53 protein-coding genes and 1 tRNA gene (2 of these 54 only partly in view) are annotated in these 57,671 nt (G+C 66.2%); 36 read left to right on the top strand and 18 right to left on the bottom strand.

The window, feature by feature from the left end; all coding sequences use genetic code 11:
- Together FHS97_RS01535 and FHS97_RS01530 are read right to left on the bottom strand one after the other, a co-directional pair.
- Nucleotides 1-486: the 5' end (the start) of a TonB-dependent receptor gene (locus tag FHS97_RS01535; protein ID WP_184032654.1), read on the bottom strand. Its footprint begins 2,241 nt before the window's first position; only the first 486 of its 2,727 coding nucleotides appear in the window; it begins with the start codon at nt 484-486; the stop codon falls past the left edge of the window.
- 63 nt (nt 487-549) lie between these two features.
- Nucleotides 550-3,027, bottom strand: coding sequence for a glycoside hydrolase family 95 protein (locus FHS97_RS01530; protein WP_184032653.1), 2,478 nt, complete (start codon nt 3,025-3,027; stop codon nt 550-552).
- Between the two features lie 198 nt (nt 3,028-3,225).
- Here FHS97_RS01530 and FHS97_RS01525 point away from each other — a divergent pair, with 198 nt between their 5' ends.
- The 6 genes from FHS97_RS01525 to FHS97_RS01500 all read left to right on the top strand — a co-directional run bounded on the left by FHS97_RS01525 (nt 3,226) and on the right by FHS97_RS01500 (nt 9,298).
- Complete coding sequence (locus FHS97_RS01525) at nt 3,226-4,236, top strand: zinc-binding alcohol dehydrogenase family protein (protein ID WP_184032652.1); 1,011 nt, start codon at nt 3,226-3,228, stop codon at nt 4,234-4,236.
- Nucleotides 4,237-4,286: 50 nt separating this feature from the next.
- Nucleotides 4,287-5,591: an L-fucose:H+ symporter permease gene (gene fucP / locus FHS97_RS01520; RefSeq protein WP_184032651.1), complete on the top strand. Its 1,305-nt coding sequence runs from the start codon at nt 4,287-4,289 to the stop codon at nt 5,589-5,591.
- A gap of 5 nt (nt 5,592-5,596) precedes the next feature.
- Nucleotides 5,597-6,415, top strand: coding sequence for an IclR family transcriptional regulator (locus FHS97_RS01515; RefSeq protein ID WP_184032650.1), 819 nt, complete (start codon nt 5,597-5,599; stop codon nt 6,413-6,415).
- Between the two features lie 12 nt (nt 6,416-6,427).
- Nucleotides 6,428-7,270, top strand: a complete 843-nt coding sequence (locus FHS97_RS01510) for an amidohydrolase family protein (RefSeq protein ID WP_184032649.1) — start codon at nt 6,428-6,430, stop codon at nt 7,268-7,270.
- Nucleotides 7,267-8,334: a mannitol dehydrogenase family protein gene (locus tag FHS97_RS01505; protein ID WP_184032648.1), complete on the top strand. Its 1,068-nt coding sequence runs from the start codon at nt 7,267-7,269 to the stop codon at nt 8,332-8,334. Before FHS97_RS01510 ends, FHS97_RS01505 begins: the two co-directional genes overlap by 4 nt.
- A gap of 298 nt (nt 8,335-8,632) precedes the next feature.
- Nucleotides 8,633-9,298, top strand: coding sequence for a DsbA family protein (locus FHS97_RS01500; RefSeq protein WP_184032647.1), 666 nt, complete (start codon nt 8,633-8,635; stop codon nt 9,296-9,298).
- 7 nt (nt 9,299-9,305) lie between these two features.
- Here the strand turns inward: FHS97_RS01500 and FHS97_RS01495 are convergent, their stop codons facing one another.
- Together FHS97_RS01495 and FHS97_RS01490 are read right to left on the bottom strand one after the other, a co-directional pair.
- Nucleotides 9,306-10,244, bottom strand: a complete 939-nt coding sequence (locus tag FHS97_RS01495) for a cation diffusion facilitator family transporter (RefSeq protein ID WP_184033073.1) — start codon at nt 10,242-10,244, stop codon at nt 9,306-9,308.
- Between the two features lie 49 nt (nt 10,245-10,293).
- Nucleotides 10,294-12,399 (bottom strand): hybrid sensor histidine kinase/response regulator, encoded by a 2,106-nt coding sequence (locus FHS97_RS01490; RefSeq protein WP_184032646.1) that lies wholly within the window; start codon nt 12,397-12,399, stop codon nt 10,294-10,296.
- 216 nt (nt 12,400-12,615) lie between these two features.
- Between FHS97_RS01490 and FHS97_RS01485 the strand changes: the two genes are divergently transcribed.
- The gene (locus tag FHS97_RS01485; protein ID WP_184032644.1) at nt 12,616-13,389 is read left to right on the top strand and encodes an SDR family oxidoreductase; all 774 of its coding nucleotides are present in this window, start codon (nt 12,616-12,618) and stop codon (nt 13,387-13,389) included.
- Between the two features lie 42 nt (nt 13,390-13,431).
- On the opposite strand, the gene FHS97_RS01480 is transcribed toward FHS97_RS01485, so the two are convergent.
- The gene (locus FHS97_RS01480) at nt 13,432-13,635 is read right to left on the bottom strand and encodes a hypothetical protein (RefSeq protein ID WP_184032643.1); all 204 of its coding nucleotides are present in this window, start codon (nt 13,633-13,635) and stop codon (nt 13,432-13,434) included.
- Nucleotides 13,636-13,905: 270 nt separating this feature from the next.
- Here FHS97_RS01480 and FHS97_RS01475 point away from each other — a divergent pair, with 270 nt between their 5' ends.
- The 16 genes from FHS97_RS01475 to FHS97_RS01400 all read left to right on the top strand — a co-directional run bounded on the left by FHS97_RS01475 (nt 13,906) and on the right by FHS97_RS01400 (nt 30,633).
- Nucleotides 13,906-14,463 carry a gluconate 2-dehydrogenase subunit 3 family protein gene (locus tag FHS97_RS01475; protein WP_184032642.1) on the top strand — a complete coding sequence of 186 codons (558 nt, stop codon included), beginning with the start codon at nt 13,906-13,908 and terminating at the stop codon, nt 14,461-14,463.
- A 66-nt stretch (nt 14,464-14,529) separates the two neighbouring features.
- Complete coding sequence (locus tag FHS97_RS01470) at nt 14,530-16,206, top strand: GMC oxidoreductase (protein WP_184032641.1); 1,677 nt, start codon at nt 14,530-14,532, stop codon at nt 16,204-16,206.
- A gap of 268 nt (nt 16,207-16,474) precedes the next feature.
- A complete protein-coding gene (locus FHS97_RS01465) occupies nt 16,475-17,833 on the top strand; it encodes an O-antigen ligase family protein (RefSeq protein ID WP_184032639.1) in 1,359 nt (452 codons plus the stop codon).
- A 544-nt stretch (nt 17,834-18,377) separates the two neighbouring features.
- Nucleotides 18,378-20,105, top strand: coding sequence for a tyrosine-type recombinase/integrase (locus FHS97_RS01460; protein WP_184032637.1), 1,728 nt, complete (start codon nt 18,378-18,380; stop codon nt 20,103-20,105).
- Between the two features lie 131 nt (nt 20,106-20,236).
- Nucleotides 20,237-21,175, top strand: coding sequence for a hypothetical protein (locus tag FHS97_RS01455; RefSeq protein WP_184032635.1), 939 nt, complete (start codon nt 20,237-20,239; stop codon nt 21,173-21,175).
- 608 nt (nt 21,176-21,783) lie between these two features.
- Entirely contained in the window at nt 21,784-23,466 is a 1,683-nt protein-coding gene (locus tag FHS97_RS01450; RefSeq protein ID WP_221233061.1) for a terminase large subunit domain-containing protein, read from the top strand.
- Nucleotides 23,467-23,542: 76 nt separating this feature from the next.
- Nucleotides 23,543-24,832: a hypothetical protein gene (locus FHS97_RS01445; RefSeq protein ID WP_221233060.1), complete on the top strand. Its 1,290-nt coding sequence runs from the start codon at nt 23,543-23,545 to the stop codon at nt 24,830-24,832.
- Nucleotides 24,833-24,840: 8 nt separating this feature from the next.
- Nucleotides 24,841-25,146 (top strand): hypothetical protein, encoded by a 306-nt coding sequence (locus FHS97_RS01440; RefSeq protein ID WP_184032633.1) that lies wholly within the window; start codon nt 24,841-24,843, stop codon nt 25,144-25,146.
- 27 nt (nt 25,147-25,173) lie between these two features.
- The gene (locus FHS97_RS01435) at nt 25,174-26,073 is read left to right on the top strand and encodes a major capsid protein (protein WP_184032631.1); all 900 of its coding nucleotides are present in this window, start codon (nt 25,174-25,176) and stop codon (nt 26,071-26,073) included.
- A gap of 207 nt (nt 26,074-26,280) precedes the next feature.
- A complete protein-coding gene (locus tag FHS97_RS01430) occupies nt 26,281-26,601 on the top strand; it encodes a hypothetical protein (protein ID WP_184032629.1) in 321 nt (106 codons plus the stop codon).
- Nucleotides 26,598-27,080: a DnaT-like ssDNA-binding protein gene (locus FHS97_RS01425; protein WP_184032627.1), complete on the top strand. Its 483-nt coding sequence runs from the start codon at nt 26,598-26,600 to the stop codon at nt 27,078-27,080. Before FHS97_RS01430 ends, FHS97_RS01425 begins: the two co-directional genes overlap by 4 nt.
- A complete protein-coding gene (locus FHS97_RS17670) occupies nt 27,077-28,060 on the top strand; it encodes a phage minor head protein (protein WP_184032625.1) in 984 nt (327 codons plus the stop codon). The genes FHS97_RS01425 and FHS97_RS17670 overlap by 4 nt, the downstream gene beginning before the upstream one ends.
- Nucleotides 28,057-28,386 carry a hypothetical protein gene (locus FHS97_RS01415; protein WP_184032623.1) on the top strand — a complete coding sequence of 110 codons (330 nt, stop codon included), beginning with the start codon at nt 28,057-28,059 and terminating at the stop codon, nt 28,384-28,386. The genes FHS97_RS17670 and FHS97_RS01415 overlap by 4 nt, the downstream gene beginning before the upstream one ends.
- Nucleotides 28,370-28,750: a hypothetical protein gene (locus FHS97_RS01410; RefSeq protein WP_184032621.1), complete on the top strand. Its 381-nt coding sequence runs from the start codon at nt 28,370-28,372 to the stop codon at nt 28,748-28,750. Before FHS97_RS01415 ends, FHS97_RS01410 begins: the two co-directional genes overlap by 17 nt.
- A 34-nt stretch (nt 28,751-28,784) precedes the next feature.
- Nucleotides 28,785-29,756, top strand: a complete 972-nt coding sequence (locus tag FHS97_RS01405) for a PIN domain-containing protein (RefSeq protein WP_184032619.1) — start codon at nt 28,785-28,787, stop codon at nt 29,754-29,756.
- Nucleotides 29,757-30,042: 286 nt separating this feature from the next.
- Nucleotides 30,043-30,633: a recombinase family protein gene (locus FHS97_RS01400; protein ID WP_184032617.1), complete on the top strand. Its 591-nt coding sequence runs from the start codon at nt 30,043-30,045 to the stop codon at nt 30,631-30,633.
- A 119-nt stretch (nt 30,634-30,752) separates the two neighbouring features.
- On the opposite strand, the gene FHS97_RS01395 is transcribed toward FHS97_RS01400, so the two are convergent.
- The 6 genes from FHS97_RS01395 to FHS97_RS01370 all read right to left on the bottom strand — a co-directional run bounded on the left by FHS97_RS01395 (nt 30,753) and on the right by FHS97_RS01370 (nt 35,600).
- Complete coding sequence (locus FHS97_RS01395; RefSeq protein WP_184032615.1) at nt 30,753-31,775, bottom strand: hypothetical protein; 1,023 nt, start codon at nt 31,773-31,775, stop codon at nt 30,753-30,755.
- A complete protein-coding gene (locus tag FHS97_RS01390) occupies nt 31,775-33,079 on the bottom strand; it encodes a site-specific DNA-methyltransferase (RefSeq protein WP_184032614.1) in 1,305 nt (434 codons plus the stop codon). Before FHS97_RS01390 ends, FHS97_RS01395 begins: the two co-directional genes overlap by 1 nt.
- A 209-nt stretch (nt 33,080-33,288) precedes the next feature.
- Nucleotides 33,289-33,365 (bottom strand) — tRNA-Pro (locus FHS97_RS01385).
- Between the two features lie 125 nt (nt 33,366-33,490).
- Nucleotides 33,491-33,763, bottom strand: coding sequence for a hypothetical protein (locus FHS97_RS01380; protein WP_184032613.1), 273 nt, complete (start codon nt 33,761-33,763; stop codon nt 33,491-33,493).
- Between the two features lie 12 nt (nt 33,764-33,775).
- Nucleotides 33,776-34,039 (bottom strand): hypothetical protein, encoded by a 264-nt coding sequence (locus tag FHS97_RS01375; RefSeq protein ID WP_184032612.1) that lies wholly within the window; start codon nt 34,037-34,039, stop codon nt 33,776-33,778.
- Between the two features lie 163 nt (nt 34,040-34,202).
- Complete coding sequence (locus FHS97_RS01370; protein WP_184032611.1) at nt 34,203-35,600, bottom strand: M20/M25/M40 family metallo-hydrolase; 1,398 nt, start codon at nt 35,598-35,600, stop codon at nt 34,203-34,205.
- Nucleotides 35,601-35,711: 111 nt separating this feature from the next.
- Here FHS97_RS01370 and ettA point away from each other — a divergent pair, with 111 nt between their 5' ends.
- Entirely contained in the window at nt 35,712-37,391 is a 1,680-nt protein-coding gene (gene ettA / locus FHS97_RS01365) for an energy-dependent translational throttle protein EttA (protein ID WP_184032609.1), read from the top strand.
- 150 nt (nt 37,392-37,541) lie between these two features.
- Here the strand turns inward: ettA and FHS97_RS01360 are convergent, their stop codons facing one another.
- The 5 genes from FHS97_RS01360 to FHS97_RS01340 all read right to left on the bottom strand — a co-directional run bounded on the left by FHS97_RS01360 (nt 37,542) and on the right by FHS97_RS01340 (nt 43,103).
- Nucleotides 37,542-38,105, bottom strand: a complete 564-nt coding sequence (locus FHS97_RS01360) for a Uma2 family endonuclease (protein ID WP_184032607.1) — start codon at nt 38,103-38,105, stop codon at nt 37,542-37,544.
- Nucleotides 38,106-38,147: 42 nt separating this feature from the next.
- Nucleotides 38,148-39,779 carry a M28 family peptidase gene (locus FHS97_RS01355; RefSeq protein WP_184032604.1) on the bottom strand — a complete coding sequence of 544 codons (1,632 nt, stop codon included), beginning with the start codon at nt 39,777-39,779 and terminating at the stop codon, nt 38,148-38,150.
- Complete coding sequence (locus FHS97_RS01350; RefSeq protein WP_184032603.1) at nt 39,779-40,573, bottom strand: NYN domain-containing protein; 795 nt, start codon at nt 40,571-40,573, stop codon at nt 39,779-39,781. The genes FHS97_RS01355 and FHS97_RS01350 overlap by 1 nt, the downstream gene beginning before the upstream one ends.
- A gap of 191 nt (nt 40,574-40,764) precedes the next feature.
- Entirely contained in the window at nt 40,765-41,259 is a 495-nt protein-coding gene (gene greB, locus FHS97_RS01345) for a transcription elongation factor GreB (protein WP_184032601.1), read from the bottom strand.
- Entirely contained in the window at nt 41,256-43,103 is a 1,848-nt protein-coding gene (locus FHS97_RS01340; RefSeq protein ID WP_184033020.1) for a lytic transglycosylase domain-containing protein, read from the bottom strand. The genes greB and FHS97_RS01340 overlap by 4 nt, the downstream gene beginning before the upstream one ends.
- 227 nt (nt 43,104-43,330) lie before the next feature.
- Between FHS97_RS01340 and dapA the strand changes: the two genes are divergently transcribed.
- The 10 genes from dapA (at nt 43,331) to FHS97_RS01290 (ending at nt 55,156) form a co-directional block, all read left to right on the top strand.
- A complete protein-coding gene (gene dapA, locus FHS97_RS01335) occupies nt 43,331-44,212 on the top strand; it encodes a 4-hydroxy-tetrahydrodipicolinate synthase (protein WP_184032599.1) in 882 nt (293 codons plus the stop codon).
- Nucleotides 44,213-44,321: 109 nt separating this feature from the next.
- Nucleotides 44,322-44,642, top strand: a complete 321-nt coding sequence (locus tag FHS97_RS01330) for a hypothetical protein (protein ID WP_184032597.1) — start codon at nt 44,322-44,324, stop codon at nt 44,640-44,642.
- A gap of 39 nt (nt 44,643-44,681) precedes the next feature.
- The gene (smpB, locus tag FHS97_RS01325) at nt 44,682-45,164 is read left to right on the top strand and encodes an SsrA-binding protein SmpB (protein ID WP_184032596.1); all 483 of its coding nucleotides are present in this window, start codon (nt 44,682-44,684) and stop codon (nt 45,162-45,164) included.
- 2 nt (nt 45,165-45,166) lie between these two features.
- Entirely contained in the window at nt 45,167-45,727 is a 561-nt protein-coding gene (locus FHS97_RS01320; protein WP_184032594.1) for a DUF2062 domain-containing protein, read from the top strand.
- 64 nt (nt 45,728-45,791) lie between these two features.
- Nucleotides 45,792-47,840, top strand: a complete 2,049-nt coding sequence (locus FHS97_RS01315; protein ID WP_184032592.1) for a M13 family metallopeptidase — start codon at nt 45,792-45,794, stop codon at nt 47,838-47,840.
- A 17-nt stretch (nt 47,841-47,857) separates the two neighbouring features.
- The gene (locus FHS97_RS01310; protein WP_184032590.1) at nt 47,858-50,272 is read left to right on the top strand and encodes a hybrid sensor histidine kinase/response regulator; all 2,415 of its coding nucleotides are present in this window, start codon (nt 47,858-47,860) and stop codon (nt 50,270-50,272) included.
- Nucleotides 50,273-50,314: 42 nt separating this feature from the next.
- The gene (locus tag FHS97_RS01305; RefSeq protein WP_184032588.1) at nt 50,315-50,662 is read left to right on the top strand and encodes a response regulator; all 348 of its coding nucleotides are present in this window, start codon (nt 50,315-50,317) and stop codon (nt 50,660-50,662) included.
- A 50-nt stretch (nt 50,663-50,712) separates the two neighbouring features.
- The gene (gene ilvD, locus FHS97_RS01300; RefSeq protein WP_184032586.1) at nt 50,713-52,434 is read left to right on the top strand and encodes a dihydroxy-acid dehydratase; all 1,722 of its coding nucleotides are present in this window, start codon (nt 50,713-50,715) and stop codon (nt 52,432-52,434) included.
- A 173-nt stretch (nt 52,435-52,607) separates the two neighbouring features.
- Entirely contained in the window at nt 52,608-53,981 is a 1,374-nt protein-coding gene (locus FHS97_RS01295; protein WP_184032584.1) for an NAD(P)H-hydrate dehydratase, read from the top strand.
- Complete coding sequence (locus FHS97_RS01290) at nt 53,978-55,156, top strand: class I SAM-dependent RNA methyltransferase (RefSeq protein ID WP_184032582.1); 1,179 nt, start codon at nt 53,978-53,980, stop codon at nt 55,154-55,156. The genes FHS97_RS01295 and FHS97_RS01290 overlap by 4 nt, the downstream gene beginning before the upstream one ends.
- On the opposite strand, the gene truA is transcribed toward FHS97_RS01290, so the two are convergent.
- Together truA and fmt are read right to left on the bottom strand one after the other, a co-directional pair.
- Nucleotides 55,096-55,887: a tRNA pseudouridine(38-40) synthase TruA gene (gene truA / locus FHS97_RS01285; RefSeq protein WP_184032580.1), complete on the bottom strand. Its 792-nt coding sequence runs from the start codon at nt 55,885-55,887 to the stop codon at nt 55,096-55,098. The two genes, FHS97_RS01290 and truA, sit on opposite strands and share 61 nt — an antisense overlap.
- On the bottom strand, nt 55,884-56,789 hold the full coding sequence (gene fmt / locus FHS97_RS01280) for a methionyl-tRNA formyltransferase (RefSeq protein WP_184032578.1): 906 nt from the start codon (nt 56,787-56,789) through the stop codon (nt 55,884-55,886). The genes truA and fmt overlap by 4 nt, the downstream gene beginning before the upstream one ends.
- A 52-nt stretch (nt 56,790-56,841) precedes the next feature.
- Between fmt and recR the strand changes: the two genes are divergently transcribed.
- Nucleotides 56,842-57,438, top strand: coding sequence for a recombination mediator RecR (gene recR, locus FHS97_RS01275; protein WP_184033018.1), 597 nt, complete (start codon nt 56,842-56,844; stop codon nt 57,436-57,438).
- Between the two features lie 31 nt (nt 57,439-57,469).
- A protein-coding gene (def, locus tag FHS97_RS01270) for a peptide deformylase (RefSeq protein WP_184032577.1) crosses the window boundary here: on the top strand, nt 57,470-57,671 show its start. 329 nt of this gene lie beyond the right edge of the window; the window shows 202 of its 531 coding nt (coding positions 1-202); the start codon lies at nt 57,470-57,472; its stop codon lies beyond the right edge, outside the window.

Here is a 57,671-nt window from a genome sequence, read left to right as displayed (position 1 = left end):
GCCCTCGACCTGTTCGGCGCTCGGCGACTTGATGACCTCGACCGCGCTGACGAAGTCCGACGACAGCGAGGTGAACGAGAAGCTGCGTCCGCCGCCCGGCGTCGCGATCTGGCGGCCGTTATATTGCGTCTGGGTGAAGTTCGGCCCGAGTCCGCGCAGTGCGACGCGGCTGCCTTCGCCCTTGTTGCGGGTGATCTGCACGCCGGTGACGCGTTGCAGCGATTCCGCGAGATTCTGGTCGGGGAAGCGGCCGATGTCCTCGGAGGAGATCGCGTCGACGATGCCGATGTTGTTGCGCTTCAGCGCGGTCGCGTCGGCGAGGCTGCGGCGGATGCCAGTGACGACGATATCCTCGCCCGCGTTGTCGGTCGCGACCGGCTGATCCGGGTTGCCCGGCGTGGCGGCCGGGACGGTCTGCGCCGCCGCGCCGGTGGCAATCGTGAGCGCGAGCAGCGACGCTGCCCCCGCGAAAAGACGCTTGGACATTTCTTCCTCCCTTGTGAAACCGCTGCGCCTGTGGCGCGCAGTCGGCAGTGATGGTCGCCGCGCTCAGCCGGCGCCGGTGTGCAGAATGATCCGGTCCCCGGCGCGCGCGCGCAGCCGCAGCCCGGCCGCCTCGCTGCGCAGCGGCACCGCGCTTCGCCCGTTGCGGGCCGCGCGGACGCGCCGCCCGGCGGGCAGCCGCACCAGCACCTCGCCGTCGCGCGCGAAGTGCAGCGTGGCTTCGTCGAGCCCGCCGCCGCTCCAGCTTTGGTCGACGGTCACCCCGCCGCGCGCGCGCAGCCCGCGGACGCTGCCGTCGCGCCACGCCGGGGGCAGCGCGGGGAGCAGGGCGATCGCCCCATCGTGGCTCTGCACCAGCATCTCGGCGATCGCGGCGGTAATGCCGAAGTTGCCGTCGATCTGGAAGATCGGGCCCTTGTCGGACGGGTGGGTGTCGAAGAGATTGTCGAGTGTGCTCGACTTGAAGAACGCGTCGATCGAGCGACCCGAGCGCGCGGCGTCGCCCATCCGTGCCCAGATGCAGGTCGCCCAGGCGCGGCTCCAGCCGGTCTGCGCGCCGCCATTGTCCTCGCGGCGCTGCATCGATGTCGCCACCGCCTGCGCCCATTTCGGGGTGCGGCGCGGGGTGAACTCGTCGCCGGGATAAAGCGGGTAGAGGTGCGAGATGTGGCGGTGGCCGGGCTCGTTCTCCGCGAACTCGCGCGACCATTCAAGCAGCTCGCCATGGCTGCCAATGCGATAGGGCTCCAGCCGCTCTACCAGCCCGCGCAGCTTCGTGGCAAACGCCGCATCGGTCTCCAGCAGCGCGGCGGCGGCGATGCAATTGGCGAACAGCTCGCGGATCAGCGCGAGATCCATCGTGCAGCCGGCGCTGATCGACGCCTTTTTGCCGTCCGGCGCGAGAAATTCATTCTCGGGCGAGATCGACGGCGCGGTGGTCAGTCGGCCGCTGACCGGATCGGCGACCAGCCACGCGGCGCAAAATTCGGCAGCGCCGCGCATCAGCGGCCAGGCGCGGGTGCGCAGGAAGACGAGGTCGCCGCTAAAGGTATAATGCTGCCACAGGTGCTGCATCAGCCACGGACCGCCCATCGGCCAGTTCGCCCACACCGGGGTGGCCTCGCCTTCGCCAACCGGATTGGCCATCGCCCAGACGTCGCTGTTATGGTGGAGGCACCAGCCGGGCATGCCGTAATAGCCGCTCGCAACCGTGCGCCCGCGCACCGCGACGCTGTCGAGCCAATCGAACAGCGCGGTGTGGCAATCGGCGAGATTGGCCACTTCCGCGGGCCAGTAGTTCATCTCGGTATTGATATTGGTGGTGTGGTTGCTGCTCCACGGCGGGCGCACCTCGGCGTTCCAGATGCCTTGCAGGTTCGCGGGCTGCGACCCCGCGCGCGAACTGGCGATCAGCAGATAGCGGCCGAAGTGGAAGAGCAACGCGGCAAGTCCGGGGTCGCTGGCGCGCTCGTTGCCGGCGCGGCGCTGCGCGGTGGTGCCGGTCGGGCCGGCCAGCGTCAGCGCGGCGCGGCGGTACAGCGACCGGTGATCGGCGATATGCGCGGCCCGCAGCGCGGCATGGCCTTGCCCGCGCGCGGCGGTGAGCGCCGCGACCGCCTTGGCCTCGATCGTGGCGATCGGCAGGTCCGGGGCCTGGTCGAAGCGGCGGAAGCCGGTCGCGGCGGCGATGCGGATCTCGACGCTGCGCGCGCCCTTCACCATGATCCGGTCGTTCGACGACGTCGCGCTGCCCCCGTCGGTCGCGATCTCGGCGACCGCGGCGAACATCATCCCCTTGCCGGCGGCGTCGTCATAGCGGATCGGCTCGGCGACCTTCTGGTAATTGGGCGCGGCATAGGCGGGCGCCTTGCCGTGGAGCACCAGCCGGTTGCCCGCGGCGGTGGCGGTGCCGCGCAGCAAGGTCGAGAGCGACAGCTCGGCATCGATCGTTCCGCCCTCGGCGGTCAGCCGGATCACCACCAGCTGCGCGGGATGCGAGACGAACATCTCGCGCCGGTAACGCGTAGCGCCGCGACGATAGGAGACGCCGATCAGCGCCTGATCGAGGTCCAGCTCGCGGCGGTAGTCCGCGACCGTCCCGCCGCCCGTCATCGCGATCGTCAGGTCGCCGAGCGGCGCATAGCTGTTCGAATACGGTCCCTGCATCCGCTTGGCGCGGTCGTCGGCGGCATGATAGTCGCCCGCCAGCGCCGCGGCGCGGACGCCCGGCAGCGCGGCTTGCGCCTGCGGGTTGGCGTTGGCGGTGGGAAAGCCCGACCAGAGCGTATCCTCGTTGAGCGAGACGATCTCGCGCTCGGTGCCGCCGCGGACCATCGCGCCGAGCCGGCCGTTGCCGATCGGCAACCCCTCGACCCAGCGCGTCGCGGGCGAGTCAAACCAGAGGCGATGCGCATCATCGGGGGCAACCGGCTGCGCGCGCAGCGGCAGACCGGCCAGCCCGCCGACGGAAACCGCAGCCGCGCCGCCACCCAGCACCCCGCGTCGGGTCAGATCGGCTGACATCCCCACCTCCATTTGCTTATATGAAAGTCTCTCTATGCAGATGATAGTGACGTAAGTTGATCGATGATGGAAGAGTGAAAATTCAGTGCGTTGATGAAAATTGCCGGTGACTAATATGGATTGCAAGGGATTGAGGGTTGCTCGATCGTAAGCATGGTCTCATATATGAAAGCACGATCAAGGAGGGGGACGTTCGTCATGCGCGCCATTCTGTGCCGCGAGCCATTTGCGCTCAAACGCGTCGAACGCAGCGCGCCGATCGCCGCGCCCGACGAGGTGCTGGTGCGGATGCGCCGCGTCGGGCTGTGCGGGACCGATTATCATATCTTCGCGGGCAATCAGCCATTCCTCTCCTATCCACGCGTGATGGGGCACGAACTGGCCGGCGAGATCGCGGCGGTGCCGGAGGGTTCGGCGCTGCGCGTCGGGCAGCGCGTCACGATCAATCCCTATCTGGCGTGCGGCACCTGCGTGGCGTGCCGCAAGGGCAAGCCCAATTGCTGCACGCGGATCGCGGTGCTCGGCGTCCATAAAGATGGTGGGATGCAGGACGTGATCGCGGTGCCCGAGCGCGCGGTGATCCCCGCCGACGACCTGACGCTTGAACAGGCGGCGATGGTCGAGTTTCTCGCGATCGGCGCGCATGCGGTGGCGCGCGCGCAGCTGTCGCCCGGCGACCGCGTGCTGGTGGCGGGGGCGGGGCCGATCGGCATCGCGGTGTCGCTGTTCGCGCGTCTCGACGGCGCGCGGGTGACGATCATCGACACGCGTAGGTCGCGGCTCGAATATGCGCGCACGCGGCTGGGGTTCGAGGAGGTCGTGACCGTCGACGACACGATCCGCGACACGCTGGCGGCGCGCACCGACGGCGACTTCTTCGACTGTGTGTTCGACGCCACCGGCAACATCCAGGCGATGCGCGCCGGGCTCCACTATGTCGCGAATGGCGGCAGCTATGTGCTGGTGAGCGTCGTCCCGGACGACCTTATCTTCGCCGATCCCGAATTCCACCGCCGCGAGACGACGCTGATCGCGAGCCGCAACGCCCTGTCGGGCGACTTTGCGCGCGTGCTCGCCGCGATCCGCAGCGGCGACATACCGACTGACGCGCTGCACACCCACAGCGTCGACGCCGACGACCTGCCCGAGCGCATGCCGCGGTTGATCGCCGAGGCGGACCATGTTCTGAAGGCGATCGTGACGTTCTGACGACGCAAGGGCGCGACGACCCGGCGCAGCGAAAAAGAGGATGACGGCAAATGGCGTGGCAAGGCTCCCCTCCGCTGGAGGATATTCCCCGCACGACCGAGGCGCCCGCGCCGGGCGGGGCGGGGCGCTGGGTGCCGGCGCTCGTCATCACCACCTCGCTGTTCTTCCTGTGGGGAATGGCGAACAACCTCAACGACATCCTGATCGCGCAGTTCAAGAAGGCGTTCACCCTCTCCGATTTCGGCACCAGCTTCGTCCAGCAGGTGTTCTATCTCGGCTATTTCGTGTTCGCGATCCCCGCGTCGATCGTGCTGCGCCGCTTCGGCTACAAGGCGGCGATCATCACCGGCCTGCTGCTCTACGGCATCGGCGCGTTACTCTTCTATCCGGCGGCGGCGATCAGCGCCTATCAATTGTTCCTGTTCGCCTTGTTCGTGATCGCCGCCGGGCTGGCGTTCCTCGAGACCTCGGCCAATCCGCTGATGACCGAACTCGGAGACCCGGCGACCGCGACGCGGCGGCTCAACTGGGCGCAGGCCGCCAATCCGTTCGGTGCGATCACCGGCATCCTGATCGGTCGCAACTTCATCCTCTCGGGGATCGAGCATGACGAGGCGACGCTGGCCGGCATGAACGCCGCCGCGCGCGAAGCCTTCTACCGCAACGAGGTGCAGGCGGTCGCGACCCCCTATCTGGCGATCGCGGCGATCGTGCTGCTGTTCGCCGTCGCCGCCGCGCTGACGGCCTTCCCGCGCAACACCGCGGTGCGCGATGTGCCCGAGCAGGCCAAGACGCAGCGCTTCGCCGACCTGCTGCGCCATCCGCGGCTGATCGGCGCGGTGATCGCGCAATTCTTCTACGTCGGCGCGCAGGTCGGGCTGTGGAGCTACACGATCCGCTATGCGCAAGGCGCGCTCGGCTGGAACGAGCGGCAGGGCGCGGACATGTTGTTCGTTTCGCTGCTGCTGTTCGCGGGCGGACGGTTCGTCGGCACGACGCTGATGACGTGGATCGCCCCGGCGCGGTTGCTCGCGATCTTTGCGACCGTTTCGGCGCTGCTCGCCGCCGCCGCGGCACTGGTCGGCGGGACGATCGGGCTCTACGCGCTGGTGACGACCAGCTTCTTCATGTCGATCCAGTTTCCGACGATCTTCGCGCTTGGCGTGGAGACGCTCGGGCCGCTGCGCCGGCTCGGCTCGTCGCTGATCATCATGGCGATCATCGGCGGCGCGGTGCTGACCGGGGTGATCGGCTTCGTCTCGGATCGCGCCGGGATCGCGGCGGCGATGCTGGTGCCGGCGGCGTGCTTCCTCGTGGTGCTGACCTATGCGGTCCGCGCCCGCGCGCGAGCCTGACGCCGGTGGCGCGCGCGCGCAAACAGGCCGACGCGGACGGCGAGGCGCGGCCGAAGCAGACCACCTATGCCGCGCCCGCGCTGGAGAAAGCATTCGAGATCCTCGACCTGCTCTCCGCCTATCCGCAGGGCGCGCTGGTCACCGACATGGCAGCGGCGCTCGGCCGTTCGGTGGGCGAGCTGTTCCGGATCGTGGTGGTGATGGAGCAGATCGGTTATCTGCAACGCTCGCCGGTCAACGACCGCTATACCGTCTCCTACAAGATCCTCGACCTCGCCTATCGCGCGACCCCGGCGCAGAACCTCACGCGCGCGGCGACTCCCGAGATGCAGCAACTTGCCGCCGAGACCGAGCAGTCCTGCCACTTCGTCGTTCCGAACGGTGCCTTTGGGCTGGTGATCGCGCGCGAGGAAAATCCGGGGATGCGTGGCTTCGCGCTGCGACTGGGCGCGGCGATCGACATGATCCGCAGCTGTTCGGGGCAGGTGCTCTTGGCCTTCTCCTCGCCGCAGCGCGTGAAGCGGATCGTCGCGCAGGCCGCGGCGGCTCAGGGCAAGCCGCTCGACATGGACTGGCTCGAGGAGCGGCTGGCGATCGTGCGGCGGCAGGGGTTCGACCGGCGGCAAAGCCCGGTGACTCAGGGCGTGACCGACGTCAGCTATCCGGTGTTCGCGTTCAGTGGCGAGATCGTCGGTGCGCTGACCGTGCCGTACCTTGAACTGATCGACGGGTCGCAGCGCGTGAAGCTGGATGCCGTCGACGGGCTGTTGCAGGCGGCGGCGGCGCGCATCTCGTTGACGCTCGGACATCATCCGGCGGGCTGACAAGGACAGGCCATGACACGAACGCCGCGTATCGACGCGCATCATCACCTTTGGCGCTACGATGCGGAAGCGTTCGGCTGGATCGATCCCGCCAGCGCGATCGCGCGCGATTTCGATACCCATGCGCTGACCGCCGCGCTTGCGTCGCGCGAGATCGACGGCGCGATCACGGTACAGGCGCGGCAGGTACCCGACGAGACGCGGATGCTGCTCGACGCCGCGGCGCGCTGTCCCGCGATCCGCGGCGTGGTCGGCTGGATCGATCTGCGCGCCGAGGACATCGCCGCGCGATTGGCGGCGGAGGCCACGCCGCTGCTGGTCGGCTATCGCCACGTCGTCCAGGACGAACCCGACGCCGGCTTCCTGCTCGACGACGCGTTCGTGCGCGGGGTGCGTGCCGTCGCCGCGCAGGGGTTGCGCTACGATCTGCTGGTCGATCATCGGCAGCTCGCGACGGTGCCCGTGTTGCTCGACCGGGTCGGGGAGGGGCGCTTCGTGCTCGACCACGCCGCCAAGCCCGCGATTGCGGCGGGCGGGTGGCAGCCGTGGGCGGAGCGCCTGGCGGCGGTCGCGGCGTGTCCGGGGGTGATGTGCAAGGTGTCGGGGCTGGTCACCGAGGCCGATCACGCGCGCTGGATCGCCGACGATCTGGAGCGCTACCTCGACCATGTCTTCGCGCTGTTCGGGCCGGCGCGGCTGATGTGGGGATCGGACTGGCCGGTCTGCCTGCTCGCCGCCGAGTATGGCGCGGTGCACGACGTGATCGCCAGTTACGTGGCGCGCCACTGCCCGAGCGCGGCCGATGGCATCTTCGGCGGCCATGCACTCGCCTTCTACGGGGTTGAGATGCGATGATCGTCCAGTTCGGCACCAGCCGCTTTCTGCAGGCGCACGTCGACCTGTTCGCTTCCGAGGCGCGAGACGCCGGTCAGGACGTGCCGGGGATCACGATCGTCCAGACCACCGACGATCCGGTCCGGGCGCGACGGCTCGCGGCCTTCGCGGACCCGGCCGGCTTTCCGGTGATCGTCCGCGGGCTGGAAGACGGCGCGGCGGTCGAGCGCACGCTGCGGGTGCGCAGCGTGGTCGGCGGGTTGCAGGCGCATGCCGATGCCGACGCGCTCCGCACGCTGCTGACCGGCCCCGCGACGCATGTCGTATCGAACACCGGCGATGTCGGCTTTCGGGACGGATCGTTCGTCGCGATCCTGCTTGCGGGACTGTACGCGCGCTGGCAGGCCGGCGCGGCGGGGCTGACGCTGCTGCCGTGCGAACTGGTATCGCGCAATGGCGACGAGTTGCGCGCCGCGGTGATTGCGGCGGCGGAGGGGCGCGAGCCGGCGTTCGTGGCATGGCTTGGCGAGGAATGTCGCTGGGTCAATACGCTCGTCGACCGGATCGTCAGCGCCCCGCTCGAGCCCGCAGGCGCGGTCGCCGAGCCTTATGCCTTGTGGGCGATCGAGCGGCAGCCGGGGCTGACGCTGCCGTTCACGCATCCTGCGATCGTGCTGACCGACGATCTGGGGCCGTTCGAACGCCTCAAGCTGCACATCCTCAACCTCGGGCATAGCTGGCTGGCGGAGCGCTGGCAGGCGGCGGGAGCGAGAGCGGGCACGACGGTGCGCGAAGCGCTCGACGATCGGGCGACGCGCGCGGCGCTGGACGAAGTGCTGACGCAGGAGGTCATCCCCGGTTTCGCGGCGCGCGGACTGGAGAACGAGGCGCGCGGCTATGCGGCCACCACGATCGAGCGCTTCGCCAATCCCTATCTCGATCATCTGCTGCGCGACATCCACGCGCATCATGCGCAGAAGGTGGAGAAGCGCATCGCCGCCTTCGTGCGCTGGGTCGATGAGGGGGCGGTGCAACCGCCGGCCATGCCGAGGCTCCGCGCGCTGGCGGCGCGCTACGACGTATAGGCCTGACCGACACACACCGGGCACCCGCCACTTCCGCTTTCCCGGACTCTACTTGGGGATGCGGCATTTTCTTGGCGGGGTATGATAACTGCAGCTTGATCCGTCATCGCGAGCATAGCGAAGCAATCCGGAGCCGGATCAGGACGCCCCAGATTGCTTCGCTGCGCTCGCAATGACGGACGGGATGTTTGACCTCTTTTCCGAATGGTCGAGCTTGCCAGGACGAAGCGGGGCCCCGGGACGACGGCGAAGGGCGAGCGACTTGCCTACCGCCCTTCCTTGCGCGACCCTTGCGCGGATGGAGCCTGCCCACCCCGATCGCCGCCGCTTCGATCGCCGCGCGCTGCTGACGCTCGGCGCGGCGGGAGCGGCTGGCTGGGCGGTCGGTCGCGTGCTGTCACGCACCGCGCCGGTCGGGCGCGACGTGCGGGCGTCGGGCGCGGTGGCGGCGATCCTCGACGATCCCGACGCACCCGCGATCGGTCCGGCGAACGCCTCGCTGCGGCTTGCGGTGTTCAGCGACTATCGCTGCCCGGCGTGCCGCCACGGCTTTCCGGCGCTGGGCGAGGCGGTGGCGGCCGACGGCGACGTGCGGCTGTTGTTCAAGGACTGGCCGATCTTCGGCGCACCCTCGATCCGGGCGGCGCGCGTCGCGCTCGCGAGCGTGCCGCAAGGCATCTACCCGGCACTGCACCGCCGGATGATGACCGCGCCGGGCGCGTTCGACCCGGCGCACCTGCGCGCTGCAGTCAGCGGGGCAGGGGGTGACTGGATCCGCCTGCTTGCCGACCTGTCCGCGCAGCGGGAGCGGATCGACGCGCAGCTGCGACGACATGCTTCGGAGGCGGGGTCGATCGCGCTGCCGGGAACACCGGGCTATCTCGCCGGATCGCTGCTGACGGTCGGCGCGATCGACGCGTCGGCGTTTGCGCGGCTGTTCGCGGCGGCGCGGAAGGCGGCGTGAGCGGCGGTCAGAACGTCACCGCATCCGCGCTTTTCTCGGGCCGGATGTAGATCGACTTCAGCTGCGGCAGTGCGGTGCGCAGGTCGCGCTCGATCGTCTCGATCAGCGTCTCGGCCGCGCCCATCGACAGGTCGTCGTCGAAATCGGCGCTGATCGCCGCGAACACCATCTCGGGCGCGGTATGCACCGTGCGGACATGGTTGACTGCGACGATCCCCGGATGCGCGGCGACGATCGCGCGCGCGCGGGCGATCACCGCCGGGTCGGCGCGCTCGCCGATCAGCAGGCCCTTCGCCTCGCGCGCCAGCAGCACCGCCACCGCGGCGAGCAGCGCTCCGATCACGATCGAGGCGACGCCGTCCAGCCGCGGGTCGTTGAAATAATGGCTGCACCACACGCCGATCGCTGCCACCACCAGCCCGATCAGCGCCGCGCTGTCCTCGAACAGCACCATGAACCCGGCCGGGTCTTTCGATTCGTGGATCGCGTCCCACCAGCCCAGCTCGCCGCGCGTCTGGTCGAACTCGCGCATCGCGATCGTCCACGATGCGCCCTCCATCAGCGCGGCGATGCCGAGCACGATGTAATTGACGAGCGGATCGGAGAGCGGCGCGGGCTCGATGATGTGGAGATAGCCTTCGTAGATCGACACCCCGGCGCCGATCGCGAAGATCAGGATCGCGACCACGAACGCCCAGAAATACAGCTCGCGGCCATAGCCGAACGGGTGCGCGGCATCGGCAGGGCGGCGCGCGCGGCGCTGGCCGTAGAGGAGCAGCACCTGATTGCCGCTGTCGACCACCGAGTGGACGCCCTCGGTCAGCATCGACGACGAGCCGGTGATCGCCGCCGCGACGAACTTGGCGACCGCGATGCCGAGGTTGGCGGCCAGGGCGCCGAACAGCACGATATTGTCGCGCCAGCCTTTTTTGTTCGTCTCGCTCACGCCGTCTCCTTCATTGCGTAGCGAGACGCGACGGAACGTCGCAGGTTCCTCAATCCCGCCGTCCCGTGCCGCTCCAGCGTGCGCTGCGCGCGACCGCGCGGCGCAGCACGCGCGACAATTGCTCGATCGAATAAGGCTTGTGGAGCAGCTCGAACCCGTGCTGCCAGTTTTCGGCGAGCACATGCGCATAGCCGCTGGTCAGCACGATCGGCAGCGCGGGATGGTTCTGGCGGATGCGGGTCGCGCATTCGACGCCGTTCATTCCCGGCATCACCACGTCGGAGAAGACGATGTCGAACCGTGCCGCATCGGTTTCCAGCATTGCCAGCGCGTCCTGCGCATTGGTCGCCAGCACGCTGCGATAGCCAAGTTCGTTGAGCGCGCTGGTCGCGAAACGCCCGACCTCCTCATTGTCCTCGATCAGCAGCACATACGCGCCCTGGCCATCGGCGGGGCCGTCGTCGGCGATCTGTTCGGCGGCGACACGCCCTTCGCTGACGCGCGGCAGGTACAAAGTGAAAGTGGTGCCGCGCCCGGCCTCGCTGGCGACGCTGATGTCGCCGCCGGATTGCTTGGCGAAGCCGATTACCTGGCTCAGCCCGAGCCCGGTGCCCTTGCCGACCTCCTTGGTGGTGAAGAACGGCTCGAAGATATGCGGCAACGCCTCGGGCGCGATCCCCGCGCCGTCGTCGATCACCGAAACCGACAGGAAGTCGCCGCTGATCCCATGATGCCCGCGCAACGACGGGATTTCCGGGACCAGTGCGACCGCGATGCGCAGCGTGCCCTGGCCGTCCATCGCGTCGCGCGCGTTGATCGCGAGGTTGACGAGCGCGGTCTCGAACTGGCTGCGGTCCACCTCGGCGAGGCATGGCGTCGCGGGCGCCTCGACATGCAGCGCGACGCGGTTGCCGATCAGCGTCTGCACCATCTCGCCGATCTCGCCGACCGCCACCCCGATGTCGAGCAATTCGGGCGTCAGCGCCTGGCGCCGCGCGAACGCCAGCAACTGTCCGGTCAGCTTGGCGGCGCGCGACGCGGTTTCGCTGATCGCCTCGATATAGCGGTCGCGCTTCTCGGGGAGCAGGTCGGGGCGGCGCAGCAGCTCGACCGAGCCACGAATGATCGTGAGCAGGTTGTTGAAATCGTGTGCGACCCCGCCGGTCAGCTGCCCGATCGCCTCCATCTTCTGCGCTTGGCTGAGCTGTTCGCTGGTGCGCTTGAGCTGTTCCGCGGCTTCCTTGGCGTCGGTGATGTGGCGGCCGATCGCGAACACCTCGGTTTCGCCGGGGGCGGCAACCCATTGCAGCCAACGATAGCTGCCGTCCCGATGGCGGAAGCGCGTCTCGAACGTCGGCATCGTCCCGGCCTGCGCCGCCGCCAGCGCCTCGACCGCGGCGGGCAAATCGTCGGGATGGACCAGCGCCAGCGCCTCGATCCCGATCAATTCCTCAGGCCGATAGCCGAGGATCTCGGTCCATGCCGGGTTGACCGCCAGATAGCGGCCGTCGGGCGCGACCACCACCATCAGGTCGGGCGAGGCGTTCCACATCCGGTCGCGCTCGGCGGTGCGCCGCGCGACCTGCCGCGCGAGATCGGCGTTGAGCGTCACCAGTTCCGCGCGGCTTTCGGTGAGTGCCCGGTCGGCAAGCACGCGCTGGGTCGTCTCGTTGGTAAAGATGAACAGGCCGGCGTTGCCACCGTGCTCGTCGAGCACGCGCGAATAGGAGAAGCTCCACCACGTCTCCGCCGCGCCGCGATCGGTGGCGAGCTTCCACGGCAGGTCGACGAACCGCTGGCTGCGCCCGGCGAAGGCGTCGTCGACGATCGGGCGTGCCTGCTCCCAGGCATCGGCCCAGACCTCGCGCATCGGCGTGCCCATCGCCCAGTCGAGCCGCGGGCCGAGCAGCGGAAAATAAGTCTCGTTGAAAAAGAAGAACAACTCGCCGGCATCCCAGCACAGGATCATCGACTCGGGTGAATTGAGCAGCAGGCTCAGCGCGGTCTTCAACGGGCCTGGCCAGCGATCGGGCGGGCCGAGCGGGTGATCGCGCCAGTCGCGTGCCAGGATCAGCCGCGTCGCCGCGCCGCCTCCGGCCAGAAAGCCGAGCCCCGGCGGGAGATCGTCGGACGGGGGCAAAGGAAGATCGGTCATGGTTTCCGGAAGCTGGGCGGTCAGATAACGAGCGACCTAGCTTGATGATCCCGGTCAAGAAAGGTGGATGGCGGCAGCCGCGTGCTGATGGGCTCGGCAGCCGGAGCGCTGCGCGCGACCAACGGCATAGCGCGCGGAAACCCGCTGCGCGTTCGTCACGTTGTGCTGCGCGGCCCGGATCGTTTCCGCGCCGCGGGACAGGTGGAGCGAGCAGCGATGAAGACCAGTGGCAACACGATCCTGATGACGGGCGGCGGGAGTGGTATCGGCGAAGCGCTGGCGCATCGCTTCCATGATCGCGGCGACACGGTGATCATCGCGGGTCGTCGTCGCGAGGCGCTTGAAACGGCCGCCGCCGGGCGTGAACGCATCCATGTCCGCACGGTCGATGTCGAGGACGCGGCGGGCGTCGCGGCGTTCGCCGCGGCGATCGTCGCCGACTTCCCCGAACTGAACGTGCTATTCAACAATGCCGGGATCATGAAATACGAGGACCTGACCGGGCGTCGCGATCTGGGCGATGCCGAAGCGACCGTGGAGATCAACATCCTCGGCCCGATCCGGCTGACCGACGCGCTGATCGATCATCTCGTCAAGCAGCCCGACGCCGCGATCGTCACGGTCACCTCGGGGCTGGCGTTCGTCCCGCTGGTGGCAGCGCCGACCTATTCGGCGAGCAAGGCGGCGATCCATTCGTACACCGTGTCGCTGCGGACCCAGCTGGAGGGCAAGGTCGAGGTCATCGAGCTGGCGCCGCCGGGGGTGCAGACCGACCTGACGCCGGGGCAGTCGAACCGGCCGGGCTACATGCCGCTCGAGGCGTTCGCGGATGCCGTCGCCGCGCAGTTCCTCCAGCAGCCGACCCCGCGCGAGATTCTCGTCGACGAGGTCCAATTCCTGCGACAGGCGGAACGCGAGGGGCGCTTCGACGAGACGCTCAAAACGCTGACCGAGCGGGCTGCGCAGCAACGCGCCGCCGGCGGCGAATAGAAGCGCGCCGCCCCGCGCGGCGCGCGACGTCGGTGGCGGCGCTCAGCGCGTCCGCGCGGTGTCGCGCTTGATGAGCCACGGCGCGGACCGCGCGGCGCTGCCGGCCGGGACGGCCCGGGTAGCCGTCGCCGTCGCCGCGGGCGCGCCGGCGGCCAGCCCGAACCAGTGCGGCCGCTCCACCGCAACGAGCAGGGCCAAAAGGCTGGAGCCGAGTCCGAACCATGCCGAAAGGCCACGCAACGTCATCAAGAACCTCTTTCCCGGTCGGGGGCGGCGGCCAATTGGAAAAATCGGCCGGTCAGCAATCATTATAGGGCCCGCGCACGAGCCGGGTGTCGCTCTTCAATGACAAATGCTTGCTGAAATAAGGTTAATGCGGCGAATGCCTTGATCCGGCTCAGACCATCGGCGCATTGACTGTCCGCGTGGAGCGTGGATAACCGACCTCAAGATAGTGGCGGGTTGGGGAGAGGACATGAGCCAGGCTCACGCAGGTCGCGGGCGCGAGGCGTCGCGATGATTGATCGTCGCGAGACGCTGGTCGCGATGGTGGCGGCATTCGGCGCGAGTGCGTTCGCGCCGCTCGCGCGCGCCGTCGCCTATCAACCCAATCCCGTCATCAATACCGGGTCGCCCGCGCCGGTGTTCAACGCCGCGCAGCGCGCGCTGGTCGCGGCGCTCAGCGAGCGCGTGATCCCGACCACCGACACGCCGGGCGCGATCACCGCCGGCGTACCGGACTATATCGAGCACATGCTAGGCGACTGGGCGATCGACGACGAGCGTGCCACGATCTTCGGCGGCCTCGCGGCGATTGACGCGCGGAGCATGGCCGATTACCGCGTCCCCGCGGTCAAGGCGACCGCCGCGCAGCAGGATGCGCTGCTGACGCTGGCGATGAACGACAAGCTGCCCGGCGCGACCGATTTCTTCCCGGCGTTCAAGCAGCTGGTGCTCACCGGCTATTACACGTCCGAGGTCGGGATCACCAAGGAGCGTGAATATCTGCCGGTCCCCGGCGAGTATGACGGCGCTTACCCCTATGCGAAGGTCAAGCGCATCTTCTCGTCCTGACACGACCGACGCGCGCCACCGCGCGGCGCCTTTCCCCGAACCTCCTGACGGCGGGCTTACAAGATCATGGCAGCTACAGATCGTTTCGACGCAATCGTCATCGGCTCCGGCATCAGCGGCGGCTGGGCGGCGAAGGAGCTTACCGAAAAGGGCCTGCGTGTCCTGATGGTGGACCGCGGCCGAATGGTCGAACATGGCGAGGATTATCCGTTCGACGGCAAGTCCGTCTACGAAACCCCGGCGCGCGACAAGATGCCGGCGGCGCTCGCCAAGCGTGATTATTTCGCGCTCAACGGCTGGGTGTCGCCCGCCACGCAGCCGTTCTTCATCAACGATCGCCTCAACCCCTACGATTATGACGCGCCCAACAAGTTCAACTGGGTCCGCCCGTCGGTGGTCGGCGGCAAGTCGCTGACCTGGGGCCGCTGGAGCTTCCGCTGGGCACCGACCGATTACGAGGCGAACAAGCGCGAGGGCGTCGGGGTCGACTGGCCGATCCGCTATGACGACGTCGCGCCGTGGTACAGCTATGTCGAGAAGTACATCGGCGTGTCGGGCGGCAAGGAAGGGCTGGACTACCTTCCCGACAGCGAGTTCATGCCGCCGTTCCCGATGAACGTCGCCGAGAAGTGGCTCAAGGGCCGGCTCGAGGGCGAGTTTCCGGGGCGCAAGCTCATCAACGCGCGGCTCAGCAACATCACCGAGGACAAGCCCGAGCAGAACCGCACGCGCTGTCAGAAGCGCTCGCAATGCAGCCACGGGTGCAGCTTCGGCGCCTATTTCTCGACGCAGGCCGTCACCCTGCCGGCGGCGCGCGCGACCGGACGGTTGACGCTGCGCTCCGACACCTGGGTGACCAACCTCGAATATGACCCCGCGAAGAAGCGCGTCACCGGGGTGCGGATGGTCGACGCCAAGACCGGCCGCGCCGAGGTGGTGCCGGCGCGCATGGTGTTCCTGTGCGCCTCGGCGATGAGCTCGCTTCACGTCCTGCTCAACTCGCGCCCCAAGGACAGCGAGCGGAGCTGGTTCCACTCCAACGGAGCGCTGGGCAGCGCGGTGATGGACCATATCTTCCGCGTCGGCGTGTCGGGCGACATTCCCGGCATGACCGACCTGATCGAATATGGCCGGCGGCCGGGCGGCGTGTACGTCCCGCGCTTCCGCAACCTCGTGACCGAAGAGCTGCCGTTCAAGCGCGGCTATGGCTATCAGGGGCAGGCGTTCCGGCAGCCGGCGATGGTCGACGGCTTCGGTGCCGACATGAAGCACGGGATGCGCGAATATGGCCCGTGGCGCTTCTCGATGGGCGCGTTCGGCGAATGCCTGCCGTACGACGACAACCGCGTGATGCTGAACTTCAACAAGACCGACCGCTTCGGCACGCCGCTGCTCCGCTTCGACGTGACGTTCCGTGACAATGAGATCAAGATGATGGACGACGCGCTGGAGCAGGGGCAGCTGATGCTGCGCCGCGCCGGGCTGACCAACGTCAAGGGCGGGCGCGGCAAGCACGTCCCCGGCGAGGCGATCCACGAGATGGGCGGCGCGCGGATGGGGCGCGATCCAAACACGTCGGTGCTCAACGGCTGGAACCAGGCGCATGACGCGGCCAACCTGTTCGTCACCGACGGCGCGCAAATGGCGTCGGTGTCATGCGTGAACCCGTCGCTCACCTTCATGGCGATGACCGCGCGCGCCGCCGACCGGGCGGTGGCGCAGATGAAGGCGGGGGTGATCTAGGTGTTCGGTCCCGGCATCCCGCGCCCGATCCGGGATGCCGCTTTCTCCCCCGATCCAAAGGACGAAGGACGTGATAGCTGCGGCGTCCTCCGGGCGACCGCCGCGCCTCGTTAATCGAAAATTCTGCTTTGATGCCCCAATAAGCGACGCGAACTTTTAGATTGAAACACGATTGCGGCCCTGTATCGGCCGTCCGGGGGGACCGGCCGATGGCGGGTGGCCATGGCTGCTACGCCGCGGCTCCCCCTGTTGCCGGAGACGCGTCGCCTTGAAGTGGGTTTTCCTGTTGCTCCTGCTGGGCCTGTGCCCCGCACTGGCCTCGTCCGCCCGCAAGGCGCGCTACCAGCCGGCGTTCGCCTTCGCGATGGGCTTCGCGCCGTTCCTGCTCAGCCTGTGGCATCTGTATGTCGCCCCGGTATCCTTCCCCTATTGGCCCGGCCACACCAAGGGGATCGAGGTATCGGTCATCGACGCGCTGGCGGTGGCGATCCTGATCGGGACGCCGCGCCGCAAGAAGCGCGCACCGCTAATCTGGCTGTTCATCAGCTACACCGTCCTCACCGCGCTCAGCGCGGCCTGGGCGATCGACAAGCTGGCGGCGCTTGGCTATGCGGCGCAGCTCGTCAGGATGTTGCTCGTGTTCCTCGCGGCGCGACGGCTGGCGGCCAATCCCCACGCCTACAAGGCGGCGGTTGCGGGCGGCGTGGCTGCCTTGTGCGTCGAGCTCTTCTATGCCGTGCAACAGCATCTGGAAGGCGTGTTGCAGCCCGGCGGAACGCTGGGAGCGCAGAACCTGCTCGGGCTGATGACCAATCTTGTCGGCATTCCGGCGCTGTCGCTGTTGCTCGCCAATGTCCGCGGCTGGCAGTCGAAGGTCGGGCCGCCGGTCGCGCTCGCGATCGACGTGCTCACCGCGTCGCGCGCCACGCTCGGTTTCGGCGCAGCGGGTATGGGCGCGCTGTTGCTGATCTCCAGCAAATGGCGGTGGACCGCGCGCAAGGCGATGGTGTTCGGCCTCGCCGGCGTCGCTGCGCTGGCGCTCACCCCGGTGGCGATCACCACGATCGGCAAGCGCGTGAACTCGAACAACGTCGAGAGCAGCAATGCCGAGCGCGAAGCGTTCAAACAGGCGGCCTGGATGATCATCAAGGATTATCCGGCCGGGGTCGGCGCGAATTGCTATGTCGTCATCAGCAACATCGGCAATTATGCGTCGCGCGCGGGCGTCAACTCGATGTCCGGCAGCCGCGCGACCAACGTGCATGACAGCTACCTGCTCGTGACCGCCGAAACCGGGATGATCAGCGCGATCGTGCTGGTGCTCTTCATCGGTGGCGGGGTGCTGAAGATCATCCGGACCGCGTTCCAATACCGGAAGGACAAACGCGGCGACTATCTGCTCGGGATCGGCATGTCGCTGCTGACCGCCGGGCTGCACCTCAAATTCGAGTGGGCGTTCGTCATGTCGCCGGTCCAGTACCTCATGTTCCTGTTCCTGGGGCTCGGCGTCGGGCTTTCCGAGCAGGTCGGCGCTGATGCCGAGGCGGAGCGGCGCGCGAAACGTGCGGCGCAGCGCGAGGCCGACGAGCCAGCCGATGATGCGGCGGGGCGGCCGGTCGCGATCTGAGCCGGAGCCGCAAGCGGGCGCGGCGACTGGTCGCCATCGTCGATGGGCGGCGGCCCGCCGAGCCGGATCGGACCGGATGTTCCCGCTCTCGCCGACCGCACCTGACCTGTGCGAGATCGCCGGGGCGCTGTCTCAATCGTCATCAAGGACGATATCTCTGCCGATCCGGGACATGGGCCGTTAGCGCATTCGCCGGTCATAACCGATGATCCGCATCGAGAGCTTCTCTAAATAGCTGTCGGCGGCGGTGCGCCGCGGAAACGCTACAGCACAGCCTGACTGGATCGACGCGCTGCTGCTGGTGAGCCGCGAGCATCTCGCGCTCGATCGACATCCCGCCGAAAGCCCTGCCGGCGGGTGAACCAGCTTACGAGACAGAGCTATAAAGGTCGGTAATAATGGTCGGGGAGACAGGATGGGAATGTCCCGACCATATTGACACAGGATTGACCACGAGTCGCGGTTTTATGCGGGTTTCGGACTCCACTTGCTACAGCAATCGTGCTACGAGTTGCTACAGCACTTGCACGGAAAGCCGCTTTCTATGTCCCTTTCAACCTACCTCGTTCAGCGCGGCGCGCGCGGCACGTGGCAGCTTCGCGTTCCCATTCCACGCGCCCTTCATGCTCCCGGCAAGCCCAAGGAGCGGGTGAAGTCGATGGGCACGACTGACCGCCGGATTGCCTCTGACCGCGCACTGGCGGTGCTGGACGAATGGAAGCGGGAGTGGGCGACCGCACGGGGTGAGGTAGTTGCTATGCCGGCAGGGCTCTTGCGCCCAACCAGTGACGTGAGTGTCCCCGCGCTGGTGCTGGCGCAGCATGAAGCATTGTTGCAGCGGCTTGAAGATCAACGCCGCGCTCTCCCGGCGGATGATGAAGCGCAGGACGCGGAGATGGCGAAGCGGGCGGCGGACCTTCGACGACTTACCCGCCGGCATGCTGATGGTGACGACGCGAGCTTCCGGGCGATGGCGGATCGCATGATTAGTGCGCGTTCGCTTCCGATCGTGTCCGGCACGACCGAGTATGAGGCACTGGTCGCAGGTTTGGCGGAAAGCGCCATTGAAGCGTTGGCCATCCACCAACGCCGCTATTCCGGCGAGTTAGACGTCGAGCCTCGAAGTGCACTTATCCGGGAGGAACGTCAGCGGAAGGCTGATAAGGCGAAGCCGGGTGAGACGTTGCTGGAATTGTTCGATCGCTACGCCGAGCAGCGCCTTGCCGAAGGCCGCAAGCGCGACGACACCCTTAAGCAAGACCGCAAGGTTATCGAGCAGTTCGCCGCGTTCGTCGGGACCGATCGCGCCATCACGTCGATCAAGCCGGAGCACGTTCGCGATTACCGCGACACGTTGCGCCAGCTACCGCCCAAATGGCGCGACAGGGCCGATATGCGCGGCCTGTCGATGCGGGAAGCGGCTGCGAAAGCTCGATTGGCTGAAATGCCTCGCACGGCACTCTCGACGGTCAACAAGCACCTGTCGACCATATCGCCTTTGTTCGCTTGGCTCATCAAGGAGCGCTGGGACTTGTCGAACCCGTGCAACGGGTTGTTCCACGACAAGGTGCGCGGCAAAAACCCGCGCCCGCCGCTCGGGACGGATCGCCTCAACAAGGTTCTGGCATCACCTCTGTTCAGCGGGTTTGAGGCGGACGGCAAAGAGCATCGTCCCGGCGAGGTTTGCTCGAACGATTGGCGGTATTGGATACCCTTGCTTTGCTTGTTCACCGGCATGCGCATCGGCGAGGCGGCGCAGCTTCGGGCGGAGGACGTGTCAAAGCACGACAGCGGCGCGTGGGTTATCGACATCCAGCATGCACCAGCGAAGGGGCAGACCACTAAGTCCGGGCAATCGCGTGCGTCGGTCGCGCACACCAAGCTCGTTGAGCTGGGGTTTGTGAAATTTGTGGAAGAACGCCGGAAGGCCGGCGGCGACAGCAGGTTGTTCCCGGAGCTGGTGGCAAACGATCGTGACCAGCTCGGGGCCGAACCCTCTGCGTTCTGGCGTGACTACCTGACCCGCATCGGCGTCAAGTCAGGCGCTGATGGCTTGGGCGCGCATAGCTTCCGCCACGAGCTGGCAGACCGGCTCCGGGTCGAGGTCGGGCTGGTTGATGACCAGATTGCCGTTGCGCTGGGGCATGACCAGAAAAGCACGACCGCCGGGTATGGCGCTGTGCGGCAGGGTACGGTCCGCTTCCTCGCGCCGGTGATTGTGCAGGTGCGTTTTGATGGGGTCGAGTTCGGGAACGGAGGTTTGCTCCTCTAGTTCACCCCGTTCAATAACGCGTCGTTGATTTTCTGGCGACTTTGGGATATTCTTACGAATAGAAAAATCCCCGCCGGATCAACCGGCGGGCGAGTTTGTCTTTAGGAAAGATCACCAGATGATGAAAACCAATGATCGCCAATAATATAGCGTACATCCACCGTGACGGCAAGCATGTTCCGCGTGTTCAAACCTACCGCAATCGTAAAGAGGCTCTTCTTTGCCGCGAGGTAACTATCGATGCCACTGGAGACATCAGCCACAAGCCGATTGGTAAGCTCGCATGCTTCGCCAGCCCAATTGAGTATCTTCGCGGAGAGTTCGACCGGCGATTGACCTATAAGGGCGAGGAAGGGCCGCCGCGCTGGTGTGCGGGTTGCCCCTCTCGACAAGCGTGCGGCACCTTCGCCGAGCAGCGTATGGAGATGGATGCCGGCATCGCTGCAAAGCGAGCCGCGTGGATAGCAGCCACTCAGCGGCTGGGCGGCACCGAGCGGTATGAGCATCCTACCTTCACCGAGTTTGCGACTGCGTGCGCGGAACGCGGCTGGCGCTCCGACAATGAGGATGCATTGGCTTGGCAGCGTGCGGAAGACGCGAAGCGTAAGCGCAAGCAGCGTGCGCAACAGAGCCGAACGACGAAGCTGGCTAAAACGGCCACTCCGACCGCGCTGGCGGCGCTAAGTGACGAGCGTGATCGGCGTCATGACGCGCTTATGAGTGCCGCGCGGTCGGCGGGCGCACCGACTTGGTTGCGTAACCTCTCTGATCGCATGATCGCTGTCACTTGCGATGTATGGCAGGTCCGGGAGGCGATGGAGGGCAGGGGCGGACGCGAGATCACCGGCGGTGACGTTATGCGTGCTTTGGTTGCGCTAGGCCGCGATCACGGCATGTCCCCTACATCCTTGCGACCTCGGGTGAATGAGGCAATCTCTCGCGTTGCGAGATTGGAGGAGCAGGGGTCTGTGTGGGCGGTGTTCTTGCCCGCCGATGAGCCAATTCCACCCCGTTCACCCGGACAATTTTTGAACGGAGTGATTTTCGAGATTTTGGATGAAGACGCTTGATCGGAGTCGCGTTAATCCGCCATTTTTACCCCGTTCGAAACGTGTGTCGTCAAAAATTTCTTAAAACATTTGACGACACAGATGGGGGTGTTTTTGCCTTCGAGCGAAGCGAGAGACGAAGCAAGCCGTCGCAACGCGACGGCGTAGCTTATCGTCACGCCGAAGGCGTGGCGATAGGCGTTGCGATAAATAGATAGCTGATACGGTTACCCTCCCTTCGGTCGGGTAATCAGCTCGCCGTCACTTCGTGACAGCTCGCTTATTTCTTGAGGTTTCAGGTAACAACCTCGGAGTGCAAGCAAATTGCCTGTTCCATTTTTATGCCGAAGTTGCTACGATGATGAGGTTCGAGGCAATCCCGAGAACCCCGTTTGAGGATCGGGTTAATCCACAGGAACCCGGAGTGCCATAAACTCCGGCGTTTGCGGCGATCACGAAAGCGCGCGTACGCTGAACACCGATGAGCCACCAGCCGCGCAGCGGCGCTAGGCACCAAAACTCTACGGACCGCGTGCGGTCCAGCCCGGACAAGGGCCGCTCAAGTCGAGCGTCGTCAGGCTGATCCCGCGAATACGCGGCGTTCCACATCAGCTCCCGAGTCCGTCCGCTTGTCCAATTCCTCTGCCACGTCCAGCCTCGCCGCGTCGATTGCCTCTTGGCGCTCCGGCAGCGCGGGCTTCTTCACGTTTCTTGAAGACGTGCAGCCGCGCGTTCGGTCGAGCACTGGTGGGTTCACCCCGTTCGTTCCCGGACCCCGCGAAGCTGCGGAGATCGCGAAGGCGCTGGACGGTAAGGACGTGTCGGTCGCGGTGTTCTGTTGGCCCCGGAGACATGGCAAGTCGGTCACCTCCGCCATGATTATCGTGTGGCGGTTTCTCACCCGGCAAACCGAGACCGTCGCTGTGGTCGCCAATTCTGAGAAGCAGGTGGTCGACACGGCGTTCCGCTCGATCCGTGAGGCTTTCGAGCAAACCCCTTTGCTCAAGCGTCTTGTCGCGGCGGGCACGATCAACGTGCTTGGCGATCGTGTCGAGTTCCCGACCGCCGGCTCAACCATTCAGGCGTTCAGCGCCAACCCCGCCGCGCTATGGGGCAAGAAGCTGTCGTGCGCGCAGGTGTCGGAGCTGCACGCCGCCCCGCGCGGAGACGAGGTGTTCGCGGCGCTCGCCGGCTCGCTACTGGACACCGCCGGCTCGCTGATGCTGATCGACAGCACGGTCTCGCCGAAGTCGAACAAGCTATTCGAGCTGTATCAGGCTGCGAACCACCCGACCGACCCCGACATGTCGATCGCGTTCAGTCACATCGCTTACCCCGACTTGGACGACGCATGCCGAAACGCGCCGCCGTGGATCAGCGAAAGCAAGCTCCGCTCCCTGTCACGCCAGATGCTTCCGCACGAGTTTGCGCTATACCACCTGAACCGCTGGGGTGATGCGACCAGCGCCTTGTTCCCCGCCGATATGCTGGCGGCGTGTACGCACGAGTATCCGCTGGACGTGAAGGCGCTCGCCGCCGGGTCTGCCTACATCGTCGGTGGTGGCTTGGACCGCGCATTCGGCGGGTCGCGCCACGGTGACCGCACCGTCACTGCCTGTGTCGCCAAGATCGTCCTGGATGATGAGGAGCACCTGTTCGTGCTGGACGCCGACAGCGTGTTCCTTGGCCGGCTTGGCGGCATCAAGAGCCGGTTTGAGGGTTACCATCGCGGCTACGGCATGAGTCGCGCTACGCTGGAGTCCTACGGGGCGCAGGACGTGGCGGATTGGGCTGGGACACAGCCCTACAGCTCCGGCGTGGAGGTGATCCACCCATCCCGTCGCACGAAGTATCAAGCCTTCATGGGCCTGTATCAGGCTGCCGCAGAGCAGCGGTTGCACATCCATCCCGCCTTCAAAGAGCTACTTGCCGAGCTTGCCGTGTTCGAGGTGCAGGCAGACGGGAAGGCGACCGATGGCGAAGCCTCCGTCCCCAAGTTCACGCACCCGCGCGGCGCACACGACGATTTCGTGCACGCGCTCGCATGGGCCGCGCACTCACTCCGGCATGTCTCGCTAAACCCGTACGAGATTGAGGGCATCAACTGCCACGGTCGCGGACCAGCTATCGCGGCGTGTGTGCTGAATGGGGGTGCTCATGTGCCGCTTTGCGCGCGCGAGTGTCGCTCGATGCGCCAAGCCTCCCGCCTGTTTGATGCTTACCTCGCTCGCAAGCCGGTCCAGCCGGTCGCCTTCAAAGTCTTCGCCACAATGAAATTGAAGAATGTTGGCGCACATACGGTGCCACGATGAACAAAGTTCGTGACTCACAAGCAGAATCAAGTTATACTACTACCACTTTCGTCTATTTGGAGCTTGGCGAGTAAAGGTGCTGTTCGCAACTGACACTGTTCGGATAGCATCCGCGTCGCATGATCGCAAGGACGATTGCGCGCGCCGCCTTCGTTATTATTTGGACGAGCAATCCCAAGAGACGCTGAAGCTCATCGCTCGCCGCTGGTCGCGTCCCGATCAGTTTCGAGTCTTCAGCATCAATGTCGTGCGTGCGATCACTAATCGTCGCGCCAACACCTATCGCATCCAGCCCCGGCGAGTGTTTACCGGCGTCGATCAAGCGACGATGGACGCGCTCTATCGCGCGATGAACGCTGACGCGGTGCTCAAGAAGGCATCGCGGTATGTGAAGCTATGCAAGACGGGCTTGCTTCAAGTCGGCTTTAACGATGCGACCGGCACGCCGACGCTGAACGTCGTGACCCCGAACGTGCTGGACGTGATCTACAGCGACCCCGAGTACCCGGAACGAGTCATCCTCACTCACGGCGCGACCCGCGCCGAAGATGTGAGCTACTCCGATTGGACCGCCACCGGCTATCGTCACCTGAACTATCGCGGCGTGCCGCGCCGGATCGAAGGTAACGCCGGCAACGCAAACCCTTACGGCGTTCTGCCGTTCGTGTCGCTGTTCGACCGCTTGCCGGATGACCAGTTCTTCCTACCCGGTGGGAATGACCTGATTGAGGCGCAGGACGCCGTCAACGTCGCGCTGGCGAACCTGTGGCGATCGGTCGAGACGCAGGCGCATGGGCAAGCGTTCGCCACCGGCATTAGCGCCAACGAGGTTCTGCAATTTGGACCGGATCGCGCAATCGCGTTGCCTCAAGGTGGAACGTTCGGGTTCGCCAGTCCCAACTCGCCGATCGCGTCGATCCTCTCCGCGATTGAATTTGTGTTGCGCCAGACAGCCGCAACGCACGGCGTGGGAAGCGACGTGTTCGACCTGTCGAAGGTGGCGGAGTCCGGGAGCGCCAAACACGCGGGGCGCATCGAGCTTCGTGAGGAGCGACTGGACGACATCGCACAGTGGCGGATCGCCGAAGCCCGCTTGTTCGCGGTGCTCAAGGCAGTGGTGAACACGCATCTTCCCGGCACCATCCCTGATGACGCCACGATAGCGGTCGATTTCGCCGAATTGCAGGACCAGCTCACCGAGAGCGAACAGCTCGCGAATAGCCGGGACAAGATCGACTTAGGGCTTTGGTCTCCGGCTGACGCCCTGATGGCCCTCAATCCAGATGGCTTTCCCGATCGCGCCGCCGCGCTGCGCGAACTTCAATCCCGCCGCGACGAAGCCGCCGCACTGGCGCTGCCTCTCTAGGAACTGACATGGAAAACGAGAACCCGACCCCCGATCCCGCCATCGCTGAGCTTGCCGCCCTCAAGGCGCAGCTCGCCGACACCGCATCGACTGTGCTTGCTGCCGTGCCGGAGCATCTTCGCGGCCTGATACCCGCTAGCCTGACGCCCGCCGACCAGCTCGCATGGTTTCACACCGCCAAGGCAACCGGCGTGTTCGACGCCAAGCCGGCGGTGCCCGCGACCGATAACGCCAAGCCGGCGATCACGCCGGTTGCCGTTGATCCCGCCTCCCTGCCGGTCTTCGCCCGCATGGCTGGCGGTTACCGCAACTAAGACGATAATTAGAGAGGATACCCGTAAGTGCTTACCATTTCGGAATGGGCGAAGCTGAACCCCGACCAGCTCACGTCCGGCATTGTTGAGATTTTCGCGACCGAGAACCCGGTGCTCGCTGCTCTGCCGTTCATCAACATCGCCGGCAACGCCTACACCTACAACCGCGAACAGTCGCTCCCCGGCGTGGCGTTCCGTGGCTTCAACGAGGGCTATGTAGAGTCTACTGGCGTCGTGAACCCGCTCACGGAAACGCTCACGATCCTCGGCGGCGACAGCGATTTTGACGTCGCCCAAATCGCGATGCAGACCGGCAACAACGACACTCGCGCGATCCACGACGGCATGAAGGCGAAGGCGGCGACGCTCACGTGGCTGCGCACGTTCTTCGACGGCGATACGTCGAAGAACCCGAAGGAGTTCGACGGCCTGAACCGCCGGCTTACTGGGGCGCAGGTTCTGTCGGCGGGCACGAACGGAAACGTGCTGACGCTGGAGATGCTGGACGAGCTGGTCGATGCAGTGCGGGGCACGCCCTCTCTGTTGCTCATGAACAAGACCGTTCGTCGCAAGGCGCGCCAGCTCGCGCGATCGGTGAACGCACTTACCATCAGCACGGACCAACTCGGCCGCGAGCTGGACGGCTATGCTGGCGTGCCATTCGGCCTGATCGAGGAAGATGAGACCGGCGCGGATATTCTGGCGTTCGATGAGGCGCAGGGCACCGCCACCGCCACGACCAGCATCTACGCCGTCCGCTTTGGCGCAGACACCCTACACGGCATCCAGACGAAGCCGATCGAAGCGCGTGACCTCGGCGAGGTGGATGACAAGCCGGCGCTGCGTACGCGTACGGAGTGGTATTCCGGCTTCGTCATCAAGCATCCGAAGGCCGCAGCCCGCCTCAAGGGCATCAAGGCGGCATAAGCTCACCCCGGCGGACAACAGAACCTCCTCACACACTCTCGGCGCTGGAAAGGTTGTCCGCCGCGCGTCGAGAGGAGGGCAAGGGCCGGTGCGATACCGGAGCGGGATTAGTCGGTGAGTGCCCGCGCATGAAAAACCCCGACTGCCAGCGGCGTCTTCTCTCCTAATCCTAGGCGCGCGGCTGGCGTCCTCATTCCAAGGTGTTCGATGCTTGCCGACCTGCTGCCTATGATGACCGACACCGTGCGCCAGCTTCATGCGGGCAAGCGCGACGTGTTCGGCAAGTCACAGGAAGGTGAGTTCACCGAGCACCGCGCGCGTGTCACCTACAGCCCCGGCAAATTGCTAGGACAGGCGTCGCGCGAGGCTATGCCCGACGCGACCGCGGTTGTGTGGCTCATCAACCACCCCCATCCGATCATCATCGGTGAAACGTTCGAACTGCCCGGCGGCGACCAGATCAGGGTTGCCCGCTTTGAGCTGCGCACGCTTCTCGGTGGCATTCTCCACAAGGTATATTTGACGTGACCGATACCGCACCCGCCTGGACGATTATCGCCGGGGTGAACTCCTATGCTAGCTTCGCCGAAGCTCACGAGATCGCAGCCACGCGGCTGTTTTCCAGCGCATGGAGCGGCGCTACCTCGCTGGCGCAGGCGCAAGCCCTTATCACCGCCACGTCGTTGCTGGACCGTATGCGTTGGCAGGGACGGGCGGTCGCGGCTACTCAATCGCTAGCGTGGCCCCGCGTGTCCGATCGTTGCCCGCATGGTTACCCGCTCACGGCTGAAACGCCGCCCGCAATCGTCGCGGCATCTGTCGAGCTGGCAATTTATCTTCTGACGCAGGGGCAGCTATCCAGCGCCCCGGTCATGCAGCGGATGCTGGGTGACAGCATGACTATGTATTTCCCCACGATCGCCGACGAGCTGCCGAAGCATGTTCGCCGGCTGATCGAGCCCCATTTGCGTGCATCGTCCGCCAACGTCGCGGAGGTGCTACTGTGATCGACCAGATTGACCAGCTCACCGCACGGCAGGAAGCGGAGCTGCAAGGGGCGATCGACGCCGCGATCAATGACGTGCTGGTTATGTGGGATGCCACGATGCTCGCGGCGCTCATGGCGAACGCCGATGAGGAAGGCCCGGACGCCCGCGACCATTACGCCGACCAGCTCGCCACCTTCATCGGCACCGACGATCCCGAACAAGGCTCGCTTGGTGACGCGCTGGAAGCTGGCGGCGGGCTGGTGGCGCTCGCGTCTTTCTTCGCTGCCGTCGCGGCCCTCGCTGCCGCACAGGCCCGCCACGTTGCAAATACGAGTGCGGCAGACGCCGTAGCAGCCCGCGACAGCGCCATTCGCTCGTTCCGCGCGGCCTACCTTCACGAAAGCGCGCTAGCGCTTCGCGAGACCGCCGAACGGATGCTCACCGTACGCGGTAACACCGCCAGCCGCGCGGCCCAGCTACGGCGTGTCGTCGGCCTGTCGCTCGCGCAAGCTCGCTCGCTCCACGTGCTCCGCGAAGCCCTGATCGTCCGCGCCACCAGTGCCTCTTGGGACGCTGACACAATCCTCGCCGCCACACGGGGCAGCATCACCGCCGCACAGCGCCAGATGCTCGCTAAGGCACTGCGAACCGGCATCAACTCGGACCAAGCTGAGAAGCTACTGGATCGTCACGCCAAGGCACTGCGGCACGCGCGCACCAAAGCCGTCGCCGGCAACGCTGCGCACCAGATCGCCGAAGCCGCAAAGCTCACTGGCTGGCAGATCGCGCAACGGTTCGGCGCGCTGCCCGCCGACCAACGCCGCTACTGGCGCACCGCTGGTGACGAACGTGTCCGCCTTGCGCATGCGCAGGTGCCGGGAATGAACCGTGCTGGCGTGCCCCTCAACCAGCCGTTTGCGACGCCGCTGGGACCATGCTTCATGCCGCCCCTTGAACCCGGTTGTCGGTGTAAGGCGTTTCTGAGGAACGCGGCATGATCCAGATCGACCGTGCAGAACATCCTTGTGAGCAGATGACCGGCGAGCAGCGCTTGTTTGTAAGCGTCATCTTGAGCGCTGTCCGCGAAGCCGTGGGCCGGCTTCAAGCGGGTGACGATCGCCGCCGGGGTGCCAAGTCTCAGAAGCAAGCGCTCGAATGGTTTCGCGAGGCTGGCGACGATTTCAAGGAGGTTTGCCTCTACGCCGGCCTTGACCCTGATTGCGTTCAATCCGGCGTGCTCGCGTATGTTGAGGAGGAGCTGGCGCAGACCGTGAAGCTAAAAAAGCGTGTTCGCTCACGCGGCGGAGGTGAACGTGTCCATTGAGGCGATCACGTTCGACATGAACGTCGCTGGTCGCAAGATCGACGGGCGCACTATGGAGGCTAAGCGCTTCCGGTCGATCGGGCTTGAATTAGCGGACCAGCTTGGACGCAACCCGTCTGCCTCGGAGCGCCTGTTGCTCATGAACACAGCGACGCTCGCGATGCTGTGCGAACAGGCGACTGCGGATTTGCTGGCAAGCAAGGCTGTCGATCAGGAAAACTACCGCCGTAACGTGACGCTGCTAGGTGCCAACCTCATCAAGCTTGGACTGGCGAAAAAGAGTCGCGACGTGTCCAAGCGGGACAGCGCAGGAATGGATGATTTCGGTGCAGCGCTGATTGAAGTCAATGCTGGGATCAGTTAGCCTCCCTTATCAACCAAATTATGGGCGGGGCAAAATGGCAGCAGAGCACATTTTTATCGATACGAATGTCTTTCTTGCCTTTTATGCCTATACAAAAGATGATGTCGAGGCGCTCAAAATAGTTTCGGAGCTCGCGAAGGCTAAAAAGCTAATTTTGCACGTGCCGGACCAAGTCGTCTACGAGTTCGAGCGAAATCGGGAGGCTAAGATCGCCGAGTCGACGCGAGAGTTCGAGAAGGGCGGAAAGAGCCCGGGTGTCCCCCGATATATGTCTGCGTATAACGAAGCAAAAGAGTACAGTGAGGCATCGAAAGGCCTTCAAAGAGCTAGGGATGCGCTGCTCAAGAAGGCAAGAGCTGATGCGGAAAGCCGACAGCTCGCCGCTGATAGAACATTTGACAATCTCATCGCTGAGGCCAACTTGATAATCACGACGTCCGAGATAATCGAGGCGGCGAAGAAGCGTAGGATTGTCGGGAACCCGCCGGGCAAGAAGGAATCTCACGGGGACCAAATAAATTGGGAGGCGTTACTCGCCGGTGTGCCCGAGGGAAGTGACCTTCACGTCATTTCAAAGGACGGCGATTTCGCCTCGCCTCTCAGTGCTACCCAGCCACACTACTTCCTCAAGACTGAGTGGAGCAGAGCTAAGACCGGAACGCTGTATCTCCATGAAGAACTGCGGCCGTTTTTAAATAGCCATTTCCCGAGCGTCAATCTTGCCACTGATGTTGAGAGGCATGCCGCAGTCGACAGTCTAGAAAATTCTGCGGCTTTCGCCACAACGCATGCAGCGATTGCAAAGCTAGAGGCCTTGTTCGACGCGCTTACATGGTCAGATGCGGATCGCATATTGACAGCCGGCGAGACCAATCGGCAGATTTCTTGGATAGGAAGCGACAGTGACGTTTCGCGGTTCTACCTGAGGCTCATCGAGAAGTTTGAGAACAAGATAGATGCAAAGCGAGTTGTCGACTTGCGTGAAGCCTTCAAGATAGCCGTGTAGCAGAAATGCAACCGTGCCGCCTTTAGCCCGCCGCTCCAACCCACCCCGGAGTTCATGGCGGGCCGGGCTCCGCGTCGCGGGAAGGCCGCGCCAATTGTTTCCACCGTGTCGCACCAGCCATATACTGCTGGCAGCTATCCCGCACCCGACCCACAACGGCGACCACGCCTGTATCGGAAACGACCGGTTACGTGCCAGATGCACCACATGTATCGGAATATAGGTTGACGATAGTTCCGGTACACTGCTAGTTCCGAGATACGCTTTCGATACAGGAGTCGTTCTCGTGGCCCGAACATTCGCTTACTGCCGCGTCAGCACCGCCGAGCAAACCACCGACAATCAGATCCGTGAGATTGAGGCGGCGGCCTTTGCGATTGAACCGCGCCGGGTGATCGCCGAAACCGTGTCGGGTTCGGTCGCCGCCATGGAACGCGCGGGCTTCGCGAAGCTGGTCGATCGCCTTGAGGATGGCGACGTGCTGATCGTGACGAAGCTGGACCGTTTGGGGCGCAATGCGACGGATGTGCGCGCCACCGTGGAGGCGCTGGCAGCGATCGGCGTGCGAGTGCATTGTCTCGCCCTTGGCGGTGTGGACCTCACCAGCGCAGCGGGCAAGATGACGATGGGCGTGCTGTCGGCTGTCGCCGAGTTCGAGCGCGACTTGCTGGTCGAACGTACGCAAGCCGGCTTGTCGCGCGCAAAGGCGCAGGGGAAGGCGTTAGGGCGTCCGTCCACTCTAGCCCCGGATCAGCAACGAGCGGTGATCGAAGGCCGCGCACAGGGCGCGTCCCTCGGCATGTTGGCTAAGCAGTATGGGGTGAGCCGCGCCGCAATCCAGCGCATAGAAAAGAAAAACTGTTCAGTGACGCAGTGACTGAGGTCAAGGCAATATACCTTAATAGTGCATCGACCTCAACAGGTCCCCAGAAAATACCCCCGCGCTGGCGATTTCGAAATCGAGTGGCGCTCTTCCTTACGCCTTCGCCCAAAGCCCTACTGTAATGATCCTGAGCTACCAGCTGGTTTTATTGAGAACTCGATTAGCCATTTCAACTTGCTACGATCTCCCGCAAGGTACTCGGCAATTGACTTCGCTAGATCATTAACGTGTCGAAGTGGGACGACGTAATCAAACACGTTCGCCATCACCCTCAGGGTTTCTGATGTCCACTCGCCGTCAACAACAAGTATCGCCAGCATCTTCTTGTGACGACCCTTCCAATTTATGGCAGAGAACATTTTGTCTTTAGCATAAAGAGAGGCATGTCGAGAAGAAGACTTGCGAACTTCAATAAAGGCACGGGGATCGTTCTCATCGGGCACGACGAAATCAGCACGGAAATTATAAACAACTCCAGTGAGATTTGGATATTCATCTTCCCTTTTGAACGGAACGCCTGCATCTCTCAGTGCACTGTCGACAATCGACTCAAGCATTACTCGTCCAATGAGGTCACGGACAATGCCCTCCAACGTGGATTCGAGGCGCTTTAGAATCTCCCCTTCACGGATTTGATCCGGGATCACCCTGGCTTCCAGAACAGCTGCGAGGCGGACAGCCGCTGGTCCCGAGATTTTATTGTCTGAAACGCTGCCCACCTGCTTCACAAGCGCGGCTTTGCTAAATATCCCGGCCAAGTGCTGCAACAATGGAAGGGTATGCGGGTTATTGCGGATGAAGTCCGGCGACCAAACACTAAACCCATTTGTGCCAGACTTAACTTCGTTAAGGTACTTAATTCCTGCACCGCGAATGTTCGTGTAAACCCCCGCTGTTATACCCGACTCTACGTCGAGCGGAACCGCCCTACGCCTCTCCCATTCCAAGACCACTACCGCTGGTGATGTATCCTCCAAGGATGCATTCACTCCAGCGAGCAAGATAACCGCCTTCCTATCCGTATCGACATGCTCGGCTTTAACTGCTGTAAACCCGTTGGTGTCGGACGCTAAGGAAAGGTAATCCGCAATGCACGATCTGATCTCGGCGTCAGCTAATTGATATAGCGTGTGCATTAAGCAGCCCTTCCAAATACGTAATACTCACCCAGGCCCCGCTCAGAGCCTTCCCGTTTATCCAGCACCCAGCGATGACCTCTTGGCCTCACCATCTCAACTTGCACGTCAGTGAAGCCGGAGGCCCTCATGATAGTCCCCAGCCACTCTGGAGCTGGTATGTAGACCCCATATAACGCTGCATCAGAGACCATCATGTGGAAAGGCGCATCAATTTTCAACGCGCGCGCGCATTCCCGCAACACATTCTGCATCTGACTCAAGTAGGGATAGATCAGGAAATCATACTCTTTCTTACCCGCTTTGACTAATCGTTTCGATGTGAGTTCATCAACGACTTGGGCCGCTTCCTCCGCTACTCCAAATGGCAAAGAGTTTCGGTATGTCGTTTGCAGCTCTTTCTGACCGCGAAGTGCGGTTGTAGTGTTTACAATGAGCTTAGAACGGACCTTAGAACTGATATCCGCCCATGTATCTGCCATACCCCAGAAGTAAAGATACATCCGAGTCATCTCAGCAAAATCAAAATTATTGAGGTATGGCGGGGACGTCACAACAAGGTCAACTGATTTTGACTCGATTTCGCACATGTTTTCAGACGATTTCGCATATATTTTTGCGTCGTTTACCCCGCTAAGCGCCTCTAACGCATCGGACTCAACTGTATCTAGAACTCTTGAAAACGAAGCAGTAGCTGACAGTGCACGTTTCGTTGACGAGGGAGCTTTATAAATGCCGTCCGTCGCCGCAAAGCACGAATAATCAATCATACGAGACAGCACGAGGATAGCGAGTGGGTGTTCTCCCATACCTTCGTCTTGCAAAGATATTCGCGCTCCGACAAGAGCATCCAAGTCGGCCTTGTTGAACATTTTATTTAGGAATGCGAATGCCGACGTAGATAGATAACCTTCTGCATCGCCACGCTTATTGAGCCCATTACCAATCGCGGTCCGTATGAGAGGCAGATCTGTCCAATAACGATGACTGTTTGCCTTAGCTTCGCTGATTATGCTGAAAAACGGGTGGGGATCGTAGCCTATTGCCTTGAGACCCAGCATGCGACCAGCCAGAGGCGCTGTACCGCATCCCGCGAATGGGTCCAAAAGCACCAGTGGCGCTGACGGTGACTCCGGGGTCATGGCAGCGCACGCTCTTACCAGCTCTGGCGAAAAGCCGGCGATGAAATTGAACCAGCGGTGAACGGCGTGATTCGAGGTTGTCGTGTTGGTCGGCAACCGCTCAAGCGAGACTCTACCGCCTTGTGCAATGTGAGCGGATGCGAGCTTTGCGTGTGCGGTCATCTGGTCTCGGTTATCGCATGAGGATCTTTGGGGATCGGGCACATAGCACGGCCTAGCCGGACTGATAGCGGATAACGTCGTATGATCACGAGGCACAAGGAAGGTTCGAGGTGTCAGGGTCGCCCCTGAGGGAATCGCTACAGCAGGCGCTACGTCAGCTGCTACATCGCTGACCCCTAAGCGATTGAAAAACCACGAAATTTTCAGAATGGTCGGGGAGACAGGATTCGAACCTGCGACATCCTGCTCCCAAAGCAGGCGCGCTACCAGACTGCGCCACTCCCCGACGCGGTGAGGACCCCGGCCTAGGCCGTGCGTCCGGCGCGTGCAAGCTCCGGATCGGGTTCCTCATAGAAGAAAAGGCGCCCGCAGGCGCCTCGACAGCGGTGTCACCACCAAGCCGCGGCGTGCTCAGCGCGCTTTGGCACCATCCTCGGCCATGTCGCGGAGATTGTCCGCCTGGTCCTCGAGATTGTCGGCAGCACCCTCCAGCATTGCGGCGGTGCTGTCGTTGGCGGTGGTTTCGGCCATCGCGTCCAAGTCGTTGGCCTTGCGCTCGAGCGCATCGGCCACCGCCTCGGCATTGTTACCGATCGAAGCCGTGCCGGAACGGTCGCTGCACGCCGATGCGCAACAAAGCGCGATCGCGAGCAGGGGAAGCGACTTCCTCATGACCACCGGCACGGCTCCCGTCGATTACATGTTCTTCGAGGCGTCCTCGCCGGCGTCACGGACGTTGTCCGCGGCCGAGTGGATGTTCTCGGCAACCGCCTCGGCATTGTCCTCGGCGAACGGGTTCGCGGTGGTGTTCGACATGTCGGCGACGTTGGCCGCCATCGCGTCCATGTTGTCCGCCATCATGTCGGCGTTGTTCTCGACCGCCGAAGCCTCGGGCGACTTCGAGCAGGCGGCAACCGACATCAGGCCGGCGGCGGCGGCAACGAGCAGGATCTTCTTCATCGGAATGCTCCCAAGCATTACATAAAAAAACTCGCGCCCGACCCCAGCGCCGTCGCGAACCCTCGCAATACCCTACCAACCGGGGGGGTCAATAAGCAAAATTCACCTTTGCGAAAGGTTGCGACGAATGGTGACCCGTCGCGACGCACCTTTCACGCCGATTTCACGGGCGCGTCACCGGGCCGATCTCTTCGGGTGCGTTGGCGACGACCGCGAGCATCGTCGTCCAGGCCGCGACATTCTGGCGCAATTGTTCGGGGTCGACGCGCTCCAGCACGTCGTCGGGGGTATGATGCGTATCGAAATAGCGCAGCCCCGACTGGTTGAGGTCGACGCCGGCCACCCCGGTGGCGATCGTCGGCGCGATATCGGTGCCGTCGCCGGCCCGACCGCTACCCGCGACGATCCCGAGCGGAGCGAGCGCGCTGGCCAGCCGCGCGCCCACCGCCTTGGCGGCCTCGGGCAGTTCCGTCTCGAAGCGCCAGATGCGGTCCGCGCCGAAGTCGCTTTCCGAGGCGGTGGCGTGGCGCTCGGCGCCGTGGCGTCTGGCATAGTCCGCGCCGCCGATCCCGCCGACCTCCTCGGCGCCGAACCAGACGACGCGGATCGTGCGGCGCGGACGCTGGCCGCTGTCCATGATCCGCTTCGCCGCGGCGGCGGTGATCGCCACCCCGCTGGCATCGTCGATCGCGCCGGTGCCGAGGTCCCAGCTGTCGAGATGCCCGCCGACCAGCACGACGCCCGCCGCCGGATCGGTGCCCGGCACCTCGGCGATGACGTTGCCCGATTCGCGCTCGCCGATCATCTTCGGGGTCAGCAGCAACCGGAGCCGGATCGGCTGCCCGCGCTTCGCGAGCCGCTCGACAAGCGCCGCGTCGGGGGTCGACAGCGCCGCGGCCGGGATCGGCTTCACGCCCGTCGGGAAAGTGGTGACGCCGGTGTGCGGCAGTCGATGCGCGTCGGTGCCGATCGAGCGGATGACGATCGCCGCCGCGCCCTTTTGCGAGGCCAGCGCCGGGCCGGTGAAGCGCGCCGGGCCGCTGCTGCCGTAGCTCGACCCGTCCTGCGTCGGCTGCATTGCGTTCCCGATATAGACGATCTTGCCGCGGATCGCACTGGCGGGCGCATTGGCGAATTCGGCATAGGATGGAAAAACCGCCAGCTCGCCGGTCAGCCCGCGCGGTCCGGTGCTCGCCGAATTGCCGAGCGCGACCAGCGTCAGCTTCTGCGGGACGGGCGTGACGATCTCGGCGGTCTCGTCGCCGCGCACCCAGACCGGCATCTTGTAGGGCTCGGCACGGACGTTGCTGAAGCCGAGCGCGGTGAGCTTCCGCACCGCCCAGTCCCGCGCGCGCGCCTCGGCCTCGGTGCCGGCCAGCCGCTGCCCGACCTCGGTCGTCAGCCCCTCGACGATGTCATAGGCGATGTCGTCCTTCAGCGCGGCGTCGCGGAGCGCGGCGACCTGCGGATCGACCGCGGCCGGCGTCGGCGGCGCGGTCCGCTGCGCTGCGGCTGGGGTGGCGAGGAGCAGGGCGATCGTCAGCGAGGAAAGATGCTTCATGGATGGGGGGCGTAACCGGCGCAGCGCGGTTTGCCAACGGCGTGGGCTGCGCTTACATGCGCGCCGACGATTTTTTCGCTGCACCCTCTCTTTTACGGAGCCGCGCGCCAGATGGCCGTTCAGTATACCTATGTCATGAAGGGTCTGACCAAGACCTTCCCGGGCGCGAACAAGCCCGTTCTCAACAACATCCACCTGCAGTTCATCCCGGGCGCGAAGATCGCGATCATCGGCCCGAACGGCGCGGGCAAGTCCACGCTGATGAAGGTCATGGCGGGGATGGACACCGAGTTCCAGGGCGAGGCGTGGGCGGCCGAGGGCATTCGCGTCGGCTATCTCGCACAGGAGCCGCAGCTCGATCCGTCCAAGGACGTGATGGGCAACGTCAAGGACGGCGTCCGCCCGGTCGCCGATCTGGTCGATCGCTTCAACGCCATTTCCGCCGAAATGGGCGACCCGCAGGACGACACCGATTTCGAGGCGCTGATGGAGGAAATGGGCGATCTCCAGGCCAAGATCGACGCGGTCGACGGCTGGACGCTCGACAACCAGCTCGAGGTCGCGATGGAAGCGCTGCGCTGCCCGCCGGGCGACGCCGACGTCAGCAAGCTGTCGGGCGGCGAGCGCCGCCGCGTCGCGCTCTGCCGGCTGCTGCTGGAGAAGCCCGACATTCTGCTGCTCGACGAGCCGACCAACCACCTCGACGCCGAGAGCGTGTCGTGGCTGGAGAACTTCCTCAAGGAATATACCGGCAACGTCATCCTCGTCACCCACGATCGCTACTTCCTCGACAATGTCGTGAACTGGGTGCTCGAGCTGGATCGCGGCCGTTACTACACCTACGAATCGAACTATTCGGGCTATCTGGAGAAAAAGGCCAAGCGGCTCGAGCAGGAAGAGCGCGAGGAAGCCGGCAAGCAGAAGGCGATCGCCGACGAGCTGGCGTGGATGCGTCAGACCCCCAAGGCACGCCAGACCAAGTCGAAGGCGCGTATCCGCGCGTTCGACGAGCTGATGGCGAAGCAGGAGAATCGTGTCGCCGGCAAGGCGCAGATCCTCATCCAGCTTCCCGAGCGGCTGGGCGGAAAGGTGATCGAGGCCAAGGGGCTGACCAAGGCCTATGGCGACAAGCTGCTGTTCGACAATCTCGACTTCACGCTGCCGCCGGGCGGGATCGTGGGGGTGATCGGACCGAACGGCGCGGGCAAGTCGACGCTGTTCAAGCTGATCACCGGGCAGGAACAGCCCGACGCCGGGACGATCGAGGTCGGTTCGACCGTGCGGCTCGGCTATGTCGACCAGAGCCGCGACGATCTCGACCCCAACAAGAACGTCTGGCAGGAAATTTCCGACGAGCTGGAGGTCTTCCGCTTCGGCAAGCAGGAGCTGGGCACGCGCGCCTATGTCGGCGCGTTCAACTTCCGCGGACCGGACCAGCAGAAGAAGGTCGGCCAGCTGTCGGGCGGTGAGCGCAACCGCGTCCACATGGCCAAGATGCTCAAGGAGGGCGGCAACGTCCTGCTGCTCGACGAACCGACCAACGACCTAGACGTCGAGACGCTGCGCGCGCTCGAAGAGGCGCTGGAGACGTTCGCGGGCTGCGCGGTCGTCATCAGCCACGATCGCTTCTTCCTCGATCGGCTCTGCACGCACATCCTCGCGTTCGAGGGCGACAGCCATGTCGAATGGTTCGAGGGCAATTACGAGAGCTACGAGGAAGACAAGCGCCGCCGCATGGGCGACGCCGCCGACCGCCCGACGCGGCTGGCGTACAAGAAGCTGACGCGCTGATCGGGGCGAGGGGCGGGGCGCTGGAGCGCTCCGTCCCGGTTCGGTAGGCGGGGACCTATTCTTCGCCTGCTCGTCGTCCCGGACTTGATCCGGGGCCCCGCTTCTTCGGACCCCTCAGCCGCGCGAGGTTCGACAGGACAATTACACCGCTTAAAGCCCGGTCGTTCGCACCGTCAGGTTGGAAAGCGTTGCCGCCGTCAGTGGCTCGCCAAAGCCCACGACGCGCCGCTCTGCGTATTCCTCGTCGACCGGTCGCCACATCTGGTGGATGACCGCGTTCCTGACATCGACGACCCAATATTCCGGAACACCGGCTGCGGCGTAAAGCGCATGCTTGAACGACAGGTCGCTCGCCAGCGTGCTGTCCGACACTTCGGCAATCAGCAACACGGAGGCGAGCGGAACCAGGCCGTCGCCGTCGGGGTCGGACGTGATCAAAAGATCCGGTTCCGGGACATTGTGGGGCGGCATCGCCACCGAAACGCCGCCCAACACCTTCGCCGATAATTTGGCGCTGCGAAGCGCCGCGTCGATCGCAATCAGCAAACCCGTGACAGCGCGACCATGCCGTCGGTGCATCGGGCTCATCAGAAAAACATCTCCCTCGAGCAATTCGGTCCGCGCATCGCCGAACGCCGCCGCGTCATGCAGACGCAGATAGTCGTCTACGGTCAGCCGGTACTTGCCCGGCGGAAGGGGCTGATGAACCGTCATGCGATCAGGATAGCACAATCATCGCGGCCAATGCCATCGAGCCTAGCGCCGCTCCCCGGCGCTCTTGTCCCGCAGCGCCAGAAACTCGCTTCCCGCGCTCCACGTCGGCCACACGCCCGCCTTCGACAGCCGCTCGCCCATCGCGTGGAACAGGTCGACGTCCGCCGCCGCGCCGTCCAGCTTCCAACCGGCGTCCCAAGCGTCGCAGGTCTTGTGGTAGCAGGCCATGTAGTCGTCGAGCCACTTCTGCCCGCCCGCGCGCCCGCCGTTGCGCAGGTCGGCCGCACCGCCCAGCGCCATCAGCAGCAGCGAGGGCACCCCCCGGCGCACCACCGAGAAATGATCGGCGCGATAGAAGAGCCCGCGCTCGCTGAAGGTCTCGGGCGTCACCACGCGCCCCTGCGCGCGCGCCGCGTCCGCCAGCAGCCCGTCGAGCGACGATTGCCCTTGACCGACCAGCACCACGTCCTTGGCCGGGCCGGCGGTCTGGAGAATGTCGAGCGTCAGGTTCGCAGCGGTCTTGGCGAGCGGATAGACCGGATGCGCGGCATAATGTTCAGACCCCAGCAATCCGCGCTCCTCGCCGGTCCACAGCGCGAATACCAAGGTCCGCTCCGGCGCGGGCGCCGCCTTGAACAGCCGCGCCAGCTCGACCACGCCGGCCGTCCCCAACGCATCGTCGTTCGCGCCGGGGCGCAGCGTCTTGCCCGCGGCATCCGCCGGGCCCTCGCCATAGGCATCCCAGTGCGCCGCGAACATTACGGTTTCGTCGGGGCGCTTCGTGCCGGGGATCTTCGCCAGCACGTTGGCGCTCTCGATCCGCTCGACCGCGACCGTCGCCGCCGCCGAGAAAAGCGGCGTCATCGCGACCGGGCGGAACGCCTTCGACCGCGCCGCGACGCGCAGCCTGGCGAGATCGAGCCCGGCATCGGCGAACAGCCGGTCGGCCACGTCATGGTCGATCCAGCCCTGCAACGGCACGCGGCGGTCGCCCGCCGCGCGGACGATGTCGTAATTCTCGCCGTTCGAGGCATTGACCGTCGACCATGGGTAGCCGGCGCCGCCGGTATCGTGAACGATCAGCGCCGCCGCCGCGCCGCGCCGCGCGGCTTCCTCGAACTTGTAGGTCCAGCGCCCGTAATAGGTCATGCGGCGGTCGCCGAACTTGCCCTTGGCGTCGTCGCCGGGCTCCGCCTCGAAGTCGGGGTCGTTGACCAGAAAGACCAGCGTCTTTCCGCGCAGGTCCATGCCCTTGAAATCGTCCCAGCCGGCCTCGGGCGCGGACACGCCATAGCCGACGAACACCATCGGCGAGTCCTTGATCGCGATCGTAGCGGCATCGCGCACCGTCGTGACCGCGATTTCCTTGCCTTGGGTCAGCGCCGTCCGCCCGATCGACATCCGCGCGTCCGATGCGACGCGGGTATGGATCAGCGGCACCTTCTGGAGCCACTGCCCGTCCGGTCCGCCGGGCTGGAGCCCCAGCGCGGTGAAGCGCGCCACCAGCCAATCGAGCGTCTTCTTCTCGCCCGGCGTCCCCGGCGCGCGCCCGCCATATTCCGGCGAGGCGAGCACGCGCACGTCTTCGGACAGCCGCTGCGGCGCGGCGTCCTCCGCCAGCACCGGAGTGGCGATCGTCGCGGCCAGCGCCAGCGCAAGAGAAAGCCGCATCATCAATCCTTCCAACGTACCAGCACGTGATTGTCGCGGCGGTCGACATCGATCGAGCCGATCGCATCGACCAGATCGGACAACCGCTTGTAGCCATAATTGCGCACGTCGAAGCTCGACCGGTTCGCCGCGCGCTGCCCGAGCGCCGACAATCGCACGAAGCCTTTCGCATCGGGCTTCAGCGAATCATAGGCGTCATGAAGCAGTTGCAGCAACTCAGGATCGTCCGCCGGTCGCGTCGCCGCTGGGGCGGGGGTGGACACCGCCGCGCTTGCCGGCACGCCGATCGGGGGCGGCACCGATTCACCGATCGGCACCTCGACGCGTCGGGCGCGCTTGGGCTTGGTCGTCTCCATCAGCGCATTGACGTCGATGAACCGCGTACAGGCATTGCGGAACCCCGCCGGCGTGTTGCTGTTGCCGAAGCCATAGACGTCGAGTCCATCCTGCCGGATGCGCGTGGCGAGCGGCATGAAGTCGCTGTCCGACGACATGATCCCGAACGCATCGACGCGTCCGCGGTGGAGCAGGTCCATCGCGTCGATCGTCATCTTCATGTCGGTGGCGTTCTTGCCGCGGGTCAGGTCGAACTGCTGCTGCGGCTCGATGCCGTGCATGACGCTCATGTCGCGCCAGCCCTTCAGCCCTTCCTTGGACCAATTGCCGTAGACGCGTCGCACATTGACCCGGCCGAACTCGGCGAGCGCGGTCAGCACGGGGTCGAGCGCCTGCCACGACGCATTGTCGGCATCGATCAGCAGCGCAATGTTTCGGTTGGGATTGTCGTCGGCAGCCATGTGCGCTGCATCGACTGCGCGAGGGGCTGGGTCAATCGTTCGCGCGGCCTTATCGCGGTCACATCGAACTTCGTCATCCCCGCGCCGTCGGGAATCCAGACGCGCAGAGGTCTCGATAGAGGCGTGTCGTCAGAGATTCTGGCTTCCCGCCTGCGCGGGATTGACGGATCATTGGCATCAGGAGCCCGAAATCACCCTCGCTCCGGCTCGGGATAGCCGATCGCGACGATCTCATACTCGCGCTCCCCCGCCGGCAGCATCACCCGCCGCAGGTCGCCGACCGCCGCGCCGCGCAAGGCGCGCGCGATTGGCGCATTCCACCCGACCCGCCCCGCGCCGGCGTCGGCCTCGTCGTCGCCGGCCAGCGTCAGCACGCGTTCGTTGTCATCCTCGTCGGCGATCGTCACGGTCGCGCCGAACCACACGCGTGTGCGGTCCTGCTGCTGAGCGGGATCGACGACCTTGGCGGCCTTCATCCGCTTCGAAAGCCAACCGAGCCGCCGGTCGATCTCGCGCAGCTTCTTGCGGCCGTAGATATAGTCGCCGTTCTCCGAGCGGTCGCCGTTCCCCGCCGCCCAGCTGATCGTCTCGACCAAGGCCGGACGATCGGTGGCGAAGAGCTGCTCATATTCCGCGCGCAGCTTCGCATAGCCGGCGGGCGTCAGGTAATTGGGACGATCGGTCATCCGCCGCGCGACCGTCCGAGATACCAGCTGAGATTATTCGGTCCGCGGCTCTTGGCGCGCGCCGGGTTCATCAGATCGTAGACGACCGCATTCTCCAGCACCCGCTGCACGTAATTTCGCGTCTCGCCGTACGGAATCGCCTCGACCCAGTCGACCGCGTCGATCGCGCCGGTGCGCGGGTCGCCGTTGGCGCGCAGCCATTTGTTCACGTTCCCCGGCCCGGCGTTATAGGCCGCGATTGCCAGCGGATAGCTGCCGTACAGCGCGAAGATCCGCTGGAAATAGCTCGACCCGAGCTGGATGTTGTAATTGGTGTCGCTGGTCAGCCGCAGCGGATCGTAGCCGAGCCCGAGCTTGCCGGCCTGCTCGCGCGCGGTGCCGGGCATCAACTGCATCAGCCCGCTGGCGCCGACCGGGCTGCGCGCCATCCGATCGAACTGGCTCTCCTGCCGCGCGACCGCGTGGATCATCGGCCATTCGGCCTCATAGCCGCTCGGCACCGCGACGGTCGGGAAACCGGTGGCGCTATATTCGGTCAGCCCGTTCTGCATCGCGCTGCGCCCGAGCAGCACGCCGAGATCGGGACGACCAAGCGCGCGCGACAATTCGTCGGCGAGATAATGATCGGTGTCGCTGGTCGCGTCGGCGGCGATCTGCTTCACGAACGCGGTCTGGTCCTGATATTGGCCGGCCTGCCCGAGGAACTGCGCCGCGCGCACCACCTCACGTCCGTAGAACGCCGAGCGCGCCGCCGGAGCGATCACCGGCGTCGGCGGGGCAGGGGGCGCGGTCAGCGGACGGCGGAGATGCTCGATTGCCAATTGCCCGTAATATTGGTCGCGATAGCCCGCGGTGCGCTCGAACAGCGCATTGGCGTCGGGCTGGCGCGCCTGCTCCGCGGTGCGCGCGGCCCAGTACAGCCCCTTCGCGCGCGTCTGCGGCGACTGGCTGCCGAGCCCATAGCGCTCGAACATCGCGCGCGCATCGGCGGGGCGGCCGAGCTTGAGCGCCGCCTGACCTGCCAGCCACGCCAGCGAGGTGTAATCGTCGCGCTCGCCATAGGGCTTGGTCGAGACGTCGGTGCCCGCCGGATAGGCGTCGTCGATCTGCCGCGCGATGTCATAGGCGGTCTGCCACTGGCCGTCCGCCGCCGCGGCGCGGGCATTGACCAGCAGCGCTTCGTAGAACTTCTCGACATTGCCCGGCCGCGTCATGCCGGTGCGGGTGCGCGCCAGCCAGCCGCGCGCGCTGGGGCTCGCGCCCGAGTTGCGCAGCCACATCGCCTTGTCGGCGATATAGCCGGCGTCGCGCGCGCCGATCGCGTCATAGCTGGCTGCGAGCGCCGAGGCATTCTCGGCATTGCTGCGGAACGCCAGCCGCGCGGTGAACAAGGGACGCGCCGCCTCGCTGGTGTAGGCCAGCATGCGCTGCGCGCTGCCCGTCGCGCCCTGCCACAGCAACGCGTCGGTGCGCGCGTCATGGTCGGCGGGGGACAGCGCGCTGGCGAACTGGGTCAGCACGGTCGTTTCGTCCTGCGGCGACATGTTGCCGAGCCGCCACCCGGTGCGCGCCGCCACCTGCGCGTCGATCGTCGACCCGGTCGCCTGATAGGCGCGCGCGCACGCGATCCAGCCCGCCGCGGTCAACGGCTTCCAGCGGCGGCAGAACGCTGCGACGCTCGTCACCGGCGTGTTCGGGTCGGTCGCCGCCTTGCGCTCCAGCGTGCGCCGGAACCCGGCCTCGCCCGGCCAGCCGGGGTGGGCATTGATGAACGAGAAATAGCTGTCGAACGGCAGCGCGTCGGTCTGCTGCAGCGCCTTCCACTGCGCGACCGGCTGCGCCATCCCGGGCAGCGGGGCGGCCGCAACCTGGGCCGGTGCCGGCTGGGTCGCGGGCACCGCGCCATATTGCCCGGCGACCACCGCCAGGGTTCCTGCTGCTGCAACGATAAGGATCAACGCACCCACCTTCACTGTTTTTGACCGACGCCCGTGGTGGACAGTATAGCAGCCCTAGCGGTATCTGCGCTGCACGGCGTCCCCGAAACGCGTGTCAGGAGCAAATTCGTCTCATGTTCTCAGGTTCCATCCCCGCATTGGTCACGCCGTTCGATGCGCAGGGCGAATTCGTCGAATCGGCCTATCGCGAACTTGTCGAGTGGCAGATCGCCGAGGGTTCGTCCGCGCTCGTCCCGTGCGGCACCACCGGCGAGGCGGCGACGCTGACCAAGGAGGAGCAGTTCGCGATCGTCCGCGTCTGCGTCGATCAGGCGAAGGGCCGCGTGCCGGTGATCGCCGGGGCCGGGTCGAACGACACGCGCGTCGCCGCCGCGAACCTGCACGCCGCGCGCGAGGCGGGGGCGGATGCCGCGCTGATGGTGCCGCCTTATTACAACCGTCCCTCGCAAGAGGGGATCTATCGTCATTTCGAGGCCCTCGCCGCCGACACGCCCTTGCCCATCGTATTGTATAACGTGCCGGCGCGGACCGTGACCGACATCCAGCCGGAAACGCTGATCCGCATCGTGTCGGCATTCCCGAAGGTGTTCGTCGCGGTCAAGGACGCCTCGGGCGTGCTGACGCGGGTGACGCAGCACCGCGCCGGGCTGGGCGCGGCATTCTGCCAATTGTCGGGCAATGACGATCTCGGGCTTGCCTTCAACGCCAATGGCGGGATCGGTTGCATCTCGGTGACCGCCAATGTCGCGCCACGGCTCTGCGCCGATTTCCAGCGCGCCTGTGCCGCGGGTGACTATGCGACCGCGCGCGACTTCCACGATCGGCTGTTCGCGCTCCACACTTCGCTGTTCACCGACGCCTCGCCGGGTCCGGTCAAATATGCGATGACGAAGGTGCGTCTCGGCTTCCCCGATGGCCTGCGGCTGCCGATGACGTGGCCGTCCGAAGCGAGCCGCGCGGCGGTCGACGCCGGGCTGCAACGCGCCGGCCTCTGACGTAACCCCTCCGTCATTGCGAGCGCAGCGAAGCAATCCAGAGCCGGATCAGGACGCCCTGGTTTGCTTCGCTGCGCTCGCAATGACGGCCTCTCTTCGGAGCTAGGACATGACGGCGTTCTGGGTCCTGCTCCAGTCCGTCGTCGCCGGTCCGCTGCTCGACAAGCCCGCGGTCGCTGATCCATGCCGCGCCTCTAATGGCAACGACGTGGTCGTCTGCGGCCGTCGCCCCGATCCGGAACGCTACCGCCTCCGCCCGCTCACCGACCGCTACGACGCCGATGCCGCGGCACTCCCCAAAGCCGAGACCGCCATCCTCGGCGACCGCGCCGCACTGGCGGCGGAGGCCGAAGCCGCGACGGCCGGCGGTGTCCAGAGCAACCGCGCGATGATCTGGCTCAAGATCCCGCTTGGAAAATCTCGCCGTTAGCCGTTTGCCCCTTACGCCGCTCGCGCCTACATCGCCCCCATGCCGCGTCCCAAACCCGCCACCTTCGACAAGAAGAAGATCGTCGCCGAGAACCGTCGCGCCCGCTTCGATTATGCGGTCGACACCACCTATGAGGCGGGGATCGTGCTCACCGGCACCGAGGTGAAGTCGCTGCGCTTCGGCGAGGGCTCGATCGCGGAGAGCTATGCCGAGGTGAAGGGCGACGAGGTGTGGCTGGTCAATTCGAACATTCCCGAATTCAGCCACGGCAACCGCTTCAACCACGAGCCCAAGCGCCCGCGTAAACTGCTGCTTCACGAGCGCGAGATAAACAAGCTCCACGGCGCGGTCGCGCGGGACGGCATGACGCTGGTGCCGTTGATGATCTACTTCAACGGGCAGGGGCGCGCGAAGGTGGAACTGGCACTCGCCAAGGGGCGCAAGGCGCACGACAAGCGCGAACATATCAAGGAACGCGACTGGAAGCGCGAGGCCGGGCGCATCCTGCGCGATCACGGCTGACGATGGCGACGCGGCCGGTGACGCTGTGGGAGCGCGTGGCGGCGTGGAGCCGCCGCAACTTGCCGACGCGCGAATCAATGGCGAACAGCCGCGTGCTCCGTCCGGTCGCGCATCGCGTGCTCGCACCGGAGCTCTGGCGGTTCACGCGCCGCTCGGTGCCGCGCGGGGTGGCGTTGGGGATGTTCACCGGCATCCTGATCCCGCTTGGCCAGATTCCGGCCTCGGCGGTGCTCGCGCTGCCGTTGCGCGCCAACGTGCCGGCGGCGGCGCTCACCACCTTCTTCACCAACCCGCTGACCACGCCGTTGCTGTTCGTGATGTACTACAAGGTCGGCAACTGGCTGCTCCATCTCGACCGCTCGGTGCCCGGGCAGCCGTTGGGCGACGCGGTGCAGGCGGCGCCGGGCTGGATCGACTGGCTGCTCCGGGACGTCGGCCCCGCCACCGCGGTCGGCATGGTGGTGTGCTCGGTGCTCGGCGCGGTGCTCGGCTATGGGCTGGCGGCGCTGCTCTGGCGGCTGTGGATCGCGCGCAAGTGGCGACACCGTCACCACGGTAACTAGCACAGGCGGCCACGGCTCGTTACAAACCCGGCATTCAGCGGCTTTCCCGAAGGATGCCTGGTACATGCGTTTTCTTGCCGTCACCGTTACTTCGCTCTTCGCGCTGGTGCCCGCCGCGCTGCTCGCCCAGTCCGCGCAGCAGCAACCGGCCGCGAGCACGCCGGCGCCCGCCGGTGACCGTCCCACCTATGGCACGTTCGGGTTCGACGCCGCGGGCATGGACCGCTCGGTCCAGCCCGGCGACGATTTCTACGGCTTCGCCAACGGCACCTGGGCGAAGAACACCGCGATCCCCGCCGACGAATCGAATTACGGCGCATTTAACGTGCTGCAGGACCTGTCGCGCGAGCGCACCCGCGCGATCCTCGAAGGCGCCAAGGCCGATCCCAGATCGAAGATCGGTGCGGCCTATGCCGCCTTCCTCGACACCGGTGCGATCGAGAATGCCGGGCTGAAGCCGATCCAGCCGTGGCTGGCGAAGATCCGCAAGGTCGACAAGGCCGGCTATCCCGCCTTGCTCGCCGAGGCGGACCGCAACGGCGTCGACATCCCGTTCGGCCTCTATGTCGGGCAGGACGACAAGGACCCGGATACCTATGCGGTCAATCTGATGCAGAACGGGCTGGGGATGCCCGACCGCGACTATTACCTGTCGACCGACGCCAAGCTGATGCAGACCAAGGCGGCCTATCAGGCGCACGTGGCCAAGCTGCTGACGCTGGCGGGCGAGCCGAACGGCGAGGCGCGTGCCGCCGCGCTGGTGGCGTTCGAGACCGAGCTGGCGCGCGTCCACTGGACCCGCATCGACAGTCGCGACGCCGACAAGACCTATAACAAGATGACGCTTGAGCAATTGCGCCAGAGCGCGCCGGGCTTCGACTTCGCCACCTTCCTGAAGGCCGAGAAGGCGAGCGCGCCGACGCTGATCGTCGCGCAGCCGACCGCGATCGCCGGCACCGCCAAGCTGATCGCGGCCACCCCGATCGCGGTGCTGCGCGACCAGTTGCTGGTGCGCAGCCTCGACGGTTTCGCCGACGTGCTGCCGAAGGCGATTGATGCGGAGAGCTTCGCGTTCAACGGCACGGTGCTGAGCGGCACGCCGCAGCAGCAGGAGCGCTGGAAGCGCGGGGTCAGCTTCACCTCCTCGGCGCTGACCGACGAGGTCAGCAAGGTCTATGTCGCGCGCTATTTCCCGCCCGAGACCAAGGCGGCGGCGGACGAGATGGTCAAGAACGTGCTCGCCGCGCTCGGCCGTCGCGTCGAGAAGCTCGACTGGATGGCGCCCGAGACCAAGCAGAAGGCGCTCGCCAAGCTTGCCGCTTTCACGCCGCGGATCGGCTATCCCGAACAATGGCATGATTATTCCAGCCTCGACGTGCGCGCCGGTGATGCGTTCGGCAACATGCTGCGCGCCAACCAGTGGCGGCACGACGACAACGTCACCAAGCTCGGCAAGCCGATCTACCGCTGGGAATGGGGAATGGCGCCGATGACGGTGAACGCGCAGGCCAATTTCGGGCTGGTCGCGATCACTTTCCCGGCGGCGATCCTCCAGCCGCCGTTCTTCGATCCCAAGGCTGACCCGGCGGTGAATTATGGCGGGATCGGCGCGGTGATCGGGCATGAGATCAGCCACCATTTCGATGACCAGGGCGCGAAATACGACAGCAAGGGCCGGCTGACGCAATGGTGGACCGACGGCGACGTCCAGAAGTTCAAAGCGCTCAGCGAGCGGCTGGCCAGGCAATATGACGCGTACGAGCCGCTGCCGGGGATGCACGTGAAGGGCGAACTGACGCTCGGCGAGAACAGCGCCGATCTCGCCGGGCTCGCCGCCGCGCATGACGCTTATGTCGCGACGCTGGGCGGCAAGCCCGCGCCGGTGATCGACGGCTTCACCGGCGACCAGCGTTTCTACCTCGGCTGGGCGCAGGTCTGGCGCCGCAACTATCGCGAGGCCAATCTGCGCCAGCGCCTGCTGACCGATCCGCACGCCCCGTCGGAGCAGCGCGGCAACATCGTCCGCAACATGGACCCGTGGTATTCGGCCTATAACCCGCAGCCGGGCCAGAAACTGTATCTCGCGCCCGAAGCGCGGGTGCGGATCTGGTGATCGGCTGAACGACGGTGATGCGGCTCGCCACGATCGAGAGAAAGCGCCGGTGGCTCGACGGCGGAACCGCCGCGCTGGCGATCGCGGGGGTCGCCGGCATGGCGGCCGCCGCGCTGATCCTGTGGCTGGTCGGCGATGCGATGGTCGCGGGCGGCTTCCTCGCGGCGGCGCTGGTGCTGGCGGGGGCGGGAGCCGCGATCGTGCGGCTGCGACGCGGCGCGGGCGCGGCGATCTCGGTCGCCTATGACTGGGAGCTGCTCCGCGTCATGGCCGAGGCGAGCTTCGACGGCATCGCCATCACCGATCGCGGCGGGCGGCTGGTGTGCGCCAACGATCACTACGAGCATCTGTTCGCGGGCTTTCCCACGCCGCCGTCGCTGCCGCTGGCCGGTGACGGCGCGGGTGAGCTGGAGGTGGCGGGCCGCACCGCATGGCGCGACGGGCAGGCGCGCGTCACGCTGAAGGGGCCGGTCGGCGCGATCGAGGCGACGATCACCCGCGCCGGGCAGCAGCAGGACGTGCTGGTGTGGCGCTTCGCGGGGCGCACTGTCTCGCCGGGTCTGCCCGCGCGGTTGATGGAGGCGCTTGACGGAACGCTCGGGGCGCAGCTCGGCGCCGCCGGGGTAATGGCCGCGCTCATCACTGCCGAGGGCTATGTCATCTCCGCCAACGCGGTGCTCAAGACCCGCGCCGCGCCGTCACCGGACCAGCCGATCATCGGCGAGGATCTGGCGCTGTTCCTCGCCGAGGATCAGGCCGGGCTGGTCCGCTTCGTCGCGGAGGGCAGCGCGTCCAATCCGCTGCGGCTGATCCAGATCCCGCTCGCCGACGATTCGGAGGCTCCGATCCTCGTCGCGCTGGTCGACAGCGATCCGTCGCTCGGCGGGTCGGGCGACGGCATCGAGGCGCTGCTGATGCTGATGCCGTTCGGCGTCGCGCTCGTCGACCGCGAGGGCCGCTTCCTCCAGATGAACAGCGCCTTCGCGCGCGCCGCAAGCGTCGACGCCACCGCGCCGCCGATCTATCCCGGCGATCTGGTGGTGCGCGAGGACAAGAGCGCGGTCGCCGATGCGATCCGCCGCTTCGCCAGCACCGCGGCGCGCTCGACCGATCTGGCGGTGCGGCTCAAGGATCATCCCGACGAGCCGGTCGCACTGTCGATCGCCGCCGCGCGCGGGCTCGGCGACGCGGCGGTGCTGCTCAGCCTCAAGGACAATGGCGAGGAGAACCGGCTCAAGCGCGAAGTGGCGCAGGCGACCAAGATGCAGGCGGTCGGCCAGCTCGCCGGGGGCGTCGCGCACGATTTCAACAACATCCTTACCGCCATTATCGGCCATTGCGACCTGATGCTGATGCGCCACTCGCCCGGCGACAGCGATTATGACGACATCCAGCAGATCCGCGCCAATTCCAACCGTGCCGCCAGCCTGACCCGGCAGTTGCTGGCGTTCTCGCGCCAGCAGACGCTGCGTCCGCAGGTGTTGCAGCTTCCCGATGTCGTGTCCGAAGTCTCCAACCTGCTCCGCCGCCTGATGGGCGAGACAGTGACGATGGAGGTCAAGCACGGCCGCGATCTGGGACCGGTGCGCGCCGATCCGGGACAGCTGGAGCAGGTCGTCGTCAACCTCGCGGTCAACGCGCGCGATGCGATGCTCAGCACCGGCAACAGCGGCAAGCTGACGATCCAGACCCGCTCGGTGCCGATCGCCGAGATACGCCGCCGCGGCGATATCATCCCGACCGGCGATTATACCGCGCTGGAAATCTCCGATACCGGCACCGGCATTCCGCCGGAAGTGCTGCCCAAGATCTTCGAGCCGTTCTTCACCACCAAGGAGGTCGGCAAGGGCACCGGGCTCGGGCTGTCGACCGTCTACGGCATCGTCAAGCAATCGGGCGGCTTCATCTTCGCCGACTCGCGGCCGGGGCGCGGCGCGACCTTCACCATCTATCTGCCCGTCCACACCGCCGGCGTCACCGATGCGGTTACCGTCGCCGCGCAGGCCAAGCAGGCGGCGCGGCACCGCTCGGGCGATCTGTGGGGCAGCGGGACGATCCTGCTGGTCGAGGACGAGGACATGGTCCGCGCGGTCGCCGAGCGCGCGCTGGCGCGGCAGGGCTATACCGTGCTCGCCGCCGAAAATGGCGAGGCGGCGATGGAGCTGATGCAGGGCGTCGATCGCCCGGCACTGGTGATCTCGGACGTGATGATGCCGTTGATGGACGGCCCGACGCTCGCGCGGCAGCTGCGCAAGATCCATCCCGGCATCCCGATCCTGTTCATGTCCGGCTATGCCGAGGAGCAGTTGCGGCGGTCGATCGACCTCGACAACGTGTCGTTCCTCCCGAAGCCCTTCTCGGTCCAGCAACTCGCCGAGGCGACCCGCGACGTGCTGGTCGCACAGGAAGAAGCGTCCCGCGCCGACGCCTGACAATGGTTGCACCCACGCGCGAGCGCGCTATGGCGTTTTGCCATGACGATGCGTGTGCTTTTGGTCGAAGACGAACCGTTGATCGCGATGATGCTCGAGGACTTCCTCGACGCGCTCGACAAGACCCATGCCGGTACCGCCGACAGTGTCGCCGCGGCGCTGCCGATGGTCGAGGCGGGCGGCTTCGACGCCGCGATCCTGGATGTCAACCTGCGCGGCGGTGAGAAGAGCTTCGCGATCGCCGATGCGCTGGCGGAGCGCAACATCCCGTTCGTCTTCGCAACCGGCGGCGGGGGCGAGGAGATTGCGCCGACGCACCGCGAACGTCCGCGGCTCGCCAAGCCGTTCACGATCGACGGGGTCGACAAGGCGCTCAGCGAACTCGCCTGACGCATTATACTTGCGCAACGCCTGCCTTCGGCGACATAGGCGTGCGCATCATGACCCATACCTTCGACAAGTCCCGCCTGCCGAGCCGCCACGTGTCGGTCGGCCCCGAACGCGCGCCACACCGCAGCTATTATTATGCGATGGGGCTCACCGAGGAGGAAATCGCGCGCCCGTTCGTCGCGCTCGCCTCCGCCGGCAACGATAGCGCGCCGTGCAACACCACGCTCAACGCGCAGGCCGATGCGGCGCGGCGCGGGGTCGAGCAGGGCGGCGGGATGCCGCGCCGCTTCAACACGATCACCGTCACCGACGGCATCGCGATGGGCCACCAGGGGATGAAATCCTCGCTGGTCAGCCGCGAGGTGATCGCCGATTCGGTCGAGCTGTCGGTGCGCGGCCATTGCTATGACGCGCTGGTCGGCTTTGCGGGCTGCGACAAGTCGCTGCCCGGCATGATGATGGCGATGCTGCGGCTCAACGTGCCGTCGATCTTCGTCTATGGCGGCTCGATCCTCCCTGGCCGCTTCCACGACCGCGACGTGACCGTCGTCGACGTGTTCGAGGTGGTCGGCAAATATGCGGCCGGCGCCTGCCCGCTGTCCGAGGTGCACGAGCTGGAGAAGGTCGCGTGCCCCGGGCACGGCGCGTGCGGCGGACAGTTCACCGCCAATACGATGGCCTGCGTCGGCGAGGCGATCGGTCTGTCGCTCCCCAACAGCAACATGGTCCCCGCGCCGTTCACCACGCGCGAGCAGATCGCGGTCGCGGCAGGCGCGCAGGTCATGGAGCTGGTCGCGCGCAACCTGCGTCCGCGCGACATCTGCACGCGCAGCGCGTTCATCAACGCCGCGCGTGTCGTGGCGGCGACCGGCGGCTCGACCAACGCCGCGCTCCACCTGCCCGCGATGGCGAGCGAGGCCGGGATCGACTTCGACCTGTTCGATGTGGCCGAGGCTTTTAAATCAACGCCTTACATCGCCGATCTCAAGCCGGGCGGCAAGTATGTCGCCAAAGACATGTACGAGGCCGGTGGCGTGTACATGCTGATGAAGACGATGCTGGGTGGTGGGCTGCTCGACGGTGAGTGCCTGACCGTGACCGGCAAGACGCTCGGCGAGAACATCGACGAAGTGACGTGGAACCCCGACCAGAAGGTCATCTACGACGTTGCCACCCCGATCACCCCGACCGGCGGCGTCGTCGGGTTGCGCGGCTCGCTCGCCCCCGATGGCGCGATCGTCAAGGTCGCCGGCATGCACCGCCTGCAGTTCGAGGGACCGGCGCGCTGCTTCGATTGCGAGGAGGATGCCTTCGCCGCGGTCGAGGCCCGGCAGATTAACGAGGGCGAGGTGATCATCATCCGCTACGAAGGCCCGAAGGGCGGGCCAGGGATGCGCGAAATGCTCTCCACCACCGCTGCGCTCTACGGGCTCGGCATGGGCGAGAAGGTCGCGCTCATCACCGACGGGCGCTTCTCGGGCGGCACGCGCGGCTTCTGCATCGGCCATGTCGGGCCGGAGGCGGCCGACGGCGGCCCGATCGCGCTGGTCGAGGACGGTGACCCGATCCGCATCGACGCCGAGGCCGGCACGATCGACCTGCTGGTCGACGAGGGCGTGCTCGCCGAGCGTCGCACCCGCTGGCAGGCGCGCCAGAACGATTATGGTGCGGGGGCCCTGTGGCGCTACGCCCAGAACGTCGGCCCGGCGTACAAGGGCGCGGTGACGCACCCCGGCGCCAAGGCTGAGCGGCACGTCTTCGCGGACATCTGAGGCACGTTCGTCATTGCGAGCGGAGCGAAGCAATCCAGGAGGTCGCGCGGCACACTGGATTGATCCGCTCCGCTCGCAATGACGGCTAATCCAAGAGCGGCGATCGTTTGAACTGGCTTGCCGCTCCAAACGAACCACTTCACGCCGCCGCTTGCAGCGGGTAGGCGGCGGGGATGATCCCGATCGCCGGAACCCCCGTGCTCACCGCCGCCGAGATGCGCGCGGCGGAAGATGCCGCCATCGCCGCCGGCACCAGTGTCGACACGCTGATGCAGCGCGCCGGGGCAGGGGTCGCCGACGCGGTCCGGCGGCTGGCGGGCGTCAATGACGTGCTGATCCTGTGCGGCCCCGGCAACAACGGCGGTGACGGCTATGTCGCTGCGGCCCGACTTCATGCCGCCGGGCGCTCGGTGCGCGTCGCCGCTTCAGGAGAACCCCGCACCCCCGCCGCGATCGCCGCGCGCGCCTTGTGGACCGGCGCGGTCGAGCCGCTCGCCACCGCAGCGCCCGCACCGGTACTGGTCGACGCGCTGTTCGGCACCGGCCTGTCGCGCGCGCTCGACGCCGAGACAGGGGCAGCGCTCGGCCGTCTGGCAAGGCAGGCAAATCTCACCATCGCCGTCGATGTGCCGAGCGGGGTGGCGACCGACGACGGCACCGTCTTCGGCGAAGTGCCCGCGTTCCATGTCACGCTCGCGCTCGGCGCGGCCAAGCCGGCGCATCTGCTCCAGCCCGCCGCCGCGCGCTGCGGTACGGTGCGCGTAATCCCGATCGGCATCCCGACCGACAGCGCGACGCAGATCCTCGCGCGCCCCGACTTAACCGCCCCGCCGGTCGACGCGCACAAGTTCACGCGCGGGATGGTCGCGGTGGTGCGCGGGCGGATGGCGGGCGCGGCGCAGCTCGCCGCCAGCGCGGCGATGCATGCCGGGGCCGGCTATGTCACCTTGCTCGGCGCGACGATCCCTTCCGCGCCGCACGCGCTGGTCCGCCGCCGCCTCGATGCGGAGGCGCTCGCCGACCCGCGGATCGGTGCGCTGCTCATCGGCCCCGGGCTCGGCCGCGACGACGACGCCTGCGCATCGCTCGAACAGGCGCTCGCCACCGACCACCCGCTGGTCGTCGACGGTGACGCGCTCCACCTCGTCACCCCCGAACGACTCTGCGATCGACACGCCCCGCTGATCCTGACCCCGCACGCCGGCGAGTTCGCCGCGCTGTTCGGCGCGCCGGCCGGCAGCAAGCTCGCCGCCGCGCGCGATGCCGCCGTCCGCGCGCAGGCGACGATCGTCTTCAAGGGCCCCGACACCGTCATCGCCGCCCCCGACGGCCACGCGATCATCGCCGGGGAGGCGAACTCCTGGCTCTCGACCGCCGGCAGCGGCGACGTGTTGGCCGGCGCGATCGCCGCGCTGCTCGCCGGTGGCCGCCGCGCGCTCGACGCCGCTGCGGCGGGCGTCTGGTTGCATGGCGAGGCCGCGCGACGGCTTGGTCCCGCGTTCATCGCCGACGATCTCGCCGTCGCGCTCGCCGGAGCCCGCGCATGAGCGTGATCGTCCGCGTCGCCGCGCGCGGCGAAGGCATCGCCGACGACGGCCGTCATGTCGCGCTCGCCGCCCCCGGCGACACGCTGACCGAGGACGGCGCGATCGTTCCCGGCCCGCACCGCATCATTCCCCCGTGCCGCCATTATCCCGAATGCGGCGGCTGCCAGCTCCAGCATCTCGACGACGCAAGCTGGTCGGCGTTCATCACCGATCGCATCGCCGGCGCACTCGACGCGCAGGGCGTGCGCGCCCCGATCCGCGCGCCCGCGCTCTCGCCGCCGCGCACGCGCCGCCGCGCCGCACTGCATGTCGAGCCGTCGGGCCGGATCGGCTTCACCGCCGAGCGCAGCCACCAGATCGTCGATCTCCACGAATGCCATGTGCTGGCGCCCGAACTGTTCGCTTTGGTCCGCCCGCTCAAGCGCCTGCTCCCGACCTTCAAGGCGAAGCGCCGGCTCGACGTTCATCTGACGCTCGCCGATCAGGGAGTCGACGTGCTGGTGAAGGGCGTCGCGCCGGAGGGGCTCGCGCATCACGATGCACTCACTGCCTTCGCGCAGGCGAACGGCGTCGCGCGCGTCGCGTTCGACGATGGCATGGGGCCGGAGGTGCGTTGGGAGCCGGAGCCGGTAACGATCGCGCTCGGCGGCGTCGCGGTGCCGCTGCCGCCCGGCGCATTCCTGCAAGCGACCGTCGAAGGCGAGGCGGCGCTGGTCGCGGCGGCGCGCGAGGCGGTGCAGGGCGCGCGGATCGTCGCTGATCTGTTCGCCGGGCTCGGTACCTTCGCGCTGTCGCTCGACGCGCGCGTCTATGCCGCGGAAGGTGCACGCGACGCGATCATGGCGCTCAAGGCCGCGGCCGGGCGGGCGCAGCGGCCGCTGTTCACCGAGCATCGCGACCTGTTCCGCCGCCCGCTGACCACCGCCGAACTCGACCGCTTCGACGCGATCGTCCTCGACCCGCCGCGCGCCGGGGCACGCGAGCAGGTGGTGCAGCTCGCCGCGTCAAAGATCGCGACGATCGGCTATATCTCTTGCAATCCCAGCAGCTTCGCACGTGATGCGCAGGAATTGTGCAAAGCCGGCTATACGCTCGACTGGGTGCAGCCGGTCGGTCAGTTCCGCTGGTCGACGCACGTCGAGCTGGCGTCGCGCTTCAGCCGGTCGCCAGCGTAGAGCGCTCTCACGAAGAACAGCCCGTCGGGCGGCGCGTTGAGTCCGAGCCGCTCGCGATCGGCGGCGCGCAACGCGTCGTCAAGATCGTCTACCGACCACCGGCCCATCCCGACCAGCGCGAGGCAGCCGATCATCGAGCGCACCTGATGGTGGAGGAACGACCGCGCCTCGACCCGCGCGATCACCCGCTCGCCATCGCGCACCACCTCGAACCAGTCGATCGACTTGAGCGGGCTCGCCGCCTGGCAATGCGCCGAGCGGAAGGTGGTGAAATCATGCGCGCCGACCAGCCGCTGCGCGCCCGCGTGCATCGCCGCGGCGTCGAGCGGCTGTGGAATCTGCCAAGCCAGCCCCTTCTCGAACGTCAACGGCGAACGGCGGTTTACGATCCGATATTCATAAGACCGTGCAAGGCACGAGAAACGTGCATGAAAATCTTCCGGCACTTCGATGCAATCGAGGATCGCGACTGGCGCTGGCCGCAGCCGCGCGTTGAGCGCTTCGCTCAGGCGAAACGCACCGATCGGCTTGGCGATGTCCAGATGCGCGCGCATCCCCAGTCCGTGGACCCCGGCATCGGTGCGCCCCGCGCAATGCACCACGACCTGCTCGCCGGTCACCGCCAGCGCCGCTTCCTCGATCGCCTGCTGCACGCTCGGCCCATGGGCCTGCCGCTGCCAGCCCATGAACGGCCGGCCATCGAACTCGACGGTCAGCGCAAAACGCGTCACAGCCGCGTGCCGACCGGGATCGTGAAGCCGCGCAACAACTCCGCCACGCTCATCACCCCGCGTCCGGCGCGCTGCACCCGCGTCGGGCGGATCGCCCCGCTGCCGCACGCGATCGTCAGCGTGTCGTCGAGCACCTCGCCTGGAAGCCCCTCCCGCTCCGCCAGCTCGGCTTCGAGCACCTTCACCCGTTCGCCCTGATGCTCGAAGAAAGCGCCGGGCACCGGACAAAACGCCGCGACCTGCCGCGCGACCTGCGCGGCGTCGCCGCCAAAGTCGATCCGCGCCTCGTCCTTGCGGATCTTCTCGGCATAGGTGATGCCTGCCGCCGGCTGCGCGACGGGCGGGTAGGCGTCAGGGTCGCGCAACACCTCCACCATCAACCGCGCACCCATGAGCGCAAGTTCGTCGGTCAATTGTCCGGCGTTCTTGCCATCGATCGAGGTTCGCCCCTCCAGCCGCACCGGCCCGGTATCCAGCCCCGCCTCCATCTGCATGATCCCGACTCCGGTCTCGGCATCGCCGGCGAGGATCGCCCGTTGCACCGGGGCCGCGCCGCGCCAGCGTGGCAGCAGCGAGCCATGGACGTTGAGGCATCCCAACCGCGGCGCTTCCAGCACCGCCCGTGGTAAGATCAGCCCATAAGCCGCGACGACCGTGACATCGGCGTCGTGCGCCGCGAACGCCGCCTGCGCCTCGGCGTCGCGCAGGGTCACCGGCGTCAGCACCGGCACGCCCAGTTCCTCCGCCCGGACGTGCACCGGCGAGCGCACCAGCTCGCGGCCGCGCCGCCCGCCCGGCCGCGGCGGCTGGCTGTATGCCGCCACCACCGCGTGCCCGTCCGCCACCAGCGCCTCCAGCGTCGGCACCGCGAACGCCGGGGTTCCCATGAAGATGATCCGCATCGCTCCTCTCGACACGCTGGCGGCGCGACACGCAACCCCCTATCTGTTCCGCATGGCATCCCCCGAGATCGAGGCGCTGACGAGCGCGCTGGCGCGGCTCCCCGGTTTCGGCCCGCGCTCGGCGCGGCGCGCGGTGCTCCATCTGCTCAAGCGCCGCGAGGCGTCGCTCGCGCCGTTGCGCGCGGCACTGACAGCGGTGGAAGAACGGCTCGCAACCTGCGGGATTTGCGGCAATGTCGACACCAGCGACCCGTGCCAGATCTGCGCCGATCCGCGCCGCGATCCGCGCAGCCTGTGCGTGGTCGAGGATGTCAGCGACTTGTGGGCGCTAGAGCGCGGCAGGCTGTTCCCCGGCCGTTTCCATGTGCTGGGCGGGCGGCTGTCGGCGCTGGAGGGCGTTCGCCCCGAGGATCTCGCGATCGAGGGATTGATCGCGCGGGTCGCCGATGGCGCGGTCGATGAGGTGGTGCTGGCGATGAACGCCACGCTCGAGGGCCAGACCACCGCGCATTATCTGGCCGAGCGGCTGGAGCGCTATCCGGTCCGGCTCACGCAGCTCGCGCACGGTCTGCCGGTCGGCGGCGAGCTCGACTATCTCGACGAGGGTACGCTCGCGCAGGCGCTGCGCGCGCGCCGCCCGGTCGCTTGACGGGCCGGCGACGCGCTTCTAGCCCCGCGCCATGGCCATTCTCCCGATCGTAGAAGTCCCCGACGCGCGCCTGCGCGAAACCGCAGAACCCGTTGCGGAAGTGAACGACGCCGTCCGCGCGACCGTCGCCGATATGTTCGAGACCATGTACGATGCGCATGGCATCGGGCTGGCGGCGGTGCAGGTCGGCATCATGCAGCGGATCGTCGTCATCGACCTGCAGGAGCGCGAGC

This window comes from Sphingomonas endophytica, assembly GCF_014199415.1.
GTDB classification, from domain to species: Bacteria; Pseudomonadota; Alphaproteobacteria; order Sphingomonadales; family Sphingomonadaceae; genus Sphingomonas; species Sphingomonas endophytica.
Note: the sequence above shows the minus strand (reverse complement) of the source record. Positions and strands in the feature narration are given on the sequence as shown.

Bases quoted from the DNA above. Each gene is read 5' to 3' on its own strand.
- FHS97_RS01375 (WP_184032612.1), bottom strand. From the start codon at position 34,039: ATGAAGAAGATCCTGCTCGTTGCCGCCGCCGCCGGCCTGATGTCGGTT.
- FHS97_RS01470 (WP_184032641.1), top strand. From the start codon at position 14,530: ATGGCAGCTACAGATCGTTTCGACGCAATCGTCATCGGCTCCGGCATC.
- FHS97_RS01530 (WP_184032653.1), bottom strand. From the start codon at position 3,027: ATGTCAGCCGATCTGACCCGACGCGGGGTGCTGGGTGGCGGCGCGGCT.
- FHS97_RS01340 (WP_184033020.1), bottom strand. From the start codon at position 43,103: ATGGCGCAGCCGGTCGCGCAGTGGAAGGCGCTGCAGCAGACCGACGCG.
- smpB (WP_184032596.1), top strand. From the start codon at position 44,682: ATGCCGCGTCCCAAACCCGCCACCTTCGACAAGAAGAAGATCGTCGCC.
- FHS97_RS01370 (WP_184032611.1), bottom strand. From the start codon at position 35,600: ATGAAGCATCTTTCCTCGCTGACGATCGCCCTGCTCCTCGCCACCCCA.
- FHS97_RS01415 (WP_184032623.1), top strand. From the start codon at position 28,057: ATGATCCAGATCGACCGTGCAGAACATCCTTGTGAGCAGATGACCGGC.
- FHS97_RS01350 (WP_184032603.1), bottom strand. From the start codon at position 40,573: ATGGCTGCCGACGACAATCCCAACCGAAACATTGCGCTGCTGATCGAT.
- FHS97_RS01310 (WP_184032590.1), top strand. From the start codon at position 47,858: ATGCGGCTCGCCACGATCGAGAGAAAGCGCCGGTGGCTCGACGGCGGA.
- FHS97_RS01290 (WP_184032582.1), top strand. From the start codon at position 53,978: ATGAGCGTGATCGTCCGCGTCGCCGCGCGCGGCGAAGGCATCGCCGAC.
- FHS97_RS01510 (WP_184032649.1), top strand. From the start codon at position 6,428: ATGACACGAACGCCGCGTATCGACGCGCATCATCACCTTTGGCGCTAC.
- FHS97_RS01490 (WP_184032646.1), bottom strand. From the start codon at position 12,399: ATGACCGATCTTCCTTTGCCCCCGTCCGACGATCTCCCGCCGGGGCTC.
- FHS97_RS01390 (WP_184032614.1), bottom strand. From the start codon at position 33,079: ATGACCGCACACGCAAAGCTCGCATCCGCTCACATTGCACAAGGCGGT.
- fucP (WP_184032651.1), top strand. From the start codon at position 4,287: ATGGCGTGGCAAGGCTCCCCTCCGCTGGAGGATATTCCCCGCACGACC.
- dapA (WP_184032599.1), top strand. From the start codon at position 43,331: ATGTTCTCAGGTTCCATCCCCGCATTGGTCACGCCGTTCGATGCGCAG.
- FHS97_RS01315 (WP_184032592.1), top strand. From the start codon at position 45,792: ATGCGTTTTCTTGCCGTCACCGTTACTTCGCTCTTCGCGCTGGTGCCC.
- FHS97_RS01355 (WP_184032604.1), bottom strand. From the start codon at position 39,779: ATGATGCGGCTTTCTCTTGCGCTGGCGCTGGCCGCGACGATCGCCACT.
- recR (WP_184033018.1), top strand. From the start codon at position 56,842: ATGGCATCCCCCGAGATCGAGGCGCTGACGAGCGCGCTGGCGCGGCTC.
- fmt (WP_184032578.1), bottom strand. From the start codon at position 56,789: ATGCGGATCATCTTCATGGGAACCCCGGCGTTCGCGGTGCCGACGCTG.
- greB (WP_184032601.1), bottom strand. From the start codon at position 41,259: ATGACCGATCGTCCCAATTACCTGACGCCCGCCGGCTATGCGAAGCTG.
- ilvD (WP_184032586.1), top strand. From the start codon at position 50,713: ATGACCCATACCTTCGACAAGTCCCGCCTGCCGAGCCGCCACGTGTCG.
- FHS97_RS01485 (WP_184032644.1), top strand. From the start codon at position 12,616: ATGAAGACCAGTGGCAACACGATCCTGATGACGGGCGGCGGGAGTGGT.
- FHS97_RS01460 (WP_184032637.1), top strand. From the start codon at position 18,378: ATGTCCCTTTCAACCTACCTCGTTCAGCGCGGCGCGCGCGGCACGTGG.
- FHS97_RS01525 (WP_184032652.1), top strand. From the start codon at position 3,226: ATGCGCGCCATTCTGTGCCGCGAGCCATTTGCGCTCAAACGCGTCGAA.
- FHS97_RS01330 (WP_184032597.1), top strand. From the start codon at position 44,322: ATGACGGCGTTCTGGGTCCTGCTCCAGTCCGTCGTCGCCGGTCCGCTG.
- FHS97_RS01480 (WP_184032643.1), bottom strand. From the start codon at position 13,635: ATGACGTTGCGTGGCCTTTCGGCATGGTTCGGACTCGGCTCCAGCCTT.
- FHS97_RS01440 (WP_184032633.1), top strand. From the start codon at position 24,841: ATGGAAAACGAGAACCCGACCCCCGATCCCGCCATCGCTGAGCTTGCC.
- FHS97_RS01395 (WP_184032615.1), bottom strand. From the start codon at position 31,775: ATGCACACGCTATATCAATTAGCTGACGCCGAGATCAGATCGTGCATT.
- ettA (WP_184032609.1), top strand. From the start codon at position 35,712: ATGGCCGTTCAGTATACCTATGTCATGAAGGGTCTGACCAAGACCTTC.
- FHS97_RS01500 (WP_184032647.1), top strand. From the start codon at position 8,633: ATGGAGCCTGCCCACCCCGATCGCCGCCGCTTCGATCGCCGCGCGCTG.
- FHS97_RS01405 (WP_184032619.1), top strand. From the start codon at position 28,785: ATGGCAGCAGAGCACATTTTTATCGATACGAATGTCTTTCTTGCCTTT.
- FHS97_RS01360 (WP_184032607.1), bottom strand. From the start codon at position 38,105: ATGACGGTTCATCAGCCCCTTCCGCCGGGCAAGTACCGGCTGACCGTA.
- FHS97_RS01305 (WP_184032588.1), top strand. From the start codon at position 50,315: ATGACGATGCGTGTGCTTTTGGTCGAAGACGAACCGTTGATCGCGATG.
- FHS97_RS01320 (WP_184032594.1), top strand. From the start codon at position 45,167: ATGGCGACGCGGCCGGTGACGCTGTGGGAGCGCGTGGCGGCGTGGAGC.
- FHS97_RS01505 (WP_184032648.1), top strand. From the start codon at position 7,267: ATGATCGTCCAGTTCGGCACCAGCCGCTTTCTGCAGGCGCACGTCGAC.
- FHS97_RS01455 (WP_184032635.1), top strand. From the start codon at position 20,237: ATGATCGCCAATAATATAGCGTACATCCACCGTGACGGCAAGCATGTT.
- FHS97_RS01430 (WP_184032629.1), top strand. From the start codon at position 26,281: ATGCTTGCCGACCTGCTGCCTATGATGACCGACACCGTGCGCCAGCTT.
- FHS97_RS01295 (WP_184032584.1), top strand. From the start codon at position 52,608: ATGATCCCGATCGCCGGAACCCCCGTGCTCACCGCCGCCGAGATGCGC.
- FHS97_RS01475 (WP_184032642.1), top strand. From the start codon at position 13,906: ATGATTGATCGTCGCGAGACGCTGGTCGCGATGGTGGCGGCATTCGGC.